41 protein-coding genes and 1 pseudogene (1 of these 42 running past the window's edge) are annotated in these 57,671 nt (G+C 58.7%); 17 read left to right on the top strand and 25 right to left on the bottom strand.

Annotated elements, in window-relative coordinates:
- The first annotated feature begins 219 nt into the window (after positions 1-219).
- From GX444_07200 to GX444_07210, 3 genes are read left to right on the top strand one after another with little or no spacing between them, the layout of a single operon-like run.
- Positions 220-2,166 (top strand): glycosyltransferase family 39 protein, encoded by a 1,947-nt coding sequence (locus GX444_07200; GenBank protein NLH48374.1) that lies wholly within the window; start codon positions 220-222, stop codon positions 2,164-2,166.
- On the top strand, positions 2,163-3,035 hold the full coding sequence (locus tag GX444_07205; protein ID NLH48375.1) for a UbiA family prenyltransferase: 873 nt from the start codon (positions 2,163-2,165) through the stop codon (positions 3,033-3,035). The genes GX444_07200 and GX444_07205 overlap by 4 nt, the downstream gene beginning before the upstream one ends.
- Positions 3,036-3,048: 13 nt before the next feature.
- Positions 3,049-4,158, top strand: a complete 1,110-nt coding sequence (locus GX444_07210; protein ID NLH48376.1) for an NAD(P)/FAD-dependent oxidoreductase — start codon at positions 3,049-3,051, stop codon at positions 4,156-4,158.
- 15 nt (positions 4,159-4,173) lie between these two features.
- On the opposite strand, the gene GX444_07215 is transcribed toward GX444_07210, so the two are convergent.
- The 7 genes from GX444_07215 to GX444_07245 all read right to left on the bottom strand — a co-directional run bounded on the left by GX444_07215 (position 4,174) and on the right by GX444_07245 (position 14,329).
- Complete coding sequence (locus GX444_07215; protein ID NLH48377.1) at positions 4,174-5,058, bottom strand: NmrA family NAD(P)-binding protein; 885 nt, start codon at positions 5,056-5,058, stop codon at positions 4,174-4,176.
- 106 nt (positions 5,059-5,164) lie between these two features.
- Positions 5,165-6,070 (bottom strand): RNA polymerase factor sigma-32, encoded by a 906-nt coding sequence (locus GX444_07220; GenBank protein NLH48378.1) that lies wholly within the window; start codon positions 6,068-6,070, stop codon positions 5,165-5,167.
- A gap of 358 nt (positions 6,071-6,428) precedes the next feature.
- Positions 6,429-6,956, bottom strand: a complete 528-nt coding sequence (locus GX444_07225) for a hypothetical protein (protein NLH48379.1) — start codon at positions 6,954-6,956, stop codon at positions 6,429-6,431.
- Positions 6,957-6,958: 2 nt separating this feature from the next.
- Complete coding sequence (locus tag GX444_07230; GenBank protein ID NLH48380.1) at positions 6,959-9,715, bottom strand: CehA/McbA family metallohydrolase; 2,757 nt, start codon at positions 9,713-9,715, stop codon at positions 6,959-6,961.
- Positions 9,716-9,805: 90 nt separating this feature from the next.
- Complete coding sequence (locus tag GX444_07235) at positions 9,806-10,096, bottom strand: hypothetical protein (GenBank protein ID NLH48381.1); 291 nt, start codon at positions 10,094-10,096, stop codon at positions 9,806-9,808.
- 99 nt (positions 10,097-10,195) lie between these two features.
- Positions 10,196-12,223, bottom strand: a complete 2,028-nt coding sequence (locus GX444_07240; GenBank protein ID NLH48382.1) for a hypothetical protein — start codon at positions 12,221-12,223, stop codon at positions 10,196-10,198.
- Positions 12,224-12,256: 33 nt separating this feature from the next.
- Positions 12,257-14,329 carry a hypothetical protein gene (locus GX444_07245; protein ID NLH48383.1) on the bottom strand — a complete coding sequence of 691 codons (2,073 nt, stop codon included), beginning with the start codon at positions 14,327-14,329 and terminating at the stop codon, positions 12,257-12,259.
- 245 nt (positions 14,330-14,574) lie between these two features.
- Between GX444_07245 and GX444_07250 the strand changes: the two genes are divergently transcribed.
- The 3 genes from GX444_07250 (at position 14,575) to GX444_07260 (ending at position 16,355) form a co-directional block, all read left to right on the top strand.
- On the top strand, positions 14,575-15,090 hold the full coding sequence (locus GX444_07250; GenBank protein NLH48384.1) for a universal stress protein: 516 nt from the start codon (positions 14,575-14,577) through the stop codon (positions 15,088-15,090).
- Positions 15,091-15,140: 50 nt separating this feature from the next.
- A complete protein-coding gene (locus GX444_07255) occupies positions 15,141-15,752 on the top strand; it encodes a hypothetical protein (protein ID NLH48385.1) in 612 nt (203 codons plus the stop codon).
- 111 nt (positions 15,753-15,863) lie between these two features.
- Entirely contained in the window at positions 15,864-16,355 is a 492-nt protein-coding gene (locus tag GX444_07260) for a hypothetical protein (GenBank protein ID NLH48386.1), read from the top strand.
- A gap of 133 nt (positions 16,356-16,488) precedes the next feature.
- On the opposite strand, the gene GX444_07265 is transcribed toward GX444_07260, so the two are convergent.
- From GX444_07265 to GX444_07285, 5 genes are all read right to left on the bottom strand, one after another.
- Positions 16,489-17,181 (bottom strand): hypothetical protein, encoded by a 693-nt coding sequence (locus GX444_07265; GenBank protein NLH48387.1) that lies wholly within the window; start codon positions 17,179-17,181, stop codon positions 16,489-16,491.
- A 113-nt stretch (positions 17,182-17,294) separates the two neighbouring features.
- Positions 17,295-17,834 (bottom strand): methyl-accepting chemotaxis protein, encoded by a 540-nt coding sequence (locus GX444_07270; protein ID NLH48388.1) that lies wholly within the window; start codon positions 17,832-17,834, stop codon positions 17,295-17,297.
- A 38-nt stretch (positions 17,835-17,872) separates the two neighbouring features.
- Complete coding sequence (locus GX444_07275) at positions 17,873-18,505, bottom strand: hypothetical protein (GenBank protein NLH48389.1); 633 nt, start codon at positions 18,503-18,505, stop codon at positions 17,873-17,875.
- A 1-nt stretch (position 18,506) separates the two neighbouring features.
- On the bottom strand, positions 18,507-19,082 hold the full coding sequence (locus GX444_07280; protein NLH48390.1) for a biopolymer transporter ExbD: 576 nt from the start codon (positions 19,080-19,082) through the stop codon (positions 18,507-18,509).
- Between the two features lie 52 nt (positions 19,083-19,134).
- The gene (locus GX444_07285; GenBank protein NLH48391.1) at positions 19,135-19,800 is read right to left on the bottom strand and encodes a MotA/TolQ/ExbB proton channel family protein; all 666 of its coding nucleotides are present in this window, start codon (positions 19,798-19,800) and stop codon (positions 19,135-19,137) included.
- Positions 19,801-20,374: 574 nt separating this feature from the next.
- Between GX444_07285 and GX444_07290 the strand changes: the two genes are divergently transcribed.
- On the top strand, positions 20,375-21,916 hold the full coding sequence (locus tag GX444_07290; GenBank protein NLH48392.1) for a glycoside hydrolase family 5 protein: 1,542 nt from the start codon (positions 20,375-20,377) through the stop codon (positions 21,914-21,916).
- Between the two features lie 125 nt (positions 21,917-22,041).
- Positions 22,042-24,303: a hypothetical protein gene (locus GX444_07295; GenBank protein NLH48393.1), complete on the top strand. Its 2,262-nt coding sequence runs from the start codon at positions 22,042-22,044 to the stop codon at positions 24,301-24,303.
- Between the two features lie 71 nt (positions 24,304-24,374).
- On the opposite strand, the gene GX444_07300 is transcribed toward GX444_07295, so the two are convergent.
- Positions 24,375-25,118: a TetR/AcrR family transcriptional regulator gene (locus tag GX444_07300; protein ID NLH48394.1), complete on the bottom strand. Its 744-nt coding sequence runs from the start codon at positions 25,116-25,118 to the stop codon at positions 24,375-24,377.
- A gap of 201 nt (positions 25,119-25,319) precedes the next feature.
- On the opposite strand from GX444_07300, the gene GX444_07305 reads away from it, so the two are divergent.
- Positions 25,320-27,917, top strand: a complete 2,598-nt coding sequence (locus GX444_07305) for a hypothetical protein (GenBank protein ID NLH48395.1) — start codon at positions 25,320-25,322, stop codon at positions 27,915-27,917.
- Positions 27,918-28,104: 187 nt separating this feature from the next.
- Positions 28,105-28,329, top strand: a pseudogene (locus GX444_07310) (ATPase).
- A 1,962-nt stretch (positions 28,330-30,291) separates the two neighbouring features.
- Here GX444_07310 and GX444_07315 read toward each other — a convergent pair.
- The 6 genes from GX444_07315 to GX444_07340 all read right to left on the bottom strand — a co-directional run bounded on the left by GX444_07315 (position 30,292) and on the right by GX444_07340 (position 36,635).
- Entirely contained in the window at positions 30,292-31,956 is a 1,665-nt protein-coding gene (locus GX444_07315) for a diguanylate cyclase (GenBank protein NLH48396.1), read from the bottom strand.
- A gap of 397 nt (positions 31,957-32,353) precedes the next feature.
- Positions 32,354-33,889 carry a GMC family oxidoreductase gene (locus GX444_07320; protein NLH48397.1) on the bottom strand — a complete coding sequence of 512 codons (1,536 nt, stop codon included), beginning with the start codon at positions 33,887-33,889 and terminating at the stop codon, positions 32,354-32,356.
- Positions 33,886-34,497, bottom strand: a complete 612-nt coding sequence (locus GX444_07325) for a hypothetical protein (protein NLH48398.1) — start codon at positions 34,495-34,497, stop codon at positions 33,886-33,888. Before GX444_07325 ends, GX444_07320 begins: the two co-directional genes overlap by 4 nt.
- Before the next feature lie 15 nt (positions 34,498-34,512).
- Complete coding sequence (locus GX444_07330; protein NLH48399.1) at positions 34,513-35,382, bottom strand: CxxxxCH/CxxCH domain-containing protein; 870 nt, start codon at positions 35,380-35,382, stop codon at positions 34,513-34,515.
- A 181-nt stretch (positions 35,383-35,563) separates the two neighbouring features.
- Positions 35,564-36,028: a thioredoxin-dependent thiol peroxidase gene (gene bcp / locus GX444_07335; GenBank protein NLH48400.1), complete on the bottom strand. Its 465-nt coding sequence runs from the start codon at positions 36,026-36,028 to the stop codon at positions 35,564-35,566.
- A gap of 1 nt (position 36,029) precedes the next feature.
- Positions 36,030-36,635, bottom strand: coding sequence for a flavodoxin family protein (locus tag GX444_07340; protein NLH48401.1), 606 nt, complete (start codon positions 36,633-36,635; stop codon positions 36,030-36,032).
- A 141-nt stretch (positions 36,636-36,776) separates the two neighbouring features.
- Between GX444_07340 and GX444_07345 the strand changes: the two genes are divergently transcribed.
- From GX444_07345 to GX444_07355, 3 genes are all read left to right on the top strand, one after another.
- On the top strand, positions 36,777-38,315 hold the full coding sequence (locus GX444_07345; protein NLH48402.1) for a hypothetical protein: 1,539 nt from the start codon (positions 36,777-36,779) through the stop codon (positions 38,313-38,315).
- A 110-nt stretch (positions 38,316-38,425) separates the two neighbouring features.
- Entirely contained in the window at positions 38,426-38,941 is a 516-nt protein-coding gene (tpx, locus tag GX444_07350; GenBank protein ID NLH48403.1) for a thiol peroxidase, read from the top strand.
- A 480-nt stretch (positions 38,942-39,421) separates the two neighbouring features.
- Positions 39,422-39,982 (top strand): hypothetical protein, encoded by a 561-nt coding sequence (locus GX444_07355; GenBank protein ID NLH48404.1) that lies wholly within the window; start codon positions 39,422-39,424, stop codon positions 39,980-39,982.
- 70 nt (positions 39,983-40,052) lie between these two features.
- Here GX444_07355 and GX444_07360 read toward each other — a convergent pair whose 3' ends face one another.
- The 5 genes from GX444_07360 to GX444_07380 form a co-directional block, all read right to left on the bottom strand.
- Positions 40,053-42,989 carry a S8 family serine peptidase gene (locus tag GX444_07360; protein NLH48405.1) on the bottom strand — a complete coding sequence of 979 codons (2,937 nt, stop codon included), beginning with the start codon at positions 42,987-42,989 and terminating at the stop codon, positions 40,053-40,055.
- A gap of 129 nt (positions 42,990-43,118) precedes the next feature.
- Entirely contained in the window at positions 43,119-44,090 is a 972-nt protein-coding gene (locus GX444_07365) for an MBL fold metallo-hydrolase (protein ID NLH48406.1), read from the bottom strand.
- A 110-nt stretch (positions 44,091-44,200) separates the two neighbouring features.
- On the bottom strand, positions 44,201-45,307 hold the full coding sequence (locus tag GX444_07370; GenBank protein NLH48407.1) for a response regulator: 1,107 nt from the start codon (positions 45,305-45,307) through the stop codon (positions 44,201-44,203).
- Between the two features lie 183 nt (positions 45,308-45,490).
- Positions 45,491-48,130, bottom strand: a complete 2,640-nt coding sequence (locus GX444_07375) for a response regulator (GenBank protein NLH48408.1) — start codon at positions 48,128-48,130, stop codon at positions 45,491-45,493.
- Positions 48,124-51,273 (bottom strand): methyltransferase domain-containing protein, encoded by a 3,150-nt coding sequence (locus GX444_07380; protein ID NLH48409.1) that lies wholly within the window; start codon positions 51,271-51,273, stop codon positions 48,124-48,126. Before GX444_07380 ends, GX444_07375 begins: the two co-directional genes overlap by 7 nt.
- A 581-nt stretch (positions 51,274-51,854) precedes the next feature.
- On the opposite strand from GX444_07380, the gene GX444_07385 reads away from it, so the two are divergent.
- The 4 genes from GX444_07385 (at position 51,855) to GX444_07400 (ending at position 56,613) form a co-directional block, all read left to right on the top strand.
- Positions 51,855-53,099, top strand: a complete 1,245-nt coding sequence (locus GX444_07385; protein NLH48410.1) for a DUF1015 domain-containing protein — start codon at positions 51,855-51,857, stop codon at positions 53,097-53,099.
- Positions 53,100-53,168: 69 nt separating this feature from the next.
- Positions 53,169-54,053 (top strand): hydroxyacid dehydrogenase, encoded by an 885-nt coding sequence (locus GX444_07390; GenBank protein NLH48411.1) that lies wholly within the window; start codon positions 53,169-53,171, stop codon positions 54,051-54,053.
- 13 nt (positions 54,054-54,066) lie between these two features.
- On the top strand, positions 54,067-55,146 hold the full coding sequence (serC, locus tag GX444_07395) for a 3-phosphoserine/phosphohydroxythreonine transaminase (protein NLH48412.1): 1,080 nt from the start codon (positions 54,067-54,069) through the stop codon (positions 55,144-55,146).
- A 168-nt stretch (positions 55,147-55,314) separates the two neighbouring features.
- A complete protein-coding gene (locus tag GX444_07400) occupies positions 55,315-56,613 on the top strand; it encodes a hypothetical protein (protein NLH48413.1) in 1,299 nt (432 codons plus the stop codon).
- Between the two features lie 39 nt (positions 56,614-56,652).
- Here GX444_07400 and GX444_07405 read toward each other — a convergent pair whose 3' ends face one another.
- On the bottom strand, positions 56,653-57,671 hold the 3' portion of the coding sequence (locus GX444_07405; GenBank protein NLH48414.1) for a hypothetical protein. The gene runs 886 nt beyond the window's last position; only the last 1,019 of its 1,905 coding nucleotides appear in the window; its start codon lies off the right edge, out of view; its stop codon occupies positions 56,653-56,655.

Below are 57,671 nucleotides of genomic sequence, written 5' to 3' on the forward strand. Positions count from 1 at the left end.
AGGGGCAGCTGCCCCTCCAGGACGCAGACCAGCAACCTCATCCGCTGTAACTCCTTGGGAGTCATCGAAATCATGTCCTTCTTCATGGGGGACATAATCGCTAAGCAGTTACAGGGGACAAAGTCGCTAAGCTAATACAAAAACAAGCCGTGCGTTGACACTTGGAAGGGGCATCGGCTAAAGTTAGTCGTTTAAAATCGTGAGGTCGGCCGAGGCAAAATGAGTCAGGAAAAGCCCGAGGAAATTCGTCAGGAATCGACAACCGAGACCCCTCCGCCTCCGGTTGATGAAACCTTCGACTACGTGGAATTCGAGAAGAAATCGCCCCAACGCCTTTCCCGTTGGTTTTGGTTGCAATGGTGCGTGTTGCTCGGCATCGGGTTCGCGATGCTTTCCATTCTCAGCGGCGGTTTCGCCAACATGCACGAATACGGCTGGAGCGACGCGGGCGAAAACCGGGTACTGCTGATCAGCAAAAACGAGATGATCTTCGCGGTCGGACTGCTGGCCATGCTGCCGCTGGTCGTTTTCCTGGTCATCGGCGCGGAACATTGGCTGGCCGGCCCGCTCGGCCGGCTGGTGGAAAAACTGGCGCAGCCGCGCCGGCGCCGCCTGGTAGTCGTCGCGGCGATGATGGTCGCCGGCGCCCTGCTCTTCGGCGCGGCAAAATGGGTGCTCGACTACCAGCCGGTGACCGACGACGAAAACGTCTATCTGTTTCAGTCGCGGATTCTCGCGGCCGGCCAATTGGCGTTGCCGAGCCTGCCCGACGTGGAACCGCTGCGCGACCGGATCTTCGAAGACAACATCTTTCTGGTGAACAACGGCAAGATTTTCGGCCAGTATCCGGTCGGGCAGAGCATCGCCCTGCTGCCGGGCTACCTGGCCGGCTGGCCGCACCTGATGCCGCTGGTGTTCGCCGTTTTTTCCATCCTGGGCCTTTATCTGCTCGGCAGCCGGCTTTACGGCCCCAAGGGCGGCCTGCTGGCGGCGGTGTTGCTGGCGATCAGCCCGACCTTCCTGGCGACGTCCGCCACCCTGCTCAGTCACAGCACGACCTTGTGCTGCCTGATCTGGTTTTTCTATTTCGCCCATCGCACCTGGAAGGAAACCGGCTGGGTTCACGCCCTGTTGGCCGGCTTCTTTTTCCTGGTTTGTTTCCAGGTCCGTTCGGCGACCACGCTGCTCGCCGCCGGGCCGGTCGGCATTGCGCTGGCCGTTTTTCTGCTGCGCGATATCAAGCGGCAATGGTTGAAGATTCTTCTGCTGGCGCTGCTGGTCGGGCTGACGATCGGCATCTCGCTGTATTTCAATTACCAGATCAACGGCGATTACTTCAAAACGAACTACCATGCCGCCTGGGGCGAAGGCCGGACGCCGTTCAAGCACCCCTTCGGCTTCGGCAAAGGCGCGTGGCACATGGTGCACAGCCCCGCCCAGGGCTTTTGGAGCGCGTGGGACAACCTGCTGCGGTTGAACTGGTGGCTGTTGGGCTGGCCGATCAGCCTGCTGTTCGTCATCGCCTGGCTGCTGCGCCGCGACAAGAAAAGCCTGGAGTGGCTCGGTTTTTCCACCGTGTTGCTGACGTTCTTCGCCTACTACTTCTATTTCTGGCCCGGCGTTTCCGACACCGGCCCCGTGCTCTACTACGAACTGCTGGCGGTGCTTATCCTGCTGACGGTCAGCGGCATCGAGGCCGCGCCCCGGCTGCTGCTGGCGTGGATGCCCCGGCAGGTCGCCGCGCGCCGGGTGATGCTGTTCATCGTGTTTTCCTGCCTGGCCGCCTTTTTCACGTTTCACCAATACAACGCCCGCGCGCTGCACCGGGTCGCCGAAAACGTCGCGCAGTTGGAAAAAGCGCTGGAGGATTTCGGCGTCCCCGACCGCGCGGTCATTTTCACCAATTACTATCTGAAGAACACGACCGACAAGAATTATCAGGATAGCTGGGTGGTCGGCCGGCCGATGACCAGCCGCCTGCTCGGCGACAAACAACTCTTTTACGTCAACTACGGCCGGACGCGCGACGAGGAATTCGCCGCCAAGTATCATCCGGGCCTGCCCGCCTACGTCGTCACCTGGAATCAAAGCGGGCGACCGGAGGTCGTCAGACTGGAGGATTACCAGGTCGCGCTGTTCCCCGACAATTTCCCGGATTCGCGATGATTCGCAAGCTTTGGCAATACCTGCTGGCCACGCGGCCGATCGAATCGTGCCTGATGATCGGCTTTCCGTTGATCGGCCTGTTCATCGCCCTGGCCGATTGGCGGGGGATCGGCTGGTTGATCGGCAAATTTTTCATCGCCACCTACCCGCTGGTGATGTACGTCTATTGCCTCAATTCCTACGGCGGGTTGGCGCACGACGTCGTCAATCAGCGCCTGAGCGGCAACCCGGCGGTGACCGGCGAGGTCTCGGCGCGCGAGTTGCTGTGGCTCGCCTACGGCGGCGTCTTCTTTTCGGGCCTGCTGTATTTTCTCTGGTTTCCCCATTGCCTGCTGCCCTGGTTGCTGATCATCGGGAACTGGACGCTGTATTCGCACCCGGCGGTTTATGGCAAAAGCCTGCCGCTGGTCGGGACGTTCCTCCACTTGATCGGCGGCGTGCTGCAATTTCTGCTCGGTTACGCGGCCGTGCGGCCGCTCGACCGGACGTCGCTGTTGATCGGCGCGTACTTCGCGCTGGTCTTCGCCGCCGGTCACATCAACCACGAGGTCAAGGATTACGAGCCCGACTGCACGGCGGGGCTGCGCACCAACGCGGTGGTGTTCGGCCCGCGGCGGATGTTTTCGTTCGCCTTTTTCCTGTTCGCCTTCGCCTTCGCGTATTTGTCGGTTTTGAGCCTGGCCGGCGTGATCGCCTTCCGGTTCGCCTGGCCGTACCTGGCGATATTTTTCCCACATTTGCTGCTGCATTGGCGCGCCGTCCGCGGTGAATGGACCGGTTACGATCGCACCTATCAGATCGTCTACCGCACCCTGTTCGTGATCGCCGGCGTTTTTCTCGTTTTCGCCAAGTGGCGGGCGCTGCATTGAGGAGAGCCGTCGGATGAGCCTTTCCCGTTATGATGTCATCGTCGTGGGCGCCGGGCCCTGCGGATCGACTGCGGCCCAGGAAATCGCCAAGGCCGGATACAACGTGCTGTTGCTGGAACGCGATTCCTACCCCGGCGAAAACAATTCGTGCGGCGGCGGCCTGGGAAATTTCCTGCAAAAGAAATTCGACCTGCCCGACAGCCTGATCCAGAAAAAAATCCGTCGCGTCCAACTGGACCTGGGCTTCGAGAAAAAAACCTATCAGGCCGACCGGCCGGTTTACATGAGCGTCAAACGGACCGAATTCGATCGCTACCTGGCCGACCGGGCCGTGCGGGCCGGCGCCGAATTGCGCCTGCGGCAGACGGCGATGAATTACGATCCGTTCCACAAGGTGCTGACCGTGCTCGACCGCCCGAGCGGCGTCCAGTGGCAGGCGACGGCGAACATCGTCGTCTTCGCCGACGGCGTCCGTTCGCTGGCGTTCAGCGAATGCGGCCTCGGCGTCGACCCGAGCCGCGAGCCGATCGTCGGCCTGGCCTACGAACTGGGCTATCCCGACAATCCGCACGACGCGTTTGAGTTTTTCTTCGACGAGCAGAAATTGCCCTACGGCTACTATTGGGTTTTCCCGACGCGCGACACGCTGAACGTGGGCGTCGGCGGCCCGGTGAAAAGCATCGGCAAACAGGCCAAGGACTTTCTGCTGAAGTTCATCGACAGCCGCGAGGATTTGCGCGGCCGGGCGGCGGTCCGCAAGACGGCCGGGATGATCCCCAGTTACGTGGCCTCGCGCCTGCACGGCGACGGCGTGCTGGTGGTCGGCGACGCCGGCGGCTTCGTCAATCCGCTCACCGGCGGCGGCATTTTCCTCGGGATGGTCAGCTCCCAGCTCGCGGCCCGCACCGCCAACGAAGCCCTGCGCGAAGGGCGCACCGACGGCGCGTACCTCGCCCGCTATTCCTGGCGCGTCAAGTCATCGCCCTTCTACCTCGGGCTCAAGACCTTCCACGGTCTGGTGACCTACAGCCAGAATCACTTGAAACGGACCGGCAAGCCGGTGCTCGGCAAAATTTTCAAGCTCTATTCCGACATCGGCGATTTCACGCTGCGGCACCTGTAGCCGCGCCGCTCGTCGCTACTCGCCCAACGCCGGCACGATCGTGTCGCGGGCGAATTGCGCGAAGGTCGTCGGGGTCCGCCAATCCGGCACGGTCGTCAAACCCTTCAGCAACAGGCCCGAATCGAACGCCTGCGCCAGTTCTACGTACTGGCCGGCCACGTCGGCGCTGATTCCCAGGCCGACGAGCGCGTCCCGGACCTGGTCCGGCGAGACCTGGACGTACTCGATCGGCCGGCGGATTTCCCGGGAAATGATCGCCGCGATCTCGCCGTAACTCAAATCTTCCGGGCCGAAAAAGGTCAGCACGCGGCGACCGGACCAGCTCAGGTCGGCCAATTGCTTCGCTGCCACTTCGGCGATATCGCGCGTGGCGATCATCGGCACCCGAACCGCCGGCGAAACCGCCTGAAACAGCGCGCCCATCTGTTTCATCGTTTCGAGCGAACCGAGGATGTTCTCGTAAAACGCGGCCGGGCGCAGATGCGTGACGTTCGCGGCCACGCCGTCGAGAATTTTTTCGATATCGTGCAGGCCGTTGACCGGTCCCGCCCCGCTGCCCAGATGGGCGCCGAGGCTGGACAGGTGAACCACGTGCGCAATGCCGTTTTTCTGAATGGCTTCGGCGGCGATCCGCCCCAATTCGCGCTGATAGGCGCGGAAATCGGCCACCTCGACGTTTGGCGGCGTCAGCCAGAAAAGCGCCTTGGCACCTTGCGTGGCCTCCCGCACGAACCCAGCATCGTTCAGCGACCCCTGCTTGACCGTCGCCCCCATGACCGCAAACCGCGCCACATTTTCCGGGTGCCGAGCCAGCAGAGTCACTTTTTTACCCGCCTGCAGCAGAATTTCCGTCAACCGCGAACCGATTTTTCCGGTCGGAGTGGTGATGACGATACTCATGATGGCATCCCCCATATTTGACAACCATTCTCAACAAATGAAATATAGGGACGAATCCTGAAAAGACAATCCGGCGCCGGATTATTGGATTGGGTAATCTTCGATACTAACGGGCGTCGTACTGCTCGGCGCTCAGGCCGCGCCGCTGGAAAAAGCCGCGCATTTTATCGAGCAGCCCCGATTCGATTTTTCGCGCCCGCTCTCGCGAGAAGCTGAATTCGTTGCCGATTTCCTGCAGCGTAAGCGGTTCGTCGGTCAATAGGCGATTGTAGAGAATGAACTTTTCCTTGTCCGAAAGGCGCGGTTCGAGGTCGGCGATGGCCTCGCGCACCATCCGGCGCTCCTGGCCGACCGCAATCGCCTCGTCCGGCTGAGATTCGTGCGCGGGGAAAAGGTCGCTGACCGTTTCCTTGCCCTTCTCGCCGACCGGCATGTCCAGCGAAACATCGTTGCTGCCCAGGCGGCCTTCCATTTCCACGACCTCACGCTCGGAAACGTGCAACGATTGACCGATCAACTGCGCCGTCGGGACGATGCCGCGCGCTTCCAGGCGGGCCTTTTCCTTCTTGAGGTTGAAGAACAGCTTGCGCTGCGCCTGGGTCGTGCCGATCTTCACCATTTTCCAGTTGTTGAGGATGTAACGGATGATGTAGGCGCGAATCCACCACGAGGCATAGCTGGACAGCTTGACGTCTTTGTATGGATTGAACTTCGCCACGGCCTGCATCAGGCCGATGTTGCCTTCCTGAATCAGATCCATCACCTGCATGAATTGGCGGCGGTACTCGAAGGCGATCTTCACCACCAGGCGCAGGTTGCCCAGCACGAGGCGGACGCCGGCTTCCTTATTGCCGTTTTCGAACAAATCGACGGCAAAGTTGTATTCTTCTTCCGGAGTCAGTAGCGGTAGTTCCCGCAACCGCGCCAGATAGGTTTCCAGCGGACCGGTCGTGACCAGACTTTGCTGGGGCGATCGGATCAGCGCGGTTTCGGGTTGGATTTTTTTTGCCATCTCTTGATGTCTCCGCTCGGATGTCGAACGCTTGGCGATTCATTGCCCTTTCGACACGAAAACCCTCCGTCAGGTTCGATCACTTTCAGCCACACCCGGCATTCGATGGCCGCTTGCGCTATTTACTAAGTAAAAATAAAGTGGTTAATTCCTTTGTCAAGCTCATTTCGGCCCATTTCAGCGCGCGCAAAAAAGTTTGCTGACGTTATCAAAGTTGATTTAAAATTTCCAGAGGGAAATCGAGAAAAAGTCGCCGCGTCGGCAAACGCCTTTTTCGACCACCGCTCACACAAAAAAATCGAGAAAAAACCGGCGCTTTCCTTTTCGGGAAAACGCCGGTTTTTACCTTCAACAACTGTTACCGGCCGGTCGGTTTTTCCGGTGGCCGGCCGACGAAAATCTCCTGATCCGCCGGCGCATCGACGCCGACCCCGAAACGGAAGTTTACCTCGCCGCGCAAGGGGACTTCCTCGATTTTCGCCGGCAATCGCACCTCGCCCTGGGGCCGCATGGTCAGCAGGTACTCCGGCGCATTCCACAGGTTCATGTCCACCAGCGAAAGGTGGTGCAAACCGTGCTTCAAGGCCAACGGCGCCTCGAAAACATAGGACCGCCTTTCGTCCTCGGCCTTGGCGCTTTTCACGACCCAGGCAAGGTTTTGGTTGTCCACGGTCAATTGAACCAGGGCGATGATCCGGCTTGCTTGCAGTCGTGGATCGGCGCCGTTCGGCGCGATGCCGTCGTCGAACAGTTCGAGGGTCACCTTGGCCGGCGCCAGCGTGTACACGGCGTGAAAGTGCGAATGCCGCCCCAGCTTGTGGGCCGAAGTCGGCGTCGCGGCCACCACCAGCAGCAGCGCGATCAGCCAAAGGGACTGCCGGCGCACGGTCATTCCTCGACCGGCAGACCCGGAGCGTCGAACGCGTGATTGCAATTCGCATCGACCCAGATCGGGTTGGTGATCGCGAAAACCCGCTCGCGATTGACCGGATGAGTCGTCGCCGACGTATGCCCGGCTTCCACCACGAAATAGGCGTCGCCGTCCAGCGGAAGAACCACGGTATCGTCGAACCGCACCACCTCGGTGGTATCGGGGATCACGATCTCCGTGGCCAATTCGCCGTGGTTCGTGTAGACGCGCAGGTAATTGACGTCCATCCAACTCGGCGCCTGGACGCGAATCAGCAGGCTGATTTCGGTGTCGGTCGCGCAATCGACGAACCCGCCGATCGTCTGATCGGCGATGCCGAAATTGATGAACGGGCCGTTGCTGACCTCGCTCCGGTGCGCCAGGACCGAATCGACCATGTCTTGAACCGTGGCGTCGGCGGGGTTGTCGGTGGGCATCGCGTACACGTTGCGGGCGTTGCCCAGTTCGGAAGACGGCGTATGCGAATCGCTGTTGCCGGTCATCGTGTATGTATAGCCCTGATCCAGCAGGCTGTACCAGTCGATCAGCGTTCCTTTGTCGTCGTTGCCCGAGTTGAAGACCTCGATGGCGTCGAAATTATCACCCCAGCGATCGGGATCGACCGACCCGATGCCCACCGCCGGATCGTATTTCACATAATTGAACCAGCCGGAGCTGTCGCGCGGGTGATTGATCTGCACGATTTGCGCCCCGAAATCGTTGCGCGCGATTTCCCACATATCCGGGAATTCGTATTTCTCCTGCGCCACGCCGTCCGCGTCGTAATGAACGAACGGCACGCCGTAATAGTCGGGCCGGTCCGCCCGCTTGGTCAGCGGCCAGGTGTTGAAGTGGCCCCAAACCGGGCTGATTTCCGCGCCGATCACCGGATGGATGAACGCTTCAGCGCCCTCAGCCACGACGTAGGGCAGGTAATCGGACATCGTGTCGTGATCGGTGAAGACCGGCATTTCCAGGCCGGCCGCGGCCATTTCACGGACGCGCGATTCGGCCAGAGCCTGCGAATCCACCGAGAACTGGGTATGGACGTGGAAATCGCCGGTCAGGTAGCCGGTCGTGTCGACCGAACGCACCAGCACGTCGTCGAATTCCGCGTTGTCGCCGGCGACGATCGTCACGTTCTGCACGGCGATTTCGTATTCGTAACCGCGCGAGGCGGTGATCGTGTAATCGCCCGGCGCGACGCGCTCGATGCCCGTGCCGGTCACGCTCCAGACGCGATGCACGACGTTGTCGGTCGGCGCCGCGTCGAATCCCGCCTGCAGCGACAGCTTGCACGGCACGGCCGCGCCGTCGCCGTCGATCACGAGGTAATCGAGAAAGCCCGGAACCGTCGCCGGAACATCGATCGCTGTTTTATCGCCGGCGGTCACCGTCACCGCGACCGGCGTGCCGGCGACCCGACCGGGACCTTCGGTCCAGAGTTGATAATCCCCGGGCTCGACCTCGATCGAAAACGCGCCTGATTCATCCGGCCAGGCTACGCCGACGTAGTTTTCTCCTTCGGGGCGGTCGTCGGTGATCAGCACTTCGAGTTGGGTGAAGTCGTCGCCGCTGTCCAGCACCACCGTGCCGTCGATCGTGCCTACGGCCTTGTTGCCGTCGAATTGATTCAAAGTCGCGTTGAACATTGTCGTGTCGCCGTTGCCGACGATCAGCAGCCGCTCCTGGGCGCCCTGGCCGAGCGGCTCGAGCGGAATCATGCCGGTGATCAGCGGCACGATGTCGCCGTCGACGTAAGGCGCCCAGAATTTTTCCTCGGGGCTGGTGGTGGCCAGGGCATAGGAAACCGGTTGCCAGCGGGTGTTCGTGCCGCCGACCCACCGCAGGTTGGCGAGCAGGTCGAAATCGCCCATATCGTAACCGGCGCGCGGCGAAAACGGCCGCGTCTCGTCGCCCCAAAAGACGAAATCGGCCAGCAGCACGTTGCGCGCGGCATTGGTCGTGTCCTTCAAGATCGTATTGATGTGCAGGTAGTTGGTGTCGGGATCCAGCGTGTACTCGACGGTTTCCTCCAACCCGTAATCCCAGGTTTTGACGAGGTGGTCCACGATGCTCACGCCGCCGTCCTTGCCCGTCACGCGAATCTTCGCCGAGCCCTCATTGCCCGCCGCGACGATCCGAAAATCCTTCGCGTAGAAGGCGCGCGCCAGGCCGATCATCTGATCCAGCGCCCACAAGCCGTCCATGCCGTCCTCGCCTTGCGGCCGCGCCAGATCGGCGTCGATGACGTTGCCCGCGTAACCCATCCAGCCGACGCCCGCATGCTCCGGCGAGCGGATGATGAATTCGACTTCCGAGTTATAAATCTTCAGATCGCCGATTTCACCGCGAGCCCGCGGGCCGCCGATCAGTTCGTCTTCGCTGGTGATGATCCCTGCGCGGACCTCGCCGGGGCCGAGCGTATCCGACAGATTGGCCCAAACGTAAGGCGAGCTGTCGTCGTCGTTATCATCGTCGTTATCGTTGTCGTCGTCGTTATCATCATTGTCGTCATCGTCATCGTCGTCGCCGCTGTCGTCGTTGTCGTCATTGTCATCGTCGTCGTCATCGTCAACGGCATCATCATCGGCGGGCGTCGTATCGTCGTCCGACCGGTCGTCATCATCGTCATCGCCGGTCGAACAACCGACGAGGAACAACGAGGTCAGCAACAGGAAAAGGATTGTCAATGACAATCCGGATCGCGCGGTCGCCACGAGGAAGCGTTTCATCGATTCACTCCTTTGCAATAGCCATCCGTCGACGCTGTTTCTCGATCACTTCGGTTTACCATTTACTGATTTGCAGTCGGACGATGAAAATCAAAAAACCGGCGGTGAGCGAGACGCCCGGTCGTTGACTGGGACGGCTTGCGGCAAACAAAAAACCGAATTTCCCAACCGGGTTACCATGGCGGGTAGAACCAACCATGCCGGTAAAACCGCGAGCGTGAGGAAAAATCCCATCAGCAATTGGCATAGCGGGCAGTTCGGATCAAACTGGCGACCTTGCGTCGCATAGTGATTGTGGACAAGTGACAGGCACACAATGGCGAGAAAGGCGATTGCCAGAATAATAAAAAAAGATTTCTTCGCCAGCGCAACCATTTTCATCGGCTGGAATTGTAAACACATTCCTTACTTTTTCATAGCCCATTCAAAATATTTTTTAAATCTCAATAGTAAATTTCTGATGAAATTATGGCCCTGTATCTAATCCTCTACTTCGTTGGTGTACTTCAAAATCGCGCCATGAATGCCGACAGCAAAAGCATTTCCGGTGAGGGTTCCCCCGACGGCTTGCAACCACCGCTCGGGAGCGTTGGTCTCGGAAACCTTCCAGGAGGTTCCATCGAAATGCAGAATCGCGCCATCGGAAACGACGAAAACATCCGAGGCCGAGCTGCCCCAAACACTGGTTTTCGCTGCGGCAGGCAAACCGGTCACTTCCGACCAGGCCGATCCGTCAAAATGAAGAAGAAGGTCGTAAGGAAGGGAACTGGTTGACCCGCCCGCCGCGTAGATATCGGTCGGCGACGATCCCCAAACCGACAGCAAGGCATGATCCGTGCCGCTCGCCATCGCCGCCCAATCCGCGCCATCGTAATGCAGAATGACTCCACCCTCGCCCACGGCGTACACGTCGGTGGAAGAAGATCCCCAAACGCTCAGCAGGTAAAGCTCGGGATGGCGCAACATCTCCTTCCAGTCCACACCGTCATAGTGCAAAATAACATGAGTGCCGACCGCAAAAATATCGGAAGAAGACGTTCCCCAGAGGGCCTGCAATGACAACTCCGGGCTGCTGGCCATGGTCGACCAGGTGTTGCCGTCGTAATGGAGAATCTCACTGCCGTTTGCGGTCGCTAAGGCATAGACATCGGAAGGCGACGTGCCCCAGATACTCAAAACCCAACCATCCGGCCGCTGAACGACCGACCAATGGGTACCGTCGAAATGCAGGATCACTCCGCCGGACTCTTCGATGAAATACATTCCCCCACCGACATACACATCGTCCGCCGAACTACCCCAGACCGCCTTGAGGTCGGTTATCGTCAGACTCTTGGAAATTTCTTCGACCGTCGATCCGTCGTAATGCAGGATCCGGTTTGGACGCACCATATCCGCGCAATCGCTACCGACCGCATAGACATCCGTCGGCGAGGACCCGCCGACTCCATTCAACCCGCCGTATTGTTGATCGGTCAATTCCGTCCAAGCGGGATTGTCGTAACGATAAAACAGGGAGTAGCAGGAGCCCCAGCCCATCGGCGACCCCAGGCACTCCATGCCGACGGCGAAGACCGCCTGGCCGGAGATATCTTTGATGTCTTCAATCGAGCCAAGGTATGAATCTGGCCACGACCATTCACCGTTCGTGTAATCGACAATCCCCCCACTTAAAGAATAATAAGGACCTTCATTGAATCCGACCAAAATGTTATCGGCTGCAGTTCCCTCGATGGTATGGAAGGAGGCCCAGGTGTTCTCCGAATTATGATACATCAGCGACCAAGTGAAACCGTCGAAGCGCAGCACGTCCGACCTGCCCACGGCATAAACCTCGGTCGGTGAATTGCCCCAGACATCCATGAGAAAGTGAATCCCGGCCACCCCCGGAATAATCGCCCAGGTCAAACCGTCGAAATGCAGAATCACATCTTCGTAATTCGTCAGGTCATACCCGACGACCCAGACATCCGCGGAGGAAAAACCATGAACGTCATTTAGCTGATAGCGTTCTTCGGCCACCACCGGCGCCCACTCGACGCCGTCGTAATGCACGACGGTCGTGCCGCCGACAGCGTAGATATCGGAAGAGGATAAACCCCAGACCGCGGTGAGTGGTTCGGTCGTATTACTGGCCAGCGCGGAAAAAATCACCCCATCGAAATGCAGAATGACGCCGCGGTCGCCGACGAAATACATATCCTCGGACGAAGTACCCCAAACTCCGGCCAACCAGCCGCCGACCGGCCAGGGATTTTGCCAACACCATCCTTCGGAATTGCAGACTGAATAATCGGCGAAATCATCGTTGTCGTCATTGTCGTCGTCATCATCGTCGTCGTCGGTATCATTGTTGTCGTTGTTGTCGTCATCATCATCTTGAGCCTGCCCCGAATCGGATTCGGAGTCGTCGTCGCCGCCCTGCTCGTCACCCGAACACGCAACGATAATCAAAACCCATAGCGCCAGCGTTGCCGCAAAGCCGACGAACGAAAACCTGATCTGCATTAAATTCCCCATTTAGCATCAATGACCGCCTTTTCAAAAAGACTTATGCAAGATGGCTCCATAAAGGCCGGCGACAAAAACATCATTGGTCGGCGTTCCGCTGACCCAACTCAACATGTTATCCGAAGCGCCCGTCTCGATCAGAGTCCAGGAATTGCCGTCAAAGTGCACTAACTCGTGATCGACGACAACGTATACATCCGTCGACGATCGTCCCCAGATGCTGGTAATCGTTCCATCCACCGGCAAGAACACCAGCGACCAGGAATTGCCGTCATAATGGCGCAAATCGCCGCCGCCCGCATAGATGTCGTCCGCCGCTGAACCCCAAACAGCATAGAAGGATTCCTCGGTCCCGCTATCCATCGCCGTGCATTGCACGCCGTCATAATGGTAGATCGAGCCGAAATATCCGATCGCGTACAAATCGGACCCGGATGTTCCCCAAATGCCGCTCAACCCTTCAGGCGATGGGCAAGCCAGCGTCGTCCAAACCGATCCGTTGTAACGATAAATCGCTTCTTCGTTGCCAATGAGATAAACCTCATCGGAGGACAGCCCCCAAATATATTTGGGTTCAGGCGGGATCTCGTTGGCCATGGACGTCCAGGAAACGCCGTCATAGTGAAAGATGACATCTTCATAAGGATAAAATCCATTATGGCCGATCGCAAAAACATCCGTGGGCGAAGATCCCCAGACGCTTGTCATAAAGTAGTCCGATTCGAGCTGTACCGACCAGATCGAGCCGTCATAATGGAGAATTTCCCCATACTGGCTCTGCGGGTCTAAAAACATCGAAGAGGTTCCGGTGACCGCGAACGCATCGGTACTGGAAGCCGCCCAAATACCTCTGATGGGAATCGGAGCGATATTCCTCGAAAATCGGGACCACTCCTCCCCGTCGTAGCGCAAGATCGTATGGGTGGTTTGTTCGGCATCGCGTGAGCCGATGGCGTAAACATTCTGTTCCGAGGTTCCCCAGATGGCGGTCAGGCCAGCCGACTCGAAGGGGGTTCTTGTCAACCAGGTCGAACCGTCATAGTGAAGAATGATCCCCCAACATTCGGCGCCGTCATGATGAAGCCGTGGGTAACAGGCGTATCCCGCCGCCCAGATGTTAGTCGCGGAGGAACCCCAGATGTCTAAAAGAATACCCGACGCGGTGTAGGTTTGGGACCAGGCCGATCCGTCGTATTGTTGAATAAAACCACTGGGAGCCCATCCATAACCGCCGCCGCCCACGCTAAAGACCTCCGTGGACGAATCGCCCCAAATGCCGGAAAAGAAAGCAATCATCGGTTCCGGCGCGTCCATGTCTGTCCAGGCCGTTCCGTCGTAATGCAGGATTTTCCACCCACCCGTAGCAAAAACATCGCTCGATGAAGTGCCCCAGACATCACTCAATGTAAGTCCGCTTGTTTCGGCGGATTCGACCAACCAGGAATCGCCGTTATAGTGAAGAATGGCGTCGACCGAATTTACCTCATCAACGCCTACCACGAAAACCTGGCCGTCGGGTGATCCCCAAATACCTCCCCAAGTGTATTGGTCGTTATTCAAAATGATCGACCAGGCATCGCCGTCGTAATGCAGGAGGACCGAACCGCCGGTCGCGTAAATGTCACTGGATGAGAAGCCCCAGACATTGCTCAGCGATACGGTCGTGCCGCTGTCCATCCTGGTGAAAACAGATCCGTCATAATGGAGGATGAGGCCCGCTTCCCCGACAAAAAAGAGGTCAGTCTCTGAAGAGCCCCAAACACCGCCCAACCAGTTGCCGACCGGCCAGGGATTTTCCCAACACCAACCGTCGGCATTGCAAACGTACTCCAAATCCAGATCGTCGTTATCGTCATTGTCGTCATTATCGTCGTTGTCGTCATCATCGTCGTCATCATCATCGTTGGTATCATTGTCGTCATTGTCGTCATTGTCGTTGTTATCATCGTCGGCGGAAGAGTGATCGTCGCCATCATTCGTTTGGTTGGTCGAGCAAGCTCCGACGATAAGCATTGCGAGGAAAAAGAAGAGAATAATCCTGAAGTGGTTCGTAACCAAACGTGTCGACCTTTTCATTTTTACGCCAATCAATAGGTGATGCATCAGTCCTGAACTATATATATAATAATATCGCATCCGCCGCCGATCCGTCAATGAAATTAATCGCCTGACCGGGACTTCGTCCCAAACAAGCAGACATCAGGATAATTCCTTGTATTGCAACGTTTTTTCTCAATTCCGCCCTGCAAATCGCACAAAAGTCTACTTGGCAGGGTAAAAAATCGTCCTTATACTGAAGACAGATCGTGTTATTTGAGCGAATCGCCCGACCGAAAGGAGAGAAAATAATGCTGCCTTTCAACAAGCGATTTCTCTGCCCGACGGACTTCAGCGACCCTTCCCTCAAAGCCATCGACGCCGCCGGTCAACTGGCCGCCCATTTTGCCGCCGAGCTGGTGCTGTTGCACGTCATCGTTCCCCTGCCGACGATTTCCGCGCCTTTGATGCCGCCGGCGACCGCCTCGATCCCCTACAACCTGAACGAGTATCTCGAGGAAATCGAAAAGACCGCCCGCGCCACGTTGGCGAAAATCGCCAAGGAACACCTGGCGCCGGAAATCCCGGTCGATTTGCTGGTGGTGCGGGGAAACGCCGCCGATGAAATCATCCGAATGACCGCCGAGGTCAAGGCCGATCTGATCGTCATCGCGACGCACGGTTGGACCGGCTGGCGACATTTGATCTTCGGCTCGGTGGCCGAAAAAGTGATCCGTTATGCCGAGATTCCGGTCCTGACGATCCGCTGCCGGGAAGACGGCAAATCGGGGAAAAATACCGGACTGGTCGGCGAATGTTCTTCCTGAACCGCCGATTTTCGTTAAAATAGGCGCCACACCGAACGTGAGGTTGGGAAATGAACCAGACCGGCTTGATTTATCGTTTTCTGGCCGTCGCCACATTGGTGGCGCTGGTCATCGGTTGCGCGGTGAAATCCGAAACGCTCAACTCGATGATCAACGCGGCCGAGGCATTGCAGGCAAAAGACTACAGCCGCTTTGCCGATTACGTGGACGTGGAAGCGATCATCGGCCAGGCCGTGGATCTGACCTTCGATGAAATGCAAAAGCACGCGAAAAAGAAATACGCGGGCTTGCTGGGCAACGTCGCGGATCTGGCTAAGCCGTTTGCCGTCACGCAGACGAAAAAACAATTCGCGAAAATGGTGGAAAACGGCGAGATTCTCAAAGCGGCGCCCGGGATCAGTCGGCTGCCCTCGAGCGAAGTCCTGCTCAACCTCGTGCAACTCTTCGGCGTGCCGAAAACCGATGATAAAAATTATAAAATTGTCGACGTCAAACAGACAAACGACAAAGAACGTCTTAAAATCAACGTACGGATGAAAGCCGGCGACCCTTGGTTGCCGCTGGACTTGGAGTCGGTAAAGGCCGGGGATCACTACCGCATCACGCGGATCGTTAATTTGGATCAGGTCTATAAGCAACTGCTGAAGAATCTGCCGCACTGAGAAAAAACGGAGCGGCCGGTTTTACGATAAGTCAATTTTTAGAAATCTATTCACCATTTGGCGATAATGGGCGGCAGTCGGCTTAACGGAGGACTTACTGGGAGGCTCGGTATGAGAAAAATATTGCTTCTGCTTCTGGCTCTTTCCGCGGCGATGGTCTTCGCCTGGGCTTGCAACAACGGCGACGACGATGACAACGACGACAACGACACATCGATTGACGACGACAACGACACCGCGGTCGACGACGATGATGACGATGACGACAACGATGACAACGACGACAACGACGACGACAACGATGACAACGATGACAATGACACTACACCCACGCCACCGGAGTATCCGAACAACCACGATGTCACCTGGAACTGCTACACCTGCCATGCCTCCGTTTTCATGGGCGTGACCACCAAGGAACCGCACAACCACGCGTATACCGCCCCTGGCCAGTGCGTCGGCTGCCACCAGGAAGGCGACTTCACCAATCCACCGTACGAGGGCGGCCATAACTGGAATCAGAATTGCCTGCTTTGCCATGCCGGCAAGCATGGAAAAACCTGGCAGAGCAAAAACGAATGCCTGGTTTGCCACGGCGAATAGTGAGCCTTTGACTTTTTCAACCAGAACCGTCCGGCGGGCATCGCCCGCCGGACTTGTTCTTAAGCAACCGGCATAAAAAAGGCTCCCCGGATCGGGGAGCCTGGGAAAGCAGCAAAAGGGTTCGTCCGGCGGTTTATTCCGTCTCGCCGCCCATTCCCTTGATTTTCTCATCAACCGGTTCCGGCGTCGGAATCGCGCCCGGCGGAATGTCGAAATCGTCGATTTCATAAGCCACGTACGGCGCCGATTGCAACAAACCATGGCCGATGGCGTGCAAATCGACCGTGCCGCCGCCGGGCAGATCTTGCTGCTTGTAGACTTCGACGTTTTCAGTGGCCAGTTGCTTCAGGCTCATATCCAGAAAAGTGAAGCTGACTTTGATATTGCGAATGGGTTTGTCCCATTGATTGATGATTTTGCCGTTGATCATGATATCGTTCTGGAAGGGCAATACTTCCACCGCCATATCCAACGGAATGAGGTTCAAACCATCGGCCGCGCTGACCCGCTCCAACTTGGTCATCACCTTCTTGCGGTCGACCCAGCCGGCCATGGTGTCGTTTTCGATGCGGATAAACCCGGGTACGCGTTTCGTTTCCAGGTAACGTTCGTCGCGCGAGGCGTGGCCCAATAGGGTGGCGACCGGGCTGGGTTCGTTGTATACCGGCACCTTGTCGACGACCGGATAAACGAACTTCACCACTTTCGGGATTTCCGGGATCTGTTGCATTTGAAAATAGCCTGACAGGCTGAGAATCAGCAGAATCAGAAACGAAACGACCAGGACGATCAGCAAAATGGCCCAGACGTAACCGGAACGCTTCAATCGAGCGATATCGTGCTCGATATCGAAGCCGTTTCCGCTGCCGTTTTGTCCTCCAGTGGGCCTATCCGGATTTCGAAGATTCGGTTCCATGCCCCCTCCCGCGAATCGTGGTTTCAAGTGCGCGTCTGTAAATAACGCTCCTTGTTGGCACGATAGTCCTTGACCTCTTGCAAAACGGTCCGGGCTTTGGCATCGGATGCCGCAGCGGCCTCCAACTCAACAATCAACCGATCCGCAAACGCCAGGTCTTCCTGAACCCGGGTGCGCAGACTTTCTAAAGCCTGATTGAAAACACCCGCCATATTCTGGAATTCGTCGCCATGGCGCAATTGGACTTTATGAGTGTAGTCGCCTTGATGAATGAATTGCAGATTCCTGCCGAAATTGACGATCGGCCCCATGATTTTATTGCTGTATCGCAGGCCCAGGAACGCCACCCCGATCATGATGAGAATCATCGCCAAAAGCAGATTGAGGAAAATGGCGACCAGGGAAAGTTGGCCGTCGTTCCCGGTGATCAGCGAGAGAACCAGAAAAACCAACATCCCGGCCAGAACAAAGCCGGTCAGCAGCAATAAAAGGTGAGTTTGGGCCGGGTTGCCTAAAAAAAGTTGTTTCCGCCGTTCCGTCCCGATCGGTTTTTGTTCGGCCATTGCCTTGTCCTCCATCCTTGTCAGGCTTGCCCGCCGGGCTACGCCCCACCACCATCCGAACGCAGAACCATCAAACGGTATTTGGAAAACGACACGCTGCCGACTTTCTCGCTGGCTACCGCCTGGCCCGCCGAATAGATGACTTGCATGATGATGTGATAGGGAACGTCTTGGTCGGCCAGGATGGTCAGATTGCCCTGGAATTTAAATTGTTCGTTGATTTGACTGAGTCTTCCTTGCTGCTCGGCCTCTTTCACCAAGGCTTTCTGTAGCGTCGGAATCAAATATTGGTTTTCTGAATCGACGTATTTTTCATCCACCGTTCCGTTGTGGATTTCCGCGACTTTTCTGGATTCGACGGTGATTTCGCCCTTGGAAATGAAGACCTTGACGGCTTCGACCGGGTTGATCTGAATGGTGGAGTACGGGAGGGTCATTTCCTGGGTCACGGTAACCGATTCGTTGGAGAAGGACACGCTTTTGAGAAGAAAGACGAGGATGATCGTCATCATGTCCATCATGGCCACGATGTTCAGGTAGGTGATTTCCTCGGAGGCCCGTTTGGCCTTGGTGACCTTGCGCCGCCGTTTACGCATCAGGGTAAGCGCATTGAAAAAAGCGTCGCCGTCGCCGGCTCGGCGTTCAACGTGGGTTTCGGATGTTCCGACCATGTTATTGCGCTCCGCGATTCGTCAAGACGCCCAATTTGACATTATCGAACAAAATCCGTTCGTTTTTGTTGCGCAATGTATCCATCGCTTTAACCAAGGTTTTGTACGGGACGTCTTTGTCTGCTGAAATGATGACCGCTCGTTCGTTCGGGTACGCATCCTTGATTTCGACCGCTTTCGCATTGAGCGTATCAAAATCATAATCACCGTTCGGCAACATGGGAATAGCCGGCAAAAGGCCGCCGATGCCCGCGAACGTAAAACCGGTATGCGTAATGAACAAAGTAAGCGTCAACTCCTTTTTTTCTTCCTCGGGAGTCTGTTCTTCCTGTTTTTGAGCATCACGGACTGCCTGCGATGCGGGCGGGAAAATGCTGAGAATGCCGAGCGGCAAAAACGCGGCAATCGTCACCAACATGAAAATGATGAGGTTCATCATCACGTCCAGGTAGGGGACGAGATTTAATTCTTCCAGCGCGTGATAGTCGCCGACTTTGCGCTTGGCGCGGCGTTCAAGTACCGCCGCGGCTTCGCGTTCTTCGGCTTCTTTCGATTTCGTGGGAACGCGCTTGGCCATTACGCAACCTCCTGTTCAGGTTTCCCTACGCCATGACCGCGATTGCGTCCCCCTACTTTTGTTCCGAACGCTTGCGCAAGACTAGGAAATTTTCGAGTGTAACGGCGCTGACTTCCAAATCGGCGACCAGCTTTTTGGCGGTACCGGCCAGGACTAGGTGGCCGATCATGCAGATGATCGCGATCGCCAGACCGACGGCGGTGTTATTGAGCGCTTCGGCAATGCCTCGGGCCAAAAACGCCGCTTTCTGTTCGGGGCTGACCGCCGCCAAGCCGCTGAAGGATTGAATCAGACCGAAGATGGTACCGATGAGGCCGATGAGCGTGGCGATGTTCGCCAACGCCCACAAATTGGAAACGCGTTTTTCCAACTGGGGTGTCACCCGCATCAACTCTTCATCGATCCCTGCGGAGATCTCCATCACGCTGGCGTTGGCGCGCGAAAGACCGGCGTTGCAAACCTGAGCGACCGCCGCTTTGGTGGTCTGGCAGATTTTCACCGCCCGATCCAACTCGCCTTTTCGCACCATTTTCAGCATCGAATCGACGAACGCATCGGCCTTGATTCGATATTGCACGAAAAGGGCGACGATGCGGTCGACGATCGTTGCGATAACGATGACAGAGACAAACAGGTTGATGTAGATTGGTATGCTGGCATGACGGAAAATATTCGCAAGGGCTTCCATTCTCTTCCTCTCCTGCAAAGAGCAATTCAATAACCCGTGTTTTCTACCTCAAGTAAATCCTCACTTGGCGCTGGGCTCCCCTCCAGCAGCTAACTTAAGCCGACCCCTTGCAGCAAGGATACGCCTTGCAGGGTTCGGATGATGATCCAATTTTATACGAAAAGCAAGAGGAATTCTATAATTCAAGACGATTTTTCGAATTTCCCCTCACTGCGCCACCTATTAAAAAGGAAGACTTTTCCGGATAGGAAAAGATACAATCATTCATCGCGATACGAATCTTCCTTCCTTGTCGAAATTTGCTCTCGATATTTACCCGGAGAAAAGCCGGCGTCAAGGCCATTAATTCGGCCGCTTTCCATTCATTCGATTCTTCTGTTTTGACAAATAATCATCCAAACGCGCCGAGTGTCGCGCGGAACCATTTGACCGGGCTCGTATCATGCAAAAAGCGCTTTCATTGAAATTTTAGACTACCACGCCTCCTGATTTTCGATCGGGACGGTGCCGCGCGGCCGCAAAACAGGCTTTTTGACCCCGGTGCTGACGAAACCATACCGAATGCGGTACCATAGCAATCCTGTCAACACAGAGGGGTCGGTCGATGAGGAAAAACATTCTCCTGCTCGCGCTCGTTTTCTTAACGTCTCTGTCGGCGATGATCGGCTGCAATGCCGACGATGACCCCGGATCAACTACAGGGCAGGCTAAGGCGGATGACGATGACGACAATGATACCGCCGATGATGATGACGACAATGATGACGACAATGACGACGATAATGACGATGACAATGACAGCGGCGACGATGATGACGACGATGACGACGACAACGATAACGACAACGACGACGATGACGACGACAACGACACCTCCCCCGTGCCGCCGACGCCGCAGATAACGGACGATCTCGGCCGCGAGGTCATCATCCACGGCGTCAATGTTTTCGGCTTGGAATTCGGCTCCTGGTGGGTCCAGCAGGAGGATTTCGACCGCATCGCCGGCTGGGGCTTCACCCACGTTCGGCTGCCGATCGCCTGGAAATATATGGAACCCGTCGAGGGCGAGTGGGATGACACTTATCTCATCGAACACGTGGCGCCGGTGCTGGACATGATCGAAAACGCCGGGCTGAAGGCGATCGTCGGCATGCATCAATGGCAGTTCTGTTCGACCTTCGGGGGCAACGGCGCGCCGGACTGGGCCTGCGCCGAAGGCTATTCGCCCGATCTGTTCGGGCTCATCCAATTCGCGGCCGATTTCTGGTCCCGCGACCTGGACGAGCATTGGGCGACGGCTTGGGAACTGGTGTGGGACACGGTCGGCGAACATCCAGCCATCTGGGGCTATGATCTGTTCAACGAGCCTTGGGGCGGAGTGCAAACCGCCTTCCCCGCCTTCGAGCGCGACACCCTGACTCCATTCTATCAGGATCTGATCGATCGGCTGCGCACCCGCGACACCGTGCGCTGGGCGCTGGTCGAGCCGGATTTGTTCAACACGATCCTGCCCTGCCAGCTTGAGCCGCTGGACGATTCGCGCGTCGTCTACGCGCCGCACATCTATTCGGGCGGCACGGCGCTGGACAGCATCGGTTACTGGGTCAACGAACAGTTCATCGATTGGGACAATCGCCGTTACGACAAAGACCGCGACCGGCTGGGGTGGCCGGTGCTGGTCGGCGAATACGGCATCACCTCCTGCGTCGAGGGCCCGGCGGAATGGACGCGCGATTCGGTTTCGGCGCACGATCGCTATACGATGAGCGAAACGGTGTGGGTCTATTCCAAGGACGACTGCGGCTGGGGCCTGCTCGACGCCGCGGGCAACGAAAAACCCTATTACCTGCCGTATCTCATCCGTCCCTATCCGCGCGCCGTGGCCGGACATATCGAATCGTACGACTTCGATTTCGACACCGGCGTGTTTGAACTGGTCTTCACCAATACCGCCGCGACCGGAGTGACCGAGATTTACGCCCCGGCGCGCCAATATCCCGGCGGATTCACGGTCGAATGCTCCGACCCGGCAGGCACCTGGTCATCCGAATACGACGACGAAACCCAGGTCGTTTCACTGCAAACCGATCCGGATTCGCCCAGCCACACGGTAACCGTCATGCCGGCCGCGCAACGCAACCGCTAAGCGGCGGGCGATCGGCGCCGGGCTTTCCGGCGTTGCATATTGCCTTTACAAAGTAATTTCGCTACAAAAGGAATAAATGGGATGGATATCCATATCCGATTAACCGAACAATCAAGGAGGACAAGATGGCTCGACTATCGTTTCGACATTCGCTCCGCCTGACGCTCGCGTTTTTCCTGTTCATGCTTGTTTGCGCCTGCGGCGGCGGCGGCGATGACGACGATTCCGGTGGCGCCGCCGATGACGATGACGATAACGACGACGACAACGACGACACCACGCCGGCCACCAATTGCACGATCGATGGAACGCCTTACGTCGACGGAGCCGTCTTCCCCGATAACAACTGCCTGATCTGCGATGCCGCCGCCAATCCCACCGGCTGGTCGTTCAACGACGGCGCGACTTGCGACGACGGCGAATTCTGCAACGGCGCCGATACCTGCGGCGCCGGCGCCTGCCAGGAACACGCCGGCGATCCTTGCGACCTCGACCAGGTCTGCAATGAAAGCGAGGATTCCTGCGATCCTTCCGGTGATGACGACGACGACGATGACGACGACGATGACGACGACAATGACGACAACGACGACAACGATGACAACGACGACAACGATGATAACGACAACGACACGACGCCCGACGAACCGGAGGGCGTTTACGTCTTCGGACAAGTGACCGTCAACGGTACCGACGTGTTCACCGCTTTCGCGGACCTCTATTACGTAAGTGTCACGATCTATTACCGCGACCGTTCCTCCGGCTTGCCGTACGAAGCCCTGGTCGACGAGGACGGCGGCTATCGCCTGCCTTACGTGCCGGTCGGCGATTACGACGTGATCGTTCGCCTGGATATGACCGACGACGACCCGGAAATGGAAGCGGTGTTCATCGATCCGTTGGCGATCGAAAACGTCAACGTCCCGGCCGGCGGACTCGAACAGGATATCGATCTGACCTTCCACACGATGGACGGCGCGATCACCGACCCGGACGGCGATCCGTTGGACGACGTCGTGCTGGCGGTGCAGACGCCGACCACCACCGCTTCGACCGAGTGGCAGGTCGGCGTGGTGCTGGTCAACGCGACCGATACCTATTCGATCCTGCTGCCCGAATACGGCGCCTATTCGCTCACCTGGTATCCACCCCAGGATCTGGGCCTGGCGCAAGCCACCGAAACCGGCGTGGCCCTGACCGGCGACCTGACCCACGATTTCCAATTCCCCGGCTACGTGTCGACCGCCTACTGCCGCTTCACGAACGACGGCAGCAACATCGGCAACGATTGGGGCTGGTCGATGGAAGCGGAGATGGTTTTCTCGGATGGCGTGGATCTCTACCAAAAGGAAATGCCGGACGGATACAGCTACTTCTATTTTGACGCGCCGGACGGCGATTACGATCTGACCGTCGACCTGATCGCCGACGCCTACAGCTCCTATCAGTTCACCCATTACTACAGCGACGAATTGCAGGTCACGGTCAGCGGAACGACGCCCATCGACATCGAAATCCCCCTGGCCGTCGTGAGCGGCACGATCACCGACGGCAACGGCGATCCCTATCCCGACGTTTACATTTACGCCGAAAAAGGCTCCTTCCCCGTCGGCAAGGGCGCAAAAACCGGCGAGGCGGTCTACGCCTATCAGTTGACCGACGAAAACGGTGAATACACGCTGAATCTCCCGCTGGGCGATTACCTGATCCGCTACGAGCCGACCGACGATTCGATGATGGAATACGAAAGCGGCGTCACCGTCGCGGGCGATCTGACCCACGACTTCCAACTGGGCTTTCCGCCGACCAACATCACCGGCCACTTCACGATCAACGGCCAGTCGCCGATGGTATATTTCGGTTCGTTCCTGACCTTCGGCGACATCACCGCGGTCGACGAGAACGGCCAGGGATACTACGGCGAGATGGCCGCCAACGGCTCGTACACGATCCCGGTGGCCGACGGCATGACCTACGAGATCAACATCGAAATCATGTCGATCATCAGCATCACCAGCTTCGTGGAATATTACGTGGCCGACGTGGGCGACGTCGTCGTTCCATCCAAGGACGTGCCCCAGGATTTCGATCTGGTCATGCACAAATTGTCGGGCCACGTTTACCAACCGGGAGGTGTGCTCCCGGCGCTCGGCGCGCAAATCGCCGCTTCCTACAGCCTCGACGATTTGAAGGGCGAGAAGCTTTACGAGGACTTTTATTTCGGCTCGGTCGGCGTCATGACGGCCACCGGCGAATACGAGATCGCCCTACCCGAGGGCATGCTCCAATTCGTCTTCACCGACTATGACGGCCACTCCGAATTCCTCAACAACGTGGAAATCACCGCCGACGACGTGCTCGATTTCGTTTTCGCCTGGGGGCTCTAGTTCTTTTTAATGACCGGCAGACAAAAAAACGCCGCGCGGTTCATCGATCCGCGCGGCGTTTTTCTTGCGGTTTAGAAAAGATTGCCCTGCAAGGTTTCACGCGAGACGGGCGGTTTTTTCACGGCCGGCGCCTTCAGCACATTGGCAAAAACCGCCTGCAGGCAGTTTTCGATCCGCGGGCGCAGGGCCGCCGCATCCGCCACCGGCCAATCGGGATCGGGAAAATAGAACGAATGGAGAAACTTGGCGCAAACCATCTCGGCCAGGGAACGCACCGCTTCGGCCGTGACTTTCGGCTTGAGCTCGCCCCGCTCCTGGGCAGCGGCGATTTGCGCGGCGAGCGTTTCGCCGGGAAGCAGGCACGCGATCAATTTTCCCCTTCCCGGCAATTGATCCTGGAACAGGTGCCGCAGGAAAAAGCGGCCCGTATCCGACCGATCATCCAATAGAAAGTCGCGCTGAAAAACCAATTCAGTCGCCAGGAACTCGCGCAGGTCGGCGAACGGCCGCTCGCCGATCCGCCGTTGCCGTTCGTCCTTCCAGGCCGCAACCGAGCGATCGATCAATTCCCGGAGCAGTTCCTCCTTGGTCGGGAAATAGCGATACATCAAACCGGCGGCCATCCCGGCGCGGCGGGCGATATCGCGCGTCGAGGCGGCGAAATAGCCTTGTGCGGCGAATTCGGCCAAAGCGGTGGCGAGAATCTTCCGCCGGGTGTTTTCCCGCTGGGCTTGTGAATCGCGGCCGGGTCGTGTTCCGGTATCGTTGGAATCGGGCGACATAAACAGAACCTCGATTGGTGAGCGTTTGCTCAATTTATATTCCGCCCCACCGTGACTGGCAAGTTGAAATCAGGTCGGTTTCACCTGATTCGGATAAGTGGCCCCGTCATCCACCAATCCACCCACTGGGAAAGTGCAGTAAATTGATAAAATCAATTCCATCCCTGAAAGTATTTGACCATCGTGCCAAAATTCATTATTCTTTTAACCATCGCAGGCTGACGGGAGATTACGATGAGGATTAGCTCCTATTGGCTTTTCCTTTTCTCTCTACTGGTCTTCGTTCCCGGCATTTCTTCCTGCGACAGCACCCAAAATGACGACGACTCCGCCGGTGATGATGACACCACACCGGGACAATATCCGAATGACGACGACGATGGCCCCGACGACGACAGCGCCGGAGACGACGACGATAACGATGATGACGATAACGACAATGACGACAACGATGACAACGACGACAACGATGATTCCGCCGCATGGACCTGCACGACGGTTTACGAAACGCTTTACCTGGCTTGCGGCCGCGTCGTCTACAACGGCGAAGCGACCGTTCCGCTCGAAACGGCCGTCGCCGCTTGCGAATCCGGTCTCGAAGGTTTGGGTCTCGATGGCGCGACGGCCGGTTGCATTATGAACAACGCACCCGATTGCGAAAACATCACCAACTGTCTCTACGGTTCCACGGTCGATGACGACATGGACGAGGCTCCGTTATCCATCGAAAAAGTCGAGGGTGGTCCGCCGGGCCGAACCGGCGCGGCGATCGTGCTCGACGATGCGGACGCCCCGATTATCGCCGCCGTCAGCGGTCGCGATTTCAATTTGTATCAATCCGGCGCCGCGACCTGGACCAGCTCGCGTCTCGCGCCGCTGGTCGATTACCCGGCCCTGGCCCGCGGTCCGGACGGGCGGTTGCACGCGCTGTTCGTCGATCTGCCCGCACGGCGGATCGTCCACGGCGTTCAAACCCTCGCCGGTTGGGAATTTGATATCGTTGACGATCAACCGTTGCTGGATTACGCGTTTTGCCGCCTGACGATCGACAATGACGGTTTTGTGCATGCCGTGTTCTTCGCCACCGATCCCGAATACGACGCTTACAGCACTTTTTATGCGACCAACCGAAGCGGCTCCTGGGTGACCGATGAAATCGGCGGTGGGCTCTATTCCTTCACCTACCTGGCGCCGCGGCTGGCGGTGGACGACGAGGGCAAGGCGTACATCGTTTTCGCGCAATTGGGATCGGCGCCGATGTATACCAACTACTACAATATGCTTTACCTGATAACGAACCGTTCCGGCGAATGGGATTTTGAGTATATCGCGGTGGGTCCCTGCTACCAAGGCACCCATTATTCTTACGATACCGCCTTTTCCTCCGGACCGATCGCGATCCGGCCGAACGGCGATCTGGTTGTTTTAACCTCCTATTCCTATACCACTATGCAGGATGGCTACGTCACCACGGACATCGATCAAGTGCGCCTTTACACGCGCGATGCCGGCACCGGCGAATGGTCCTTCGAAGGCCTGCTGGGAACGTCCGCCATCACCCTCGACCGTGCCATACAACTGGATTCGGCCGGCGAACCACGGCTTCTTTTCTCCGACCGGGACAACGCCACGTATTACGGGTTCCTGACGGAAGACCGTTGGGAATTTGAAACCCTTCCCGGCGATCCGTGTGATCAACTCGATCTGGCGCTGACCGGCGCCGACGAACCGCGAGTCGCTTGCTACCGCGAAGCGGACACCACCCTTCATTACTTGACGACGACGACGAAGGGCTGGGCCGACGAAGCGATCGATTCGCAACCCTTCATCCCCTATTCCAGTGACTTTTACGCTACCGCCGCCGATTGGTCGGCGAGCAACGGCGGCGCCGTGGCCTACTGGCATGATGCCGACAATATCCAGACGTACGTGGCCGAGAATTCAGCCGGCGCCTGGCAGGCGAGCGCCGTGCCGAATGCCGGCAATACCAAGGGCCAACCGGCGCTGGCCTACGACAGCGCGGGCGGTTTGCACCTCGCCTACCTGGAAACAGACGAACTCAGCGTCACCCGGCTCGTCTATGCCGTGCCCGTCGGCGACCAGTGGCAATTCACGGTCGTGGCGGCGGAAAACGTCGACCGTTACAACCAGCCCACGCTGGCCCTCGACGGCGCCGACCAACCGCATTTGATTTATATTGACCCGGACGATCATTTGCGCCATGCCTGGCGCGGCGGAGATGATTGGGACGATCGGCGCATCATCTGGACGACGGAAAACGCCGGCGATCCCGCCTTGACGGCCGCCCCGGATGGATTGTTGCATCTTTGCTATACTGATCAAACTGCCGTCTATTACGCGACGAACGAGACCGCCTGGTTACAAGCCGAAACGGCATCGGATCCGAACGCGGGCTCAAGCAGCACCTGTTCTATCGCCGTCAGCGAGGAGGGAATCGTCTATATCGCATATCTGGATTACGGCGAAGGCGACGTACGGCTGGCCGCCCGCTATCAAGGTGTTTGGAACCACACCCGGATCGCATCCTACACCGGCTCGAATTATTTCAATTATTCCTTCATTGCCGCAGCCGGTAATGGGCGGCTTCATCTTTCCTACCTGGATCGGATGAACGGCGGCGACTACAACTACCTTTACGTCCTGATCCATTACACCAACGCGGACGGTGCCTGGCGCGAATCGATCATCGACTACCCGACCAATTTCAATTTCCTGAATCGTTCACCGGTCATGACCATGGATGAAACCGGCCGGCCGCACTGGTTCTATCAAGGCTACGGCGCCGTCTGGCATGCCACATTTGATGAATGATCGGGACGATTGAAGTTAGCTGATAAAAAACGCAGGCCGAGATGGGGAATGATCGGAAAAATCCTTGATGAGGTCTCCGATGAAAACATTGATCGGCTTGTTTCTCCTTTTTTCCTGCGTCGCTCTGCTGGGAGCATGCAATTCAGATGACAACCATTCAGGACAAGATGAATCCTTCTCGGCGATCGATGACGATGATGACGACGACAATGACGACAACGATGATCTAGTAGACGACGATGACGACGATGACGACAACAATGACGACAACGATGATCTAGCAGACGACGATGACGATGATGACGACGATGATGACGACGACGACAACGACGACAACGATGATAATGACGATAACGATGATAACGACGACGATGACAACAACGACGACAACGACGATGATGACAATGACGACAGCACGCCGGTTTGGTGCAGAACCGATCTAGACTGCCGGACCAAGACTTACGATCATGCCGCCGGAACTATCGAAACCGTCCTGGACGAAGAGTGCGACAACCAGCCGGAAGAGTGCGGTTTCGATCAGCTCAATGAAAACGGCAAAAGTCAACTTTATCGCGAGGCGGATAACTGTAGCGGGACGCCGGACGACTACTGCCGATCGACCCATTACAATCACTCCGGCCAGGCTGTTTACGTTATTTCCGCCAATTCCTGTGAGTTGGGCAACGCCGGCTGCACTTCCTACTACTACGATGAAGCCGGCCATCAAACCTGGGCGTATTCTCGCGGCTGCGCTTCGGGCTTGGATTACACCGCCACCCACCATCAATACGATAGCCGGGGGAGGCTCATTTTAGAGGAGTACAGCTACTATCCGCATCTCGGCCCGCCCGAATATTACACCTGCGAAACGACGACCTACCACGACGGACCGGATTACTCTCGCTGGGAATGGGATGAAAACTGCGATGGATTGCTCGAAGAATGCGGCATCGGCTTTTTCGATGAAAACGGCTGGACCACCCGGATCGAATGGGACACCGATTGCGACGGCCACGCGGACGTTTGCGACGACCTTTTAAACGACAGTCACGGTTGGGTGGTCAAAGAAGACTACGATACGCTTTGCGACGGCATTTACGACACCTGCATCGAATATACCTACGATACCGACGGCCATCAGCTGACCTATCGCCGCGACAACGGTTGCGACGATGAACCCGAGTCTTGCCAGGAAAGCACCTACAATGAGGCAGGCCAACGGCTGACCTACCGCAACGATCCGCTTTGCGACGGCACCTATACCAATTGCGTGTTCTGGACCTATGACGAACAAGGCCGGCAAACCGCCTACGAATACGAAGTCGGCGATTGCGACGGTGTTCCCGAAAGTTGCAGTTACACCACCTATATCGACCTCAATGTCGAATCGAACGAGTCCGCGAAAAAATCACCCTCGCCGATCGCAGCCAAACCGGTAGTGGTTCCGCCCAATCGAAGCACGTCCGTGGAAGCGGATGCCTGCACCGAGGAACTGACTTGCTGGCACTACAGCACCGATCCCACCGGTCGCGAACATCAAGGCCGCCGAGACGACGACTGTGACGGCACGGCCGACTATTGCGATAAAACCGTGACCGACGAGGCGGGACGACGCTACGAATCATGGGTCGATCATGACTGCAACGGTGTTCCCGACGGCTCCTGCGAACAATACGGTTATGATCGGCAAGGCCGGCAGATCACGCGGCTGACCAGCGACACCTGCGATCCGAACGATTATTATTATGGAACCTACAGCGTCCGCCTCGACGACCTCAATCTGGATTGGGGCATTTACAATGACACCTGGCCGGATTACGGGGTCAACTTCGCGATCTCGACGCTGACGGACGACGAAGGCCGGCTTCAACTGACGGAAGCCTATGCTCATTACAGCGACATTTATGGCTTCTTTTACTCCATCACCTACGAATACGACGACCTGAACAACACCGTTTATATTCTGCAAGACCACATCAGCGGGTTGTTCGAGGACATGTGCGAGATGCAGCAACTCGATGAGAACGGATTCATCATCGAAGTCACGCATTCCTCCAATTGCAGCTTTGGCCCCGACTACTGCACCACGTTTACGCGAGACGAGTTCGGCAACTCCCTGACCGAAAACATCGACCTCTTGTGCGACGGCACGTTGGATTCATGCCTGACCAGAAACTACAACGAGAATGGCTTGATTCTGAGCGAGGATTTCGATGCCGGCTGCGTCGGCAGTCCGGATTCCTGTCGCCGGTGGCAATACGATGATCAGGGGCGAATGATCGCTTACGAGTACGACGAGACCTGCGACGGAATTCCCGATCAATGCACGTATTACGATTGGGGCACTCGTTAGCCGACCGCCGTCGGACGCGGATTATTCCGGCAGGGCGGCGGCGACGACGCGATTCCGGCCTTGCTTCTTGGCGTCGTACAACGCTCGATCCGCGTCGCGAACCAACATATCCACCCCGGAAGGATCGGGAAAAGAAGTGATGCCGATGCTGACCGTTTGCACGATTTCGTGCGCCGAGCATTTGCAGTAGGCGCACGCTTCGCGCACCTGTTCCGCCACCTCCTGGGCCTTGAACACCGGACATCCCGGCATGAGAACGCAAAATTCCTCGCCGCCGTATCGGCAGGGCAGATCCACCAGGCGGACGTTGCTCTTGATCAAGCGGGCGATTTCGCGCAAGACCAGATCCCCGGTTTCGTGGCCGTAGGTGTCGTTGACCTGTTTGAAATGGTCCAGGTCGATCAACATCAGACTGAACGGCTCGCCACGCCGCCGCGCCTGATCGATCAGGGTATCCAACTGCGAATCGAAATAGCGCCGGCTCAACAATCCCGTCAGCGAATCGTGATAGGCCAGTTCTTCCAGGATATGGGTTTTGTGGCCGATTTCTTCCAGGAGCTGCTTCACCTTGAGCAAACTTTTCATCCGCACCTGGAATTCCTCGCGGCCAAACGGCTTGACCAGGTAATCGTTGGCGCCGCTGCTCAGGCACGAGAGGATGCCGCGGCGCTGCCCTTCCTTGGCGATGACAACGATCGGCAGCGCTTCGAACAGCACATCCCGGCGCAGTTTTTCGATCAACGCGGGCCCGTCGATCTGTTTCGTCGTCAGATCGAGGGCAATGATGTCCGGGATCGTCACCGACAAGTGTACCTGGAACTCCTCGACTGTTTTGCACAGGTTCATCCCGAGGCCTTGTTCCGAGAGAAGCTTACCGAGAATGGAGGCGGTGATCGGGTCGTCCTCCAGGACGATGGCGCTGCGGCGGCGCGCGTGCCGATGCTGCACGACGATTTTACCGACGAGCCGCGACAGTTCGTCCCGATTGACCGGCTTGCGCAAATAGTCCACCGCACCGACCGAAAATCCATGCGGCAGGGAATCGTCGTCCTGCTGGCCGCCGATCAGAATGATCGGCAGTTGCCGGGTTTTGGATTGGGCGGCCAATTCCTCGCCCAATCGCAAGCCGGAGTGACCCGGCATTTCGATATCCACCAACAACAAATCCGGCGAATTTTCCAGAATCAATCCGTGGCCGCGTTCGGTGTTATCGGCCGTCAGCACCGTGAATCCCATCCCGTGCAACTCGCGCTCGAGAAAAGCGCGAACGGTGATGCTGTCGCTGACGATGATCACCAGCGGAAACTCGCGGCGGGCGATTAACTTCTTGTGCTGAAACTGATTGAGCACATCCAGGACTTGTTCGGGAGTGAACGGTTTGACCAGAATGCCGTCGATCGAATTGTACTCCCAAAAATTTCGGATCTCGCGATCGTCCAGCGAAGTGGCGACGATAACGGAGATCTGCGACAAACCGGGTGTCGCCTTGATCCGGGCGATGACCTCCCGCGGATTGAAATCGTGCGGAACGCCGGGGCCGATTAAAAAATCGGGGGTAAAAGCAATCAACTCATTGATATCGGCCGGGGTGCCGGAAAAAAACCGGACTTGATAGTCGCTGTCCTTGAAGCATTGCTTCCACATGGAAACCATGAAGGAAGAGCTTTCGATAATCGCTACTTTCATCCGGTAGTCTCAACGACCTGTTAATTTTTCACGCCGCGCACCATACGGGAAGTTTTCAGCGAACAAGTCCCACTTTGTTCATTGATCGGCAGGGTCGCGACAAACCCTAATAAAAACAATGAAAAATTTTGCTTTGACGAGACATCGCTGTGGACCAGGATGAGCGCGAAAACATTCACAGCGGTTTCAGAATGGATGGCCGGTCGACCGCTACAGGAATGCCGAAAATCATGAGCGGACGCTCACGGTCTGAACGGGTCACCTCCGGTCGTGATGCGCACCACGACCGTCCCGCTAAAATCGGCGATAAATCATTCGCTAAATATTCATTTATTATCAAATAGATATATTGCATTTGCTAAAGCTTAACTTCATGTCCGATGACGGCGTTTTTCCACTAGTCCGTCGGCGTCGAACGCCCCAGAATCGCATCGGCCACTTTGTAGCCCAGGCAATAAATGATGAACGCGCAGTTAGCCAAGAGCGGCGCCGGAAAGATGCTGCCGTCAGCGATCCAGACATTATCCATATCCCAGACGCGACCGTTCGGATCCACGACCGAGGTTTTCGGATCCAGGCCCATGCGGCAGGTGCCGGTCTTGTGAACCACGTCGATACCGCCGGTAAACATTTGCGTGGCGTCGGCGCCGGCGTTGATCTGAATTTCCTTCGCGACCTTGACCGCCGTTTCCAGCCATTCCAATTCCTGCGTGTTCGGCTCGAAGACTACGTTGGGCAACGGGTCGCCGTATTTGTTCTTCTTCGTCGCGTGCGGCAGCACGGAATTCTCGGTGAAGCCCTGGTCGTAACTACGCACCAGCGGCGCCGAGCAGATGACCTTGCTGTAATTCCGCATGAACCGCTTGAACTTGAGGCCCAGCAGATCGTAGAGGTCTTTTTTCTCCATGACCTCGACCATGCCGCCCATGTAGGTCGGCGGCGCGGCCATGTTGAACTCGAGCAGATAGCCGGCGTCATAATTCTGGTACAGATCGTTCAGTTCGACGACCTGCCCCTGATAGGTGCGCACGTCGTCGCGGGCGAGCACGGCGTAGGTGGCGCGGAAGAAGTGACCGCGCAGGTTCTTGCCCACCTGCCCCGACGAATTGGCCAGCACCTCGCCGTTGCGGCCCGACCAGTGCAGCAGCATTGGGGTGATCATCGAGCCGCTCGACAGGATGTAGTTGTCGGCCGAAATCTCGTGCTCCTCGGTGTATTCCATGCCGATGCCGGTCGGGATGCGCTTCAGATACGAGATGCTTTCGATGCGCGTGCCGGCCGCGTTGGTGTTCAGCCGGCGCACCCAGCAGTTTTCGCGGACTTCGGCGCCGTACCACTTCGCCTTGGGCAGCGGCACCGTCAGGGCGTTGGCCTTGGCGTTGTAACGGCAGCCGAGGATGCAGCATTTGCACTGCCGGCAACGCCCGTGATAGACGCCGTACTCGAAATACGGTTCGCGGTTGAAGGCCGATTGGATCGGGCCGAGGATGCCGCCCGCCGCCTCGTTGACGACCTGGGCGTAATGGCTCAGTTCCTCGATCGGCCAGCGCGACACGTGAAAGCGCTTTTTCGTCAGATCGATGTACGGCTGAAATTCGTTCCTGGTGAACGGCCAGTAACCGGAATCGAAGTCGCGCGGAATCGATTCCTCGAGCACGCCGCCGTAAGCGGTCGTGCCGCCGCCCGCGCATTCGCCCATGTCCGTCCGCCAGACCCGCCCGGCGTATTCCTCGTGCCAGAACAAACCGTCGGCGACGGTGTCGAGGAACTTCTGGCGATCGGCGAAGTGATTGGGCGAACCGTAGGTAATGTCCAGGTCCTTGCCCGCTTCGAGAAACACGACCTTGTACCCGGCCTGGGCCAGTTCGCCGCCGACCGTGGCGCCGCCGGCGCCCGCTCCCACGATGACGAAATCCACGTGCTCTCTTTTCATTTGCGCAACCCCTTCTTCAGGCGGACCGGGAACATTTTCGCGTCCGGATAGCCCTCGCAAGGCAGGTGGAACGTGCCGTCCGGATCTTCCGGATCGAACCAGTTCATCGACTCGAAAAGCTCCAGCGACAGATCGGGGTCTTCCACTTCATACGTGCCGATCATCGAAACCGTGAGAATGCCCGACAGCATCTGGTTGATCAGGTAGCTCTGATCGTCGCGTTCGGCGATCCACTGGTGCAGCGCCGCCATCTTTTCCTCGTCGGTGCACTGGATGAACTTCTTGCCCGCTGTCTGCTTGGCATAGCGATTGAGGTAGAGCACCGCCATCATCTGGCCCATGCTGCCCATCGTCGCCGCCAGCACCCAGTCGCCGCCGTAGTCGGAGCCCTTGAAGTCGCCCGGGATCTCCGGATCGGGCGGCACGATGATGTCCACCACCGCGGTGATTTCCGGCGCCGGCGCCGGCCCGTCCTTGCGCCGCGGGTCGCCCGGCATCCAACCGTCCAGTTCATCGGCGAAGGCCTTGCCTTTCAGGCCCGCCGTATTCGCCAACAAGGCGGAAAACATCATGGCCGTCGATGTAAACAGAAACTCTCGCCGGTTCATGGTCGTTCCTTTGCGTTAGTGTTTTTTCTTGGCGGGCAGATCGATGACGCCGTTGATGTGCGTACCCGCTTCCAGAATGTTGCGCTGCGCGTCGACCGAGGTCGGGTGGCAGGCGGCGCAATTGGCGTCGGCGTTGCCCTCGGGATCGGTCAAGCGGTGGCAGGCGCCACATTGGGAAGCCTTGCCGCCCGTCTCGCCCCACACCGGCTCTTTGTACGTGCCGCCCTGCAGCGTCGCGCCGTGGCAGTAAACGCCGGAGCATTTCGTGCCGTCCCAGACCGGCTTGGCGCCGTTGATCGTGGCGAGATTGGCGAAGGTGACTTCCACCTTGCCGTCGCCGTCGATGTGCCCGGTTTCCCAGACCTCCAACGGCACGACGTGGCAGTTCGAGCAGTTCACCCGATGCGCCGGGATCGGATCGTCGCGCATCGCGGCGTGCGAACCGACGCCTCGCTTGTCCGCGCCGCATTCTCCCTTGAGATTCTGCGGCGGCGAAGTGCCGAGGTTCCAGCCGTGGCAGGACGTGCAACCGACCGCGTATTCCACTTCGCCGTCCTGATGCAGGGACGGTTGAATGAACGAGTAATCCGCCGCGATGACCGCGCCGTGGCAGCGGTAGCAGCGCGCGTTTTCAGGGTGGCGCATGGTTTTGGGTGGCATGTCGTGGCAGTTCGTGCAGCCGGACGGGATTTCGTAGATCGGATAGCCGCAATCGTCCACTGTGGCCGGGCTGGTGTCGTTGTCGTCATCGTCATCGCCCGCGCTGTCGTCATCGCCGCTGGAACCGTTCGAATGGCAACCGGCCGCGAAAACGGCGGCAAAGGCGAGAAGAACCAAAAGCCAAAATAGACGGGCACGATACAAGATTCGCAGTTGTCTACGCATGGGCAGTCTCGCTCTAATATAAAATGACGTTGCTCTTCATCGGCACCTTAATTTTATCGCGCGCCCCGTTCCGGTTCCGGAAACGAAAAGCGGACGGGATTAGAAGACCATTAGTCGATAATTGCCTCGAGAGTCAAGCGAAGATCGGTATCCATTGCAGAAACCGGACGGAAAACCGCGGTCAATCGACGAGGGCCGCCAGCACCTGGTCGAGGTGGCCGTCCACTTTAACCTTGCGGAATTCGCGCACCAGGACACCTTGCTCGTCGATGAGGAAGGTCGACCGCTCGATGCCCATTTTTTTCTTGCCGTACATCGTCTTTTCTTTCCAGACACCGTAAAGGCGGGCGACGACTTTGTCTTCGTCGCAGAGCAGGGCAAACGGCAGTCCGTACTTGGCGATGAATTTTTGGTGGCTGACCGCGCCGTCGGGACTGACGCCGACGATCACCGCGTTGGCCCGGGCCAGCCGTTTCGCCTCGTCGCGGAACGCGCAGGCTTCCCGGGTGCAGCCGGAAGTGTTGTCCTTCGGATAAAAGTACAAAACGACCTTCCGGCCGCGAAAATCGACGAGCGACACCGGCCGCTCGTTCGCGTCCGGCAAAGTAAACTCCGGCGCCGGGCGCCCGATCGTCGGTACGGCCATGTCAGATCTCCTCACGGTAGTTCGGATCGGCAATCATCTTCCGGCCCAGTTCCCGCGCATCGGCCATCGCCGTGGGGTGCAGCGCGATGTCGCCCAGGTGGTCGACGCGCCGGTAATAACGATTGGCCGCCAGTTCGGTGTAAAAGGACTTCATCCAGTAGCGGACGATCAACTGCATGCCCTCGAACAGCCGCGGGCCGTGCGTCGCCGCCACGCCGAACAACACTCCCCGCCCCTTGCGCCGCGGCTGATGCAGAATTTCCTTCCGGGCCCACAGCGCCTGTGTGCGGTCGATCAGCAGCTTGGCATGGGAAGTGACCGAGTAAAAATAGACCGGCGTGGACAACGCCACCAGGTCGGCCCGCCAGAGTTTTTCGATGAGCAGCGCGGCGTCGTCGCGAAAAACGCAGATGCCGTTGGCGAAGCATTTCTCGCACCCGTTGCAAAGATGGATCGACTGCTCGGCCAGGCGGATTTTTTCCGTTTCCGCTCCCGCCTCCTGCGCTCCGGCCAGAAAGGCGTCCAACAGCTTGTCGCTGTTGCCGCCGACGCGCGGGCTGGCGGCCAGACCGATAATCGATAATTCTCTGGGTAACGGCAGATTCATGTGGCTTTCAAGATAACCCAGCCAGACGCCGGGTCAACCCGGCCAGCGGTCGGCGAAAGCGACCCTTGCCAGCCTCGGCGACACGTGATAACTCAGATCAACTTACGAATCCGCGCTGATTAATGAAATTCGGATGGTTCGATGACCGGTATCCTGATTACCAATAGCCCTGCAATGGCCATCACCCTTTGCGTGCTGACCGCTCTGGCGGTCGTGGCGCGCCATTACCTGATCAAGGCCGGCAAACGGCGCTGGCCGGTGACCGTCGCGCTTTTCATCCTGGCGGTCCTGGCTTACCTCGACTTCGCGCATGCGCGGGTCATGGCCTCATTCGTGCCGGCGCGCAAAGGCGCCTACCACTACTTCATGGGCGCCAAGTACTTCAAGGAAGTCGGGCAATTCAACCTGTACCGCTTCACCCTGCTGGCCGACAAGGAAACCAAAATCGACCGCCTGAAAAAGATCAAGAAGGTGCGCAACCAGCAGGATTACGAGCTGATGCGGGCTTCCCAGGCCCTGAAGCTGGCGATCGAGGAACGGCCGAAGGCGTTCAGCGACGAGCGCTGGGCCGAGTTCAAGCGCGATTGGGTCGCCATGAGCCGCGATCTCCCTCCCGCCGTCTGGGAGCGCATGCTGCAGGATCGCGGCTTCAACCCGCCGCCGTTTTGGTCCTTCATTCCGGGCACGGTCGCGCAATTCATCGACATTTCCAACAATCAGGTGTTCATGTGGGCGATGCACATCGACATGATCGTCTTCGCGCTCGCGGTCGTCGTTGTCGGTTTGTGCTGCGGGCTCGACGCCGCCCTGCTGGTGTTTTTATACGTGGTCCTGGCCTGGTTTTACGAAAGCAAGTTCATCGGCACCTATTTCCAATTTTTCTGGCTGGCCGGTCTGATCGTCGGCATGTCGCTGCTGCGCCGCGGCTTCGGCAAGATTTCGGCGGCCTGCTTCGCCCTTTCGGCCATGCTACGCCTTTTCCCGCTGATGTTCGTCACCGGGCCGGGCATCGCCTGGCTGCGCGATTGGTGGCAAACACGCCGCTGGTCGAAAGCCTGGACCGGGTTCCTGCTGGCCTTTTTCATCGCCAGCCTGATTTTCGTCGGCATCGGCTTGACCCGCGGCAGGGGCCCGGCTTCGACCAAGGATTTCGTCTCGAAAATCACCATGCACGCCGACAACCAGAAGTTCGACACCAACAAATTCGGGCTGAAGCGGGCCATTGCGCTGAAGCTGACCGATCCCTGGCCGTTCATCAGCATGGAAGAACGGGTCGAACGGTTTTTCCAGAACAAGGCGCTGTATCATTTCCTCCTCGTCGCCATCGTCGGCCTAATGATCGCGGCGGTCTGGAAGAAGGTCGACGGCGACGCCTGGGTGGTGCCGCTCGGCGCGGTGATCATCTTCGCGTTGATGACCGCCTCACGATACTACTTCTTGCTCTGGGTGGTTTTTCTCATCCCCGGACGGGAAAACGACCGGCGCGGCTTCGCGGCCTTCGCCGACGCCCTGCTGTTTCTGAACAACGCCTTGATGTTCTTAATCGTCCACGTCCTACACGATCGTGCGGCGTTCACCGCCGGCAACTTTGGTTTCCTGGCCTGCTCGCTGCTCTTCCCGCTTTATTTGTTGCTCCACGGCCGGCGGGAAACCGAACCCGAGAAAACCGCTCAACCCTGAAAACCGACCGAAAAAATTTCACGACTAGTTGCGACTGCGACTCAGGATGATTATTTTCCCTTCAGGACAAAGACCAACCGATAAACGGACGGCAACAAGGAGTAATACCCATGGCGGATCGCACCGGAATGATCGCGCTGCACGGCAACGCGTTGACCCTGACGGGAACGGAAATCAAAGTCGGCGACAAAGCCCCGAACGTCACCCTGACCGGTAACGACCTGGCCCCGGTGGAACTGGCTTCCTTTCAGGGAAAGGTCGTCATTCTCAGCACGGTGCCGTCGCTGGATACGCCGACCTGCGACACCGAAACGCGCACCTTCAACCAAAAAGCCGCCGGCCTTGGCGCGGACATCGTCATCCTGACCGCCAGCCTGGACCTGCCCTTCGCCCAGAAGCGCTGGTGCGGCGCGGCGGGCGTCGACAAGGTCACCACCCTTTCCGATTACCGCGAGGCGGCGCTGGGCAAGGCGTTCGGTGTGCTGATCAAGGAGCTGCACCTGCTCGCCCGCGCGATTTTCGTCCTTGACCGCCGGGGCGTCGTGCAATACATCCAACTGGTGCCGGAAGTCAGCCAGGAACCGGATTACGAGGCGGCGCTCGCCACCGCGCGGAAATTGCTCTAAATCCTTTTTTTCACCACTGTTCCGAGGAGGATTCTGGCCGTCTCGATAAGGGCGATCCTTTTCCGGGTGCCATGGTCTTCGATCCGTCCAGATCGATGGCCATGCCGAGCCGATACCTTTAGTCCGCCTGGACAACTCCATTCCATCGCCCTGAACAACACCAATCGTCGCCCTGAACAACACCAATCGTCACCCTGAACTTGTTTCAGGGTCTTGAGTCGAGATGCCGAAACAAGTTCGGCATGACGGTGTGGTGGGCGGCGGCATGACGGGTCGGTTGGCGTTGGCATGACGGGTCGGTGGGCGACGGTGTGGGTTCCGGCTTGTGCTCGGAAAGACGGTGTAGTTATTAACGCGACCAGGCGTATCGGCTGTAGCGTTACCGTTTGCCTTTTGCTTGACACTCCGCTTCAATTGGCTATAGGTTGTTTATCGGATAGTGCCAACACACTATATCTAGTAATCAGATGGGAGTCTAACATGACCACGAAAACCGTTAGAATATTCGTTCTGGCACTGATTATCGCCCTCTCGCTCGCCTTGCCGGCGATGGCCAAGGACCTGACGCAGCGGCTCGGCCTGGGTTACAACTACCAACTCGGGTTCAACGTGCTGGACGACCGGTTCGACAACGCTTTCCTATCGAACGACAGCCTTTCGGCGAAATATTGGTTTACCCCGCAAATCGGCGTGGAAGCCATGGTCGGCTTCGTTTACGCCAAAAATGAGGACGACAAAGGCGTCGGCGCGGAATTCGGCGCCAAGTTCCTCTACAACCTGATCATGGAGCAACAGATGAACATCTACACCGGCGGCGGGCTCGGGTTACTGCCGATATCGGTGGATTTCAACGACAAGACCGACAACAACGTCGGCTTCATGCTGCAGGGCTTTTTCGGCACCGAGTTTTTCCTGGAAGGGCTGCCCAACCTGGGCTTCGACGTGGAAGTCGGGCTGCAATACATCGATTACGACAAATACCAGCAGTTCGGCACCTACGGCGGCGGTTTCGGCCTATTCGGCATCCGCTACTACTTCTAAAACGATCGCGGCTTTAAACAGGACCGCCCGGCCGATTCGGCCGGGCGGTTTTTACTTCTTTACGTCAGAATCAGAAGCCGCAACCGCCGATCGAGCCGTTGTCATCGTCGTCGTCGCCGTCAGCCTGATTGTCGTCGTCATCGCCCGTCGAGGCGTCGTCGTCGGTGATGTCGTCGTTGTCATCGTTGTCGTCGTTGTCGTCGTTGTCGTCATTGTCGTCGTTGTCGTCGTCATCGTCGTCGCCGCCGCCGACGCATTCGTCCATTGCCTCGTCACAGGTTTCGTCCGCATCGCAAGGATTGCCGGTGTTGTCGCAGGTGTCGGCGCTCTCGTCGCAGCTCTCGACGCCGTTGCAGAACTGGCCGTCGTCGGCGCACGGGGGCACTCCGGCGATGCAGATGCCGTCCCGGCAGACTTCCTCGCCGTTGCAATAGATGTCGTCGTTGCAATCCGGGTCGCCTTCGCACTCGTTTGTCCAACCGTATAACCGCAGGTTGTCGATCATCCAGTACCATTCGTAATACGCGTTGTAGTAGTGGAAGCGAAGCTGCAGCGTGCTGAGGTCGCCATCGGAAAGATCGATCTCGGCGGTTTCCTCGTAGTCATTCGTTTGGTAACGCATGACGTTTTCCCAAACCAAAGCGCCGTTGATCTTCACGTCCACATCGCCGACTTCCTCGCTATAGCTGTAGAAATAGTGGTCGAAGCGCAGGAAGACGTTCTCGTAATCGCCGACGTTGATTTCCTCGCTGATCAGCTGTTCGTCCATGTTCGAGCTCGAATAGTAATCCGAGTCGCAAATCATGAAGGTGCCGCTCATCAGGCTGTTGGAACGGCCGCCGGGATTGGTGTCGGTCCAGGTGCCGCTGCCGGTGCCGCCGTCGACGATATCCCAGTCATGCAGCCACTTATTGCCGCTGTCTTCCCAGGTTTCTTCCCAGATGACCACCGGGCCGACCGGCTTGGCGTAGATTTCGATCGCGTTGGTGTCTTCGTGGCCGAAGGAATCCTCCGCCCGAACCACGTAATAGTAGGTCGTGCCGTTGACGACCCCGGTGTCGACGTAGGAGGTCTGTGCCGTGCTGGCGGTCGGGCTCAGGAAGTTCTGGCCGCCGCTGGTCAGGGCGCGGTACACGTTGTAGGTAACCGGCGAAGCGTCGATCGCGGTGTTCCACGACAGGGTGACCTGATTGTCGCCGGGCATCGCCAGGGTCAAACCGCCGAAAACGGGCGGCGCGCAGTCGATGATCGCCGCGTCGGTCTTGGGCACGTTGGTGCCGCCTTCGCCGTCGTCGGCGTCGATGTAACGGACCAGCACGTCGTCGCCGTTGTGGATTTGCAGGATGCCGTCACCGGCCTGCATCGCGCCGACGGCGGTAACGATGGAGCCTTGATAGACGCCGTCATCGTCGGTGGCGTCGAGGGTGACCGTTTCCGGCGTCGTCTCGGTGGTGCTGCCGATCTCCACGTCGATCGACGGGCCGGTCAGGTCGGCGTCGCGCACTTCGATGTCGATGGTGTCGCCGCAAGCGAAGGCTTCGCCGATTTCCACCTTGCCGTCGGAGCTGACGAAATAGTCCATCAGGTAGTAGTAGGCCTCGACGAGATCGATCCGGCCCATGCCGAAGGTGTTGTCTTCGCCGGCCGAGCCCAGATCGACCGCGGTCATATAAAGGCCCATTTTGATTTCATCGGGAGTCGCCTCGGGGAACGCCTGGCGGAGCAACAGCACGGCACCGGCCACGTGCGGGGTGGCCATCGAGGTGCCGCTCATGAGCTGGTAGCCGCCGCCTGGCATCGCGCTGCGGACGTCGACGCCGACCGCCGAGACTTCCGGCTTGATCGAACTGCCGTCGCAATCGGACGGGCCGCGGCTCGAGAAGTCGGCAATGGTCGAGTTGTCCTGCTCCAGGGCACCGATCGAGAAAACGTTGTATTGCGAGGCGACGCGGTTGCCCGGGCTGCGCAGGGACGACGAATCGGGGCCCTCGTTGCCGGCCGCGAACACCACCACCACGCCGGCCGCTTCGGCGGCGTCGATGGCGGCGTTGAAGTCGGCGCGGCAGGAGCCGTAATACCATTGGTTCAAGCCCCAGGAATTGTTGACGACGTCGGGCACATCGTCCAGGGTCGCCGGGTTTTCATCGGGGTCGGCCATCCATTGGAAAGCCGCAACGGCGTCGGAGAAGATGTTGCCGCCGGTGTCGATGGTTTTCGCACCGATCCACTTCGCGCCGGGCGCCATGCCGATCTGGTTGCCGGCGCCGTCATCGCCCAGAATGGTGCCGAGCGTGTGCGTGCCGTGCTGGCCGGAATCGGTGGGGAAGGTCTCGCCGTCGAGCGGGTCGAACCACGCCGCCGAGGGCGCGACGCCGACATCCAAGCCGCGCCACCGGTCGGCAAACGCCGGGTGGTTGCCGTCGGCGCCGGTGTCCTGATCGCAAGCCAGGGTGCCGGTGCCGTCGATGCCCAACGCCCACAATTCAGGGGCGCGCGAAGCGGTGATGCCGTTTTCCACCCCGCGGCCGGCGATGTTGGAAGGAATCGGCGTACCCACCGGTTCGATCAATTCGATCGGGTAGTCGAGATACACGACCTTGACCTCGGGTTGCGCGGCCAGCAGGCGGATGAAGTCGGGCATGGCCTGCACGGCGAACCCGTTGACGATCCAGAACGGTTTGAATTTCTTCACCTGACGCATGATCTGGCCTTCATGCAACAGTTCGGCCACGGGGCCCTGGCTGATGTCCGCGACATCCTGCAGTTGCGTGATGACTTCGTAGTGGCTCCGCGCCCGGCCGCCGCCCGCTTTCTTCGCGTCGGCGAGCGCCTGATTCAAATCCACTTGCTGCTGAAGAATGACCAGTACTTTCACGATATCGGTGGGCTTGGCATTCGCCAGTTGATCCGCCAAATCGGGATCCAGAGTTCCCGCCACAGCAGTGTTTTGCCATACTCCGGCCATGACGGCCGCGGCCAGCATCAAAACCATCAGTATTCGCTTCATGTTCTTTTCCTCTTTCCAAGGGATTGCCTTCAAATCCGATGCAGTTTGACATGAAACCGGGCGCTGAACAATAGTGGGAAAGCTACAATAACGAGCTTTTTGGGAAAACAAAAATTTCTGCGAAATAGGCTAGCGGCGCTGGCCGGTTTCCAATTGCCAAGCGCCGTCGACCAGGGTCAGCAGGATCGTGCCGTTCACGTCGGTGCGATAAAGCTCCATTCCGGTGGCCTCGTAGGCGTTCAGCGTCGTTTGCGCCGGATAACCCATGGCGTTTTCGCCGACCGACAACACGCCGATGGATGCGCCTTGCTGGGCGACGAAATCCGCGCTGAACGGCGCATAACCGTGCGCCGGGATTTTTATCACGTCGCAGTCGATCAATGCTCCGTAGTCGTCGTAGATTTCCTGTTGCGCCGTGTTACGGATGTCGCCGGTGAGCAGCACCCGAGCGCCCTGATAGGTGACCAGTTGCACCAGGCTGTTGTTGTCGTATTCGGGATAGTCGCTGTCGGCATGGACCGTCAGGATTCCCGCGTCGCCCAATGAATCGAAATCACCCTGCTCCTTGACGACCGTCGGTCCGCCCCATTCCTGTAATTTTTGTTGGAACTGCAGGTAAGCTTCCTCTTCGCTGGCTTCGCCGTTGGTCCAGACCGTGCCGACCTCGACGCAATCGAAAACTTCCGACAAACCGCCGCAGTGATCGTAATCGGGATGCGTCAGCACCATGACGTCGATCCGCTCGATGCCGCGCGCCGCCAAATCCGGGCAAATGATCTCGCTGCCGCTGCCGATCAGGCCACCGTCGACCATCATCGTGTAGGGGCCGGGAATTTCGACGAGGATCGCGTCGCCCAGGCCGACATTGTAAAAGCGGGTGGAAAAATTTTGCGGGTCGAAAGTGACGTCGTCGTTGTCATCGTCGCCGGTATCGTCATCGCCGCCGGTATCGTCGTCGCCGCCGGTATCGTCGTCGCCACCGGTATCGTCGTCCGCGTCATCGTCGTCATCCGCCGCGGGATAATCGAGCCCGCCGCAAGCCGCCACCAACCAGCAAGCCACCAACGCCGCCGCCAGGATCCAACCGCTTATTTTTTTCATGCGCGCCCGCTCCCGGATAAACGAACCTCGCCGACTTGGCGAAGCATTTTACCGCGATTGCCGGTGAAAAGGGTGAAAAATGTCGTCGTCATTTTTCGGTTGCCGACGGTTCAGGCATCGCCCATCGCCCGGCGAAACATCGTCGCGCGGCACTTGGCGTCCTCGTTGCTTTTACGGATTTCGAGGATCTGATCGACGATCTCGAAAAACGCCGCCGTCACCTGGGGATCGAAATGCGCCGGGGCCATTTCGCGGATGATCGTCAGCGCCTTGTCGTACGAAAAGGCTTCTTTGTAAGGGCGGTGCGTCGTCAGGGCGTCGAAAACGTCGGCAATGGCGACGATCCGGCCGACCTTGGGGATGTTATCCCCTTGCAGGCCGCGGGGATAGCCCGTGCCGTCCCATTTTTCATGATGGGTCAGCGCCACGACTTCCGCCATTTGAATGACGTCGAAATCGGATCCGCGCAGCAATCGCGCGCCGATGGTGGTATGTTGCTTCATCGTCTCCCATTCGTCCGGATCCAGTTTGGCGGGCTTCAATAAAATTTTGTCCGGGATGCCGATCTTGCCGACATCGTGCATCGGCGCCGCGTACAACAGGGACTCGCTGTCGCCGGGATTGAGCTCCATCTTCCGGGCGATCGCCGCCGCGTAAAAGCCGATCCGCATGATGTGCGCGCCGGTATCCTCGTCCTTGTATTCGGCGGCTTGCGAGAGCCGGAAAATCGTGTCGAGCGACGCCAGTTTGTTTCGCTCCAGCGCCTGCTTGAGCTGCACCGTGCGATGCGTCACCTCGGTTTCCAGTTGCTTCTGGTAGTGGAGCAGATAGTCGTTGTATTCCTTGACTTTCAGCAGGCTGCGAATCCGCGCCTGCAACTCGATCCGGTCGACGGGCTTGGACATGAAATCGTCCGCCCCGGCGTCCAGGGCATGCACCCGGTCCTTCACCTCGCTCAGGGAGGAAATGATCACCACCGGAATTAATTTCAACTGGGCATCGTTTTTCAATTGCCGCGTGGCTTCCAACCCATCCATCATCGGCATGCGAATGTCCATCAAAATGACTTCCGGCGACAGTTCGCGGGCTTTTTCGACGGCGATTTTACCGTTGGCCGCCTCGACGACTTCATAACCGAGACGCGTCAGCATGGTCTTGAATAGGAGTCGGTTGGAGTCCTCGTCATCGGCCACCAAAATGCGTTTTGGTCTGTCCATCAAACCGTCTCCTTCCACTTTTGCGGACAAATAATGATTGATCGTCTCACCGTTTATCGGCAGAAATCCTTGGACCGATGAGCCGAAAAAAGTATCATTCGGTATGGATAGCTGCCGACCCTGCCCGTCGCACACGCAACTTTTTGATATGATAGCACTTTTGGCATAATAGGCAAGATTTTTTTAAGCGGAATGCGAATCCGACGATTCGGCGGCGCCGATTTGCAGCGGGAATTTCATGATGAATTCCGCCCCGCCGCGGCTTCCCTTGGAAAGCGCCTGGATATCGCCGCCGTGCGCGACGACGATATTGCGCACGGTTGCCAATCCCAACCCGGTGCCGGACTTTTTCCCGGAAGTCGCGAACAGGTCGAACAGCGTATCCGTAAGCTCGGCGGGGATGCCGGGGCCGTCGTCGGCCACCCGCACCTCGATGGCCTGGCGCTCCGGCTTCACGCTGATCCAGATGTGTTTCGGCGGCCCGTCCGCCGCGTTTTCAACCAGGGCTTCCTGGGCGTTTTTCAGCAGATTTTCAAACACTCGCTGCATCCGGTTGGGATCCCAATTCAACTCGACCGACTCGTCCTTGCCGAGATCCAGGATGAGTTCGATCCCCATCGCGGACAGGCGATCGCGGATCGGCGCGCAAATGCGTTCGAGATAGGGTTTCACCGCGGTGGGCATGGTTTGCAAATCGACGGCCTTGCCGCGCGCGAAATCCAGCACCTCGGTGATCATCTGTTGCAGCCGCCGGGCCTCGAGGACGATCGGGTCGATCATCTCGCCGACCGAATCGACCGCGCCGGCCTCGACATCGGCCTTGAGCAGCTCGGCGAAACCCAGAATCGAGGTGAGCGGGTTTTTCAGGTCGTGAACAATGGAACTGGTCATTTTGCCGATCGCGCTGAGCCGGCTGTCGCGTTCCTGCAAATTCTTTTCCAAGCGGTGAACGCGCAGATGGGCCGCCAGGCGCGCTTCCAGTTCGCGCATTTCGAACGGCTTGCTGATGTAATCGTTGGCCCCGATCTCCAGGCCCTCGACCACGGCCTCGGCGCCGGACTTGGCGGTCACCATGACCACCGGAACCTTGTCGTAGGCGCCGTCGGCGCGCAGCCGGCGGCAAAATTCGTAGCCGTCCATGCGCGGCATCATCACGTCGGAGAGAATGAGGTCGGGGGTGAACCGGCGCAGTTTTTCGAAGGCCTCGACGCCGTCGTTGGCCGTTTCGATCCGGTAGCGGTTCGACAGCGAGTTGGCCACGAAGGTTTGCAGATCGAGGTTGTCCTCCAGATACAGGAGGCGCGGCGCGTCAGCCGGCGCCTGGTTCTTCGCCGCCGCGACGGAGTCGGCGCGGCTTTCCAGCTTGGCGCCCTCGACGTCCGACAACAGGGTGCGCGCATCGGAACGTTTTTCGAGTTGCGCCCCGACCAACGCCGCGGTGCGCTCGGCCGCCATCTTGTCCTCGATACGGCGGCCGGGGTTGCGCCGCCGTTCCAACGGCTTGAATTCGGGGTTCCGCGGCAATTCCACGTGAAAGGTCGATCCTTCGCCCAGGCGGCTTGTCACACTGATGCGCCCGCGATGCAACTTCGTCAGTTCCTTGACCATCGCCAGGCCCAGGCCGGTGCCTTCCGATTGGCGCGACAACGTGTTGTCCACCTGCAGGAAGCGCTCGAAGATATCGTCGAGCTTGTCCTCGGGAATGCCGGTGCCGGTATCGGCGACCTCGAACCAGATCTTGTCCGCGTCGTAATCGATCCGCAAAACGATGTGGCCGCCCTGGGGAGTGAATTTCAGCGCGTTGGAAAGCAGGTTCGCGGCGATCGTCTCGACTTTTTCGGGATCCATCGGGCATTCCGGCACGCGGTCCGCGTTTTCCAGCGAAAGCGCAATGCCCTTGCGCGCGGCGTGCGGCCGCGCCGCATCGGTCAATTCCTTCAAAATGGCGCCGAGATTGGTGGCAGTGTAATGGCACTGGAGATTGCCGGAATCCATCTTGGCGAAATCGAGGATCGTGTTGACCTGACGCAGGAGTCGCCGGGCGTTGGTGTCCATGGCCGCGAGCATTTCGGGCGTGCTCGCCGGTTCGCGGCCCTGGCGCAACGCTTCCAGCGGCCCGAGAATCAGCATCAGGGGCGTGCGCAGCTCGTGGCTGACGTTCGAGAAAAAGCGCATCTTGGCTTCGTCGAGGGCCTTGAGGTCCTCGTTGTTTTTCTCGATCTGCATGCGTTGCATGACGTCTTTTTTCCGCGTCCGTTCCTTTCCCCAGTTGGCGAAAATGGTGAAAATCGAGGTGCCGCCGAGAAAGAACACCGGCCGGCTCACGCTCACCAGCGTCGCGGTGTCCATCGCCACCGCCAGGTTGACCGCCAGATAGCCGCCGACGACCAGGAGGCAGCAGACGATGGTGGGTTTCATCGGCCAGGGCATGAACAACCCTGCCACGAAGAGCGCCATCAGCACGCCGATGTAATAGTCGCTGGCGAACCCGCCCATCAACGGAATCATGATCACGATGCCGAAGGCGGAACTGAAAACGACGCCGACCGAGATCGCATAAGCCAGCCGGCGGCCGAGCGGCCGATTGAGCAGCGCCAGGCCGATCAGGTAAGTGGCCAGAACGCCCAGGCGGAAAAGCAGAAACAGCTTCTTGTTTTCCGGCGAGGCCAGCAAATCCAAAAACCAGAACAGCGGATAGACGAACGAGGCGATCCACAACGCGTACTTGGTGTGCAGGATCGTCTTGTCCAGCGTTTCCTGGCGCAAGCGCTCCCGGAAAACAGGATTTTCGGTCGGTTCCGGTTTGACACTTTCCGTCAACAAGATTTACACGCCCTGACAATCACCGCCGTGGTGGGATCTCCGAAAGATTCCGTGGTCAGGACGTCCGTAAATCCTGCTTCGGCCACCATGCCCGCGAACGCATCGGCCGCGAAAAATTGGAATCGGCCCTCGTCCTCCAATTCCATGACGCAGCCGACGAAACTGGCGAATTCGCGCAAACTGTCGAGCAGGCGCACCCTTTCCGCCTCGTCCAAATCATACCGCGCGGCAATGGTGCGCGCTTCGTCCAAATAGGATTTGGAGGAATCGAAATTGGGTTTCAGACTCGAGACGACCAGGATGCCGCCCGGTGACAGCAACCGGTGGAATTCCCGCAGGATCGAAAGCGGATCGTAGGTATAGGAGAGCACCAGGGAACAACCGATGCGATCGAAGCAGCCGTCCGGCGCCTCGAGCCGGCATTCGCGATTCGCGGGGCCGAAATTCAGCCGGCTGAACGCCAGGTTGGCGGCGTTCGCGGCCGCCGCGCAGCCGGGACGCAAATCGCCCGGCACGGTCTGGCGAGTCAAAAAGCGGCTGGCGCGGGACAAATCGCGGACGATTTCCCACTCCTCGTCGTTGAGGGCCGGGTATTTTTTCCGCGACACGGCCGCTTCGGGGATCTCGCCGCGTACGAAACGGTGCAACGTGGAATCGTAAGCGGCCAGCAGGCGCTTGAGCGCTCCGGCGTGCAACCCTTCCACCCGGCCGAGCAACGCTTCCAGGCTGTGCAGGCGCCCCTGCAGAAAATCGCGCCAGGGCAACAGGCGCGCTGCTTCCAGGTTCATCACGCGGCAATCGAGGTTGACGGCCGGCCGCTGTTCGCCGGGCAAATCGCCGAGCCACGACTCGATCTTTCGCTTCGTCAGCTCGACCGCCCCGGGAACCAGATCGATGCAGGCCAGATCCAGCCGTTCGCCCGGCGCGGTGAAACGCCGCAGCAACCGCAGAGAAAAATTGCCGGTGCCGCAACCGATGTCCGCGACGCGCAACCCCGAGGCCAGGTCGAGCCAATCGACCTGCCGATCGAGGAACGCGACATAATCCGGGTTGTACAGCAGGACATCGTAACCTTCCCGCTCGCCCGCCGTGCCGAACAGGTGGCGGTTCCAGAAGTCCGTCGCGTCGGTGATGTTTTCCTTCTTCACGCGAGCCCATTCGGCGTCGTCCTGCCGGGCGAAGGCGGCCATGTCCGGTTCGCCGGCTTCGATGTTTTTTCCGAACAGGTGCCGGAAGATGGATTCGCCGATCAATTTGAACGAGGCGATCGCCTCGTCGCCCGATTTGAGAATGTGCCCCGAGGGCAACTCGAAAATTTCCCGCCGGCCGCCGCCCGGCGCGTTGAGCAGTTGCCGGACGCGTTCGCGCGTCACCATGTAATCGTAAGTGCCGACGATCCAGGTGACCGGAATCGTGATTCGCTCCATGTCGGCGCGCGCCTGATCCAGAAAAGCCATGCCCCGCTCCATGGCGTCGGGGAAGACATAATTGGGATCGGCCAGCCGGCCGTAGATGAGGAACGGTTCCGCCTTCTCGCCGTGCAGATAGTATTGGAACAGGTCGATGCCGGCGAGGTAGTTCTGGAACATATCCTGCGCGTCGGGGCAGCCGAACGGAGCGATCCACAGATCGACGGGTGGCTTCTCGCCGTCGGCGATCAACCGCCGGGCGGCCATCGCCGCGACCGAAAACGTCAGCACCACGCGCCGGCGGGGGCGAAAACGCTTTTCGAGGTGGCGCAGGCTGGCCGACAGATCCGACTCGAGTTGCGAGAAGGTCCACTTGAGGTACGGTGTGCCGCGCGCCTCCATTTCGGGATCGATGTAGCTTTCGCCCACCGTGTGCGTGGCATCGAACCGCAACACGACGCCATGGACGCCTTGCCGCTTGAAATTATCCACCAGCGTGCGCGCCAACAGACTGAACACTTCCTTGCGTTTGAGAAAGGCCGGCGCCACGACGACCGCCACGTCCACGTCGGGCGCGTCCTCGTTGATGTCGAACGTCGCGTTGAGCAGGGCGACGACGTTTTCGCCTTGGGCGTTTTTATAACGGGCGATGTTAACCGGCTCCCGCCCCTTGCTCGCCTTGCCACGCAACCGGCGCCGCGCCTGTTCCTTGACCACGCCCCAATAGCGGGTCAGCGTGTTCCAAACAGTCGGTTTGACCGAACGGCGTTGCAGGTCCGCGAAGGCATCCCGCTCCGACCGGTCATCGGCGAAACGCAACCCGATCAGCCATTCCTCGGCGTTCAGGCGGGTCAGGCGCTTGATCGTGGCGCCGTCGAATTCGCGGACTTCTTTCCCGTCCAGCAAATGAAAGGCCGGCAGGCGCATTCCTTCCATGAAGAGGCAGCCTTGCGGCGCGCGCAGGGAAAAACCGTTTTCGCTCAGGTCGACCACCGGGAAACGAATCGGGCAACCGGCGAGTTGGCTCGTTTGCATTTCCACCCAGGCGCCGGCCTGCATCCGGCGCGGACCCGAACGGCGTTCGTTGTGGTAAAGCCGTTGGGGCCAGCGCAGAATCGTTTCCTCGCCGGTGGATTCGATCAATCCCTCGAATAGCAGGTGCAACGGGCCGTTGAGCACCGCCACGTAGATCGCCTTTTCGTTGCCGCTCAGCGGTTTTTCCAGCTGCCGCAGTTTCAAGCGGTCGGCGCCGATAAAAATGGCCGCGGCGCCGGGCTCGGCCTTGCCGTTGGGATCGATCACCAGAACGCGGTGGCCGTTTTGACCGGCCGCGGTCAGCCGTTCGCGGATCGCGGCGGCGTCGCTCAGCGGCAGCAAGTTGCCGGACAGGACGTCCTTCATCCGGGATTGAATGCGAACCACCGCCTCATCCATTTCCGCGAAGCCCGCGTAATGGCGCAGCCGCGACAGATCCTTGTGGTGCAAATCCTCGAAGCGCAGGGCGAAGCCGTCCTCGTCCACCCGAATCACTGAACCACCGACCCGAATCGGCCCCTTGGCGCCCGTCGGCAGCTGGATCCGCAATTCAACGCGAGTCCCGACCGGCGGTTGCTTCGACGAGTGAATATAAGCGGCCTCCGAGCTTAGGTCGGCCACATAGGCATCGGTCGGGAACCCGGATTCCACCGCAGCGGCTAACGGGGCGTTTGTTTGCCGGCGCGTCGCTCGGCGCAATTCACGATCGGTTCCGGGCCGAAAAACGCCTTCCGGGTCCTTCCCGCCGTCGGAAGTGACGATATTTGCTTTTGACGCATCGACGGCAGGCTTCTCCGAGTAGGCATTTCCTGAAGAATCGACCAATACTTTGGTGTGTGATTCATCGCAGTTATGCATACGTTCGAATATGACAGATCAATGGTAAAAGGTCAAGCGAATCTGCCTAGTTGATCCAAAGATACTAGCAATATTCAATCTTATCAAACAATTATTTATTTGATATTATTCACTGGATTAGTTTATCAAAGCCAACCTAACTATTGAATTGTAAATGACAAATATTACTTTTTCACCTTTGGAAAATACTTATAATAACCATCTTTTGCCGCCCTTGGGGGCGAACTGAAAAATACGAGTGAAAAAAATCCGTCGTTTTCGAAACCAAACACTTCCCTCCGGCCGCGATGGCGGTTCCGCCGCCCAATATCCGGCCGCAATCGGAGTGAAAATCGCCCCCGGATCCGGTCGCAAGGGTGTTGACACCGCCGCCTATTCTGCTAGCGTTCCGCCGTGATTTACCACTTCTACCGAGGGAATTGATGGCTACGGTCAAACCTTTTCGCGGCTATCGTCCGCAACCCGACCAGGTGAAACAAATCGCTTCCCCCCCCTATGACGTCTTGGATTCCGAGGAAGCCCGCGTCATGGCCCGGGGAAACGAGATCAGTTTCTTGCATGTGAACAAATCCGAGATCGACCTGCCGCCGGATACCGATCCGTACTCGCCGCTCGTTTACGAGACGGCGGCCGCCAATCTGCGGCGGCTGATCGACCAGGGCCACCTGCGGCGCGATCCCCGGCCTTGTTTTTACCTTTACCGGCAAAAGATGGGCGATCACGTCCAGACGGGCGTCCTGGCCGCCGTGAGCGTAGCCGAATACGACGCCGATCTGATTAAAAAACACGAGCACACGCGCAAGGACAAGGAAGACGACCGCACGCGTCACACCGACATCTGCAACGCGAACGTCGGCCCCGTCTTCTTGACCTATCGCGCCGATCCGCAAATCGATGAAATCATCGCCCGCTGCCAGCAAAGCCGGCCCGATTTCGATTTCGTCGCCGACGACGGCATCGGACATACATTGTGGGTCGTGGACGACCCGGCGACACTGGCCGCATTGCAACAGGCCTTCATTCGCATCCCGGCCCTCTACGTCGCCGACGGGCATCACCGCAGCGCTTCGGCGGCGCGCGTCGGCCGCGAGCGGCGCGAGAAGAATCCGCGCCATACCGGCCGCGAAGCCTACAACTACTTCATGGCCGTGGTGTTCCCGGACAACCAATTGAAAATTCTCGATTACAACCGCGTGGTCAAGGACTTGCACGGCTTGACCCCGGCCGCGTTCCTCGAGCGGCTGCGCGAGAAATTCGCCGTCGAACCGGCTGCCGCGCCCGCTCCGCAACGGTTGCACGACATCGGCCTCTATCTGGAAGGCCGGTGGTACACAATGACCGCCAAGCCGGGAACCTACCCGGCCGCCGATCCGGTGAAAAGTCTCGATGTCGAGATCCTTTCCGCCAACGTGCTCGCGCCGCTGCTGGGCATCGTCGATCTGCGCACCGACAAGCGGATCAACTTCGTCGGCGGCATCCGCGGCACGCGCGAACTCGAACGGCTCGTCGACGGCGGCAAATACGCGGCGGCTTTCGCCATGCATCCGGTGACGGTCGACCAACTGATGGCCATCGCCGACGCCGGCCGGATCATGCCGCCGAAATCAACCTGGTTCGAACCGAAACTGCGCTCCGGCATCGTGGTGCGCATCATCGAAGAAGATTAACCCTAACCGGCAAGGCAGCGTCTGCGACTCCCCAGTAGGGCGCGGACCTGAATACGAAGGAGACATCACATGTTGATCCTCATTGCTGACGCGTTTGACGAGGCGTTGCCGAAGAAACTGGCGAAATTCGGCGAAGTGACCAGCGACGCGGCCCGCTTGCCCGAGGCGGAAATCGTACTCGTGCGGTCGAAAACCAAATGCACCCCGGCCTGGATCGATCAAGCCAAAAAACTCAAGCTCATCATCCGCGGCGGCGTGGGGATGGACAATATCGACAAACCCTACGCCCAATCCAAGGGCGTCAAAGCGGTCAATACCGCCAAGGCTTCGTCCATCGCCGTCGCCGAACTGGCGTTCGCGCTGATGATCGCCGTTCCCAACCAGGTAATCCGCGCCGACAACTCGATGAAAAAAGGCGAATTCCTCAAGAAAGAAATCAAACGGACGGAACTGTTCGGCAAAACGCTGGGCCTGTTGGGCCTGGGCAACATCGCCACCGAGGTCGCCGGGCGGGCGAAGGCCTTCGGCATGAAAGTGATCGCCTACCGCAAATCGGGCCGGGCGTCGGACGCCGCCACGGTGGTGCAAAACGTCGACGAGCTTTACGCCCGGGCCGATTACATCTCGCTGCACCTGCCGCTGACCGACGAAACGAAGGAAATGATCAACGCGGCGGCGCTGGCCAAGATGAAAAAAGGCGTGATCATCGTCAATACCGGCCGCGGAAAAACCGTCAACGAAGCGGATTTGAAAGCGGCGTTGGAAAGCGGTCAGGTCGCCGCGTACGCCACCGACGTTTATTACTCCGACCCGCCGGCTCCGGATTGTCCGCTGCTGAGCGCGCCGCACACCTTGATGACGCCGCATATCGGCTCGCAGACCAAGGAAAACATGGATCGCATAGGCGACGTCGCCGTCGAAATCATTGCCGATTTTGTGAAAAGTGCGAATTAAAAGGAGGAATGGCATGAAACGGGTACACAATTACTACGCGGGTCCGGCGGCGCTGCCCTTGGAAGCCCTGGAATACGCCAACAAGGAATTCCTCGATTTCGAAGGCACCGGAATGTCGGTGCTCGAAATCTCCCATCGCTCCAAGGAATACGACAAGGTACACAACGAAGCCAACGCGCTGGTCAAGGAATTGCTGAGCCTGCCCGATAACTACCACGTGCTGTGGCTGCAGGGCGGCGCCAGCACGCAATTCGCCATGGTGCCGATGAACCTGTTGGGCGGCGACAAGACCGCCGACTACCTGCTCACCGGCTCCTGGTCGAAAAAGGCCTTGAAAGAAGCCAAGATCGTCGGTAAGGCACGCGCGGCGTCTTCCTCCGAGGAGAAGAACTTCTCGTTCATCCCGAAAACCTACGACCTCGATCCGAAAGCCGAATACGTCCACCTGACCAGCAACAACACCATTTTCGGCACCCAATATTTCAATTTCCCCGCCACCGGCAACGTGCCGCTGGTGGCCGACATGTCGTCCGACTTCATGTGGCGGCCCTTCGACGTCAAGCCGTTTGGCTTGATCTACGCCGGCGCGCAGAAAAACCTCGGCCCGGCGGGCGTGACCCTGGTCATCATTCGCGACGACCTGCTGGCCAAGTGCAATCCGAACCTGCCGACCATGTTCAAGTACGAAACGCACGTCAAGGAAAACTCGCTGTACAACACCTGCCCGTGCTTCTCGATCTACATCGTCCGCAACGTGTTGCGCTGGCTCAAGGGCCTGGGCGGCCTGGCCGAAATGGAAAAGCGCAACCGCGCCAAGGGCGAGCTGATCTACGGCGTGATCGACGGCTCGAACGGCTATTACAAGAACCCGAACGCCGCCGAAGACCGCAGCCTGATGAACGTCGTGTTCCGCCTGCCGAGCGAAGAACTCGAGGCGAAATTCGTCGCCGAAGGCAAGAGCAACGGTTTCATCGGCCTCAAGGGCCATCGCTCCGTCGGCGGCATCCGCGTCTCGATGTACAACGCCACCTCGGTCGAGTCGATCCAGGAGCTGACCAAGTTCATGAAAGACTTCCAGCTAAAGAACGGCTGAGCCGAATCATTCGTCAACGTCCGGAGCGGCCCCCCTCGCGGGGCCGCTCTTTTTTGAAGGCGACACCTTTTCAGGGCCCGGCGGTTCTGCTAATTAACAATCGCTTATGTGTGGGGATTGGAGAGCGACGCGATCGGTGTCCGTCGTTTTTCCGAAGGGGTTCCGCCAATGAAAAAAGTGATCTTCTGTTTGCTGTTCCTTCTCGCTTTCGCCGCCGCCCCGCTGTTCGCCCAAACGGGCACGATCAGCGGCGTGGTCTACCACGACGGCAACCAATCCTCGGAATCCGTCTTCGTGCAGGAAATCGACGAATCGGACGCGTTGCTGCCGAATATTCCTGTCTCCCTGCTGGACGGCACCAATGAAACCGAAGTCTTCACCGGGGACGACGGCGCCTATGCGTTCACCGATCTCGCGCCCGGCACTTATTTCGTCGACGTGGAACTACGCGATCACGACTGCACCAGCAACAACCAGGGATTGCGCACGCCGGAAGCCATTCGCGAAGGCGCCCTGACCATCGTATCGCTGGGCGACAGCATCGGCATCCAAGGGCCGGAATTTCCCTATCCGACGCGCCTGAGCTGGTTGTTCGAAAACCTGGCCACCGTCACGCTGCACAACCTCCACGTTTCGGGAAGCCGCAGTTGGGAATGGCTGCCGGGCGACGAACACGCCTACTGGGAAAACCTGGCGATGCCCGTGCTGCCCGACGCCGATATCGTCACCGTGACGATCACCGGCAACGATCTCGAGGTTTACGTCGACGGCTTGGAGCCGCCGTACAATCCGCTCGACATCCTGCAGGCGTTTCTAGCCAATCCGCAATATCTGCTGGAAGCCGTACCGCGGCTGAAGGAACTGCTGCAAAACATCAAGGACGTCAATCCGGACTGCGACCTGGTTTTCATCGTCTATCCGAACTTCGCCAACAGCGATTTCTTCCTGGAATACATCCCGGAAACCTTTCAGCCGCTGACCATGTGGTTGATGAGCCTCGCCGTGGGTTGGGAGCGCGGCGCGGCCGCGGAAATCCAGGACATCGTCATCACCGACACGATCAATTATTACGGCGACGAGCCGCTGGATCCTTACCTGGTCGACATCGTGCATCCCAATGACGCCGGTTCCCAAGTCTACGCCGAACAGACCTTCCGTGCGCTGGGCGGCGTGGTGTTGGAAGACGCCAAATTGGGAGAAGACCGGATGACCGGTTTCTACGCGCCCGAACTGGCCGATGACGATGATGATGATGACGACGATAATAACGACGACAACGACGACAATGACGACAACGACGATAACGACGACAACGACGACACCTCGCCCGCCGACGACGATACCGCCGACGACGATGACGACGACAACGACGACAACGACGACAATGATGATAACGACGACAATGACGATTCCGCGGGAAGCGGAACCGGCGACGACGATGACGACGACAGCGGGTGCGGCTGCTGAGCGGATTCCGGCGCGTAGCGCGCGACGACGGATGACCGCTCAGATTCCGGCTTGAATCGCTTCAATCCGCGTCAACAGATGATCGGCTTCGGCCAACAGGTCGTCCGCCGGTTCGCCGGCGGCGATCGCCAATTCGAGGTCCGCCATCACCTTGGGCAGGCGGTCGATTTCCAGGCCGGCGGCGGCGTCCCGAATGGTTTCGGCCCAATCGCGCGCCTGCTCGCTTTCCCCGGCAATCAGGGCTTGTCGCAGGTCGTTCAACTGGCGGCGGCTGTCTTCCAGAAAAGCCTTCAGCACCTCGCGCAGCACCGCGCGATCCTGATCGAAATGAGCCAATAAGCCCGCCACGTCCACCAGTCCGCGGCCCAGCCAAATCGCCGGCTCGTCGGCCGCCATGAGTTTTTGCAGGCTGTGATGGATCACCGCGCGCAGGTCGCCGCTCGTGGCCGGCTTGGCCACCGCGCCGTCCCAACCGCGCGCCTTCCACGTATCCTGTTCCGCAAGCCGATCGGCCGGCAGCAGCACCATCCAGGTCGCTTTCGCCGGCGGCGCGCCCCAGTTTTCCGCCACGGCCGCGGCGTCGGCCTCGTCGATGAAGAGCAGGTCGACCGCTTGCGGTTCGGGCGGCTCGTCGGTTCGATAGGCGCGGACTCGACAACCCGCTTCCTCCAGCAGCCGCCGGATCATCATTTCGTGCCCGGCCTGGCGATCGATCACGCCCACCCGGACCTGGCGGATTAGCCGTTCGCGCAGCACGTGGCGCGTGATGAAACCCGCGGTGGCCGGAGAGGCGCCGTGCTCGGCCGGCGCCAGCAGCGCCAAGGTCCGAAACAATTCGCTCGGCCCGATCGGCATCGTCAGGTAGGCGGCAAAGCCGATCCCGCGCAGCCGCGCCGCGTCGCCGCGCCGTCCGGCCGGCGTCACCAGAATCAGTGGCGTGTGGCGCAAATGGTCGTCGGCCCGAATGGCCCGGCCCAGATCCTCCGCCGTCTGGCCGTTGCCGCGCGGAAAGAAAATGATGTTTTCGAACGGTTCGGCCCAGGCCACGGCCTCGCGCA

The organism is Myxococcales bacterium, assembly GCA_012517325.1.
Lineage (GTDB): Bacteria > Lernaellota > Lernaellaia > Lernaellales > Lernaellaceae > JAAYVF01.

Excerpts from the sequence above, each read along its gene's own strand:
- GX444_07200 (NLH48374.1), top strand. The coding sequence starts at position 220 with ATGAGTCAGGAAAAGCCCGAGGAAATTCGTCAGGAATCGACAACCGAG.
- GX444_07205 (NLH48375.1), top strand. The coding sequence starts at position 2,163 with ATGATTCGCAAGCTTTGGCAATACCTGCTGGCCACGCGGCCGATCGAA.
- GX444_07210 (NLH48376.1), top strand. The coding sequence starts at position 3,049 with ATGAGCCTTTCCCGTTATGATGTCATCGTCGTGGGCGCCGGGCCCTGC.
- GX444_07215 (NLH48377.1), bottom strand. The coding sequence starts at position 5,058 with ATGAGTATCGTCATCACCACTCCGACCGGAAAAATCGGTTCGCGGTTG.
- GX444_07220 (NLH48378.1), bottom strand. The coding sequence starts at position 6,070 with ATGGCAAAAAAAATCCAACCCGAAACCGCGCTGATCCGATCGCCCCAG.
- GX444_07230 (NLH48380.1), bottom strand. The coding sequence starts at position 9,715 with ATGAAACGCTTCCTCGTGGCGACCGCGCGATCCGGATTGTCATTGACA.
- GX444_07235 (NLH48381.1), bottom strand. The coding sequence starts at position 10,096 with ATGAAAATGGTTGCGCTGGCGAAGAAATCTTTTTTTATTATTCTGGCA.
- GX444_07240 (NLH48382.1), bottom strand. The coding sequence starts at position 12,223 with ATGCAGATCAGGTTTTCGTTCGTCGGCTTTGCGGCAACGCTGGCGCTA.
- GX444_07245 (NLH48383.1), bottom strand. The coding sequence starts at position 14,329 with ATGCATCACCTATTGATTGGCGTAAAAATGAAAAGGTCGACACGTTTG.
- GX444_07250 (NLH48384.1), top strand. The coding sequence starts at position 14,575 with ATGCTGCCTTTCAACAAGCGATTTCTCTGCCCGACGGACTTCAGCGAC.
- GX444_07255 (NLH48385.1), top strand. The coding sequence starts at position 15,141 with ATGAACCAGACCGGCTTGATTTATCGTTTTCTGGCCGTCGCCACATTG.
- GX444_07260 (NLH48386.1), top strand. The coding sequence starts at position 15,864 with ATGAGAAAAATATTGCTTCTGCTTCTGGCTCTTTCCGCGGCGATGGTC.
- GX444_07270 (NLH48388.1), bottom strand. The coding sequence starts at position 17,834 with ATGGCCGAACAAAAACCGATCGGGACGGAACGGCGGAAACAACTTTTT.
- GX444_07275 (NLH48389.1), bottom strand. The coding sequence starts at position 18,505 with ATGGTCGGAACATCCGAAACCCACGTTGAACGCCGAGCCGGCGACGGC.
- GX444_07280 (NLH48390.1), bottom strand. The coding sequence starts at position 19,082 with ATGGCCAAGCGCGTTCCCACGAAATCGAAAGAAGCCGAAGAACGCGAA.
- GX444_07290 (NLH48392.1), top strand. The coding sequence starts at position 20,375 with ATGAGGAAAAACATTCTCCTGCTCGCGCTCGTTTTCTTAACGTCTCTG.
- GX444_07295 (NLH48393.1), top strand. The coding sequence starts at position 22,042 with ATGGCTCGACTATCGTTTCGACATTCGCTCCGCCTGACGCTCGCGTTT.
- GX444_07305 (NLH48395.1), top strand. The coding sequence starts at position 25,320 with ATGAGGATTAGCTCCTATTGGCTTTTCCTTTTCTCTCTACTGGTCTTC.
- GX444_07315 (NLH48396.1), bottom strand. The coding sequence starts at position 31,956 with ATGAAAGTAGCGATTATCGAAAGCTCTTCCTTCATGGTTTCCATGTGG.
- GX444_07320 (NLH48397.1), bottom strand. The coding sequence starts at position 33,889 with ATGAAAAGAGAGCACGTGGATTTCGTCATCGTGGGAGCGGGCGCCGGC.
- GX444_07325 (NLH48398.1), bottom strand. The coding sequence starts at position 34,497 with ATGAACCGGCGAGAGTTTCTGTTTACATCGACGGCCATGATGTTTTCC.
- GX444_07330 (NLH48399.1), bottom strand. The coding sequence starts at position 35,382 with ATGCGTAGACAACTGCGAATCTTGTATCGTGCCCGTCTATTTTGGCTT.
- bcp (NLH48400.1), bottom strand. The coding sequence starts at position 36,028 with ATGGCCGTACCGACGATCGGGCGCCCGGCGCCGGAGTTTACTTTGCCG.
- GX444_07340 (NLH48401.1), bottom strand. The coding sequence starts at position 36,635 with ATGAATCTGCCGTTACCCAGAGAATTATCGATTATCGGTCTGGCCGCC.
- GX444_07345 (NLH48402.1), top strand. The coding sequence starts at position 36,777 with ATGACCGGTATCCTGATTACCAATAGCCCTGCAATGGCCATCACCCTT.
- tpx (NLH48403.1), top strand. The coding sequence starts at position 38,426 with ATGGCGGATCGCACCGGAATGATCGCGCTGCACGGCAACGCGTTGACC.
- GX444_07355 (NLH48404.1), top strand. The coding sequence starts at position 39,422 with ATGACCACGAAAACCGTTAGAATATTCGTTCTGGCACTGATTATCGCC.
- GX444_07360 (NLH48405.1), bottom strand. The coding sequence starts at position 42,989 with ATGAAGCGAATACTGATGGTTTTGATGCTGGCCGCGGCCGTCATGGCC.
- GX444_07365 (NLH48406.1), bottom strand. The coding sequence starts at position 44,090 with ATGAAAAAAATAAGCGGTTGGATCCTGGCGGCGGCGTTGGTGGCTTGC.
- GX444_07370 (NLH48407.1), bottom strand. The coding sequence starts at position 45,307 with ATGGACAGACCAAAACGCATTTTGGTGGCCGATGACGAGGACTCCAAC.
- GX444_07385 (NLH48410.1), top strand. The coding sequence starts at position 51,855 with ATGGCTACGGTCAAACCTTTTCGCGGCTATCGTCCGCAACCCGACCAG.
- GX444_07390 (NLH48411.1), top strand. The coding sequence starts at position 53,169 with ATGTTGATCCTCATTGCTGACGCGTTTGACGAGGCGTTGCCGAAGAAA.
- serC (NLH48412.1), top strand. The coding sequence starts at position 54,067 with ATGAAACGGGTACACAATTACTACGCGGGTCCGGCGGCGCTGCCCTTG.
- GX444_07400 (NLH48413.1), top strand. The coding sequence starts at position 55,315 with ATGAAAAAAGTGATCTTCTGTTTGCTGTTCCTTCTCGCTTTCGCCGCC.